Genomic DNA, 50,357 nt, shown 5'->3' with positions numbered 1-50,357 from the left:
CGTCCCGGTCGTCGTCGCGTCGCGGGCGCGGTGGGCGGCCTAGGTCGGGCGCCCCCTCGAGACGGCGCGCGGTCACGCCCTTTTCCAGCTCGCCGCCCGCGCCGAGCGCGGCCTCGAAGGATTGCGCGGCCCCTTCGGAAATCTCCACGAAGGTTTCCGATGCCTGCACGCGGATCGCGCCGATCGCGTCCTTGTCGAGCCCGCCGGTGCGCAGCAGGAGCGGCAGCAGCCAGCGCGCCTCGGCGCGGTCGTCGCGGCCGACCGACAGCGCGAACCAGCTGCTCGGCCCGAAGGGCGCGCGTTCCTTGCGCTCGGGGCGGGCGTTCGGGTCCGAGAGTTCCTCGGGCGCCGAATGCCGCGACCGGAACAGCCGCAGGTAGGCGGCGGCCACGGTCTCGGGGCTGCGGTCGGCCAGCAGGCGGGCGGCGAACTCGGCCTCGGTGTCAGTGGGCGCCTCGTCCCACATCGGGTCGGCGAGCAGGCGCTCCTCGTCGCGGCGCAGGATCTCGTCGGCACCGGGGGCGGTGGTCCACTCGGCGTCGATGCGGGCGGTCTTCAGCAGGCGGTCGGCCTTCTTGGCGAGCTTCGGCGGAACGACCAGGGCCGACAGCCCCTTGCGACCGGCGCGGCCGGTGCGGCCGGAGCGGTGCAGCAGCGTCTCGGCGTTCGAGGGCAGCTCGGCATGCACCACGAGGTCGAGGTTCGGCAGGTCGATGCCGCGCGCCGCCACGTCGGTGGCGACGCAGACCCGCGCCCGGCCGTCGCGCATTGCCTGCAGCGCGTGGCTGCGCTCGGCCTGGCTGAGCTCGCCCGAGAGGCAGACCACGGCAAAGCCGCGGTTCGAGAAGCGCGCGGTCAGACGGTTCACCGCGGCCCGCGTGTTGGCGAAGACGATGGCGTTCTCCGCCTCGTGGTAGCGCAGTACGTTGATGATGGCATTCTCGGCGTCCTGCTGGGCCACCCGCAGCGCCTGGTAGGTGATGTCGGCGTGCTGGCCCTTGTCGGACAGCGTCGTCACCCGCACGGCGTCGCGCTGGTAGTGCTGCGCGAGCGTGGCGATCATCGGCGGCACGGTCGCCGAGAAAAGCAGGGTGCGCCGCTCCTCGGGGGCCTCGCCGAGCATGAACTCGAGATCCTCGCGGAAGCCGAGGTCGAGCATCTCGTCGGCCTCGTCGAGCACGATGGCGCGCAGGCCGGTCATGTCGAGCGAGCCGCGCAGGATGTGGTCGCGCAGCCGGCCCGGGGTACCCACGACGATATGCGCGCCACGCTCGAGCGCGCGCCGCTCGTCGCGCATGTCCATGCCGCCGACGCAGGAGGCGACGCGGGCGCCGGTCTTCGCGTAGAGCCAGCCAAGCTCGCGCGTCACCTGGAAAGCAAGCTCGCGGGTCGGGGCCACGATCAGCGCCAGCGGCGCGGCGGCGGGCCCGAGCGTTTCGGCGTCGCCCAGCAGGGTGGGTGCGATGGCGAGTCCGAAGCCCACGGTCTTGCCGGAGCCGGTCTGCGCGGAAACCAGAAGATCGGCATCCCGCAGGTCGGGATGGGTGACCGCCTCCTGAACGGGGGTCAACGTGTCGTAGTTGCGCTCGGCGAGCGCATCGGAAAGGGTCTGGATCATCTGGGAAACCGATCTGCGTAGGGCTCGCGGCGTGTCGCGCCGCATTCTGTCGTTCCGACAGGGGAGGAAGCGCTCTCCTACCGCAAACCGCCGCCTTTGTATACACGAGATTTGCAGGCCGGCGCGGGGGCTGTCGTGCAGGTCGCGCCGGCGCCTCGGGGGAAGACCGCGGCCGTGCGCTCCCGGGCCCTGGCCGCCGGGGGGCGGCAGGGCAGGGCAGGGCGCGCCGCGGCGGACGCGGGGTCAAGATGCCTTCCCAAAGACTCCCCGCTTTGCTACGCTTCGCGCCAAGACCCGGGACAACCCGGGCTGACAGGCAGAATTCGCCGGCCCCGATGCCGGCCATCACGAGCGGTGACCCCATGACGGAAATGGTTTACGGCACGGTTCCCGTGCGCGAGGGAGAACCCGTTCTCCCCAAGTGGTGGCGGACGGTCGACCGTTGGTCGCTGTCCTGCATCCTGGTGCTTTTCGGGATCGGCATCCTGCTCGGTCTCGCGGCATCGGTGCCGCTGGCCGAGCGCAACGGATTCGCGCATTTCCACTACGTGCAGCGGCAGGCGATCTTCGGCGGGCTCGCGCTTTCGGCGATGCTCTTCACCTCGATGCTGTCGCCGGTGATGGTCCGGCGGATCGCGGTGATCGGCTTCCTCGGGGCCTTCATCTCGCTCATGGGGCTGCCGTTTCTCGGCACCGACTTCGGCAAGGGCGCGGTGCGCTGGTATTCGCTGGGCTTCGCCAGCGTCCAGCCGTCGGAGTTCCTCAAGCCGCTCTTCGTGATCGTCGCGGCCTGGATGATGGCCGCCAGCCAGGAGATCGGTGGCCCACCGGGCAAGTTGTGGTCCTTCGGGATAGCCGTCACCATCGTCTTCGCGCTGGCTCTGCAGCCCGACTTCGGTCAGGCCAGCCTCGTGCTCTTCGGCTGGGGCGTGATGTGGTTCGTGGCAGGCGCGCCGATGACGCTGCTTGCCGGCATGGCCGGGCTCGTGGGGCTGGGCGGCATGTTCGCCTACAACAATTCCGAGCACTTCGCGCGGCGCATCGACGGCTTCCTCAACCCCGAGGTCGACCCGCGCACCCAGCTCGGCTACGCCACCAACGCCATTCAGGAAGGCGGCTTCTTCGGGGTGGGCGTGGGCGAAGGCACCGTCAAGTGGTCGTTGCCCGACGCGCACACCGACTTCATCATCGCCGTCGCCGCCGAGGAATACGGGCTGATCCTCGTGCTGCTGATCATCGTGCTCTACGCGGTCGTGACGGTGCGCTCGATGCTTCGGCTGATGCGTGAACGCGATCCGTTCATCCGGCTCGCGGGCACCGGCCTTGCCTCGATGTTCGGCGTGCAGGCGATGATCAACATGGGCGTCGCGGTGCGGCTGCTGCCGGCCAAGGGCATGACGCTGCCCTTCGTGAGCTACGGCGGTTCGTCCCTGATCGCGGGCGGCATCGCAGTCGGCATGCTGCTGGCCTTCACCCGGTCGCGACCGCAGGGCGAGATCGGCGAAATCCTGCGCGGCCGGATGCGCTAGGCTGGGTTTTCCGCCCGGCCTGTGGTCTGAGGCGGCGTCGGGGCTTCCGGCGGCGGCGATGCTGCGATACCGGGGCCCGACCAGCGCGACCGGTCCGGTCGCGGAACACGGCGACAGGGTGGTGCGCGGAGCAGGCAAGGCTCCGCCGGGCCCGAGCGAGAAGGGGAGAAACCGGGGTATGGCAGAGCAGGACCGTCGCCCCTTGCTGGTGATCGCCGCGGGCGGCACCGGGGGGCACATGTTTCCGGCGCAGGCACTGGCCGAGCTGATGCTGCGCAGAGGCTGGCGGGTGAAGCTCTCCACCGATGCGCGCGGGGCGCGCTACACCGGCGGCTTTCCGCATTCCACAGAGATCGAGCAGGTGAGCTCGGCCACCTTCGCGCGCGGCGGCATGGCCGCGAAGCTGCGCGTGCCGTTCCGCATCGCGGGCGGCGTGCTGTCGACCATGCGCCGGTTCCGGCGCGACCGGCCCGACGTCGTGGTGGGCTTCGGCGGCTACCCCTCGATCCCGGCGCTGGCGGCAGCACACCTGATGAAGCTGCCGCGCATGATCCACGAGCAGAACGGCGTGCCGGGGCGCGTGAACGAGATCTTCGCGAAGAAGGTGCATCTGGTGGCCTGCGGCACGTGGCCGACGACGCTGCCCGACGATGTCGAGACCGTGCACACCGGCAACCCGGTGCGCATGGCGGTCAAGGAGCGCGCGGGCGCGGGCTACATCGTGCCCGGCGACTACCCGATGTCGATCCTGGTGATCGGCGGCAGCCAGGGCGCGCGGATCCTGTCGGACGTCGTTCCCCCGGCGATCGAATCCCTGCCGATGGATATCCTGCGCAACCTCCGCATCAGCCACCAGGCCCGCGACGAGGACGGGGAGCGGGTTGCGAAGTTCTACCACGATCACGCCATCGACGCCGACGTGCAGCCCTTCTTCAACGACATTCCCGCCCGCATGTCCGAGGCGCAGCTGGTGATCTCGCGCTCGGGCGCCTCGTCGGTCGCCGACATCTCGGTGATCGGGCGGCCGTCGATCCTCATTCCCTACGCGGTGGCGGCGGGCGACCACCAGACGGTGAACGCGCAGGCGCTGGTCGACGCGGGCGCCGCGATCCGCATTCCCGAGCGCAAGCTCACGGTCGAGAGCATGGCCGAGGCGATCACCGCCATCTTCGGCAACCCCGACGGCGCGCTCCAGATGTCGCAGGCGGCACTGTCGGTCGCGAAGCCCGACGCGGCCGAGCACCTTGCCGTGCTGGTCGAGCGGCTTGGGGAAATGGGGCCGGGCAAACCGGTCGGACAGAAGGGCAGGCAGGCATGAAAGACGAACAACGCACCGAGGGAGGCACGATGAACGCCGCAACGAAACTGCCCGGCGACGTCGGGCCCATCCACTTCGTCGGCATCGGCGGCATCGGCATGTCGGGCATCGCCGAGGTGCTGCTGAACCACGGCTACCGGGTGCAGGGCTCGGACCTCAAGCGGTCGAAGATCACCGAGCGGCTGGAAAGCCTCGGGGCGCATATCTTCGAAGGCCAGAGCGCCGACAACCTCGAGACCGCCGAGGTCGTGGTGATCTCGTCGGCGATCAAGCCGGGCAACCCCGAGCTCGACGAGGCGCGGCTGCGCGGCCTGCCGGTGGTGCGCCGTGCCGAGATGCTGGCCGAGCTCATGCGTATGAAATCCAACGTCGCCGTGGCGGGCACCCATGGCAAGACGACCACGACTACCATGGTCGCGACACTGCTCGATGCCGGCAACTACGACCCCACGGTCATCAACGGCGGCATCATCCACGCATACGGCTCGAACGCCCGTGTCGGCCTTGGCGAATGGATGGTGGTCGAGGCCGACGAGAGCGACGGCACCTTCAACCGCCTGCCGGCGACCATCGCCATCGTCACCAACATCGACCCCGAGCACATGGAGCACTGGGGCTCGATCGAGAACCTGCGCGACGGCTTCTACCAGTTCGTGTCGAACATCCCGTTCTACGGGCTCGCCGTGTGCTGCACGGATCATTCCGAGGTGCAGGCGCTGGTGGGCCGCGTGAGCGATCGCCGCGTGACCACCTACGGTTTCAACGCGCAGGCCGACGTGCGGGCGGTGAACCTGCGCTACGAGAAGGGCATCGCCTGCTTCGACATCCTGCTGCAGGGCGAGGACGCGGTGATCGAGGACTGCACCCTGCCGATGCCGGGCGACCACAACGTGTCGAACGCGCTGGCGGCGGTGGCCGTGGCGCGCCATCTCGGGATGCGCCGCGACGAGATCCGCAAGGCGCTGGCGGCCTTCGGCGGCGTCAACCGGCGCTTCACCCGGGTGGGCGAGGTCGACGGCGTGGCGATCATCGACGACTACGGCCACCACCCGGTGGAAATCGCCGCTGTGCTCAAGGCGGCACGGCAGGCGACCGAGGGCCGCGTCATCGCGGTGCACCAGCCGCACCGCTACTCGCGCCTGCATTCGCTCTTCGACGATTTCTGCGCCTGCTTCAACGAGGCCGACGTTGTCGCCATCGCCGAGGTCTACGCGGCGGGCGAGGAGCCCATCGAGGGCGCCACCCGCGACGATCTCGTCGCCGGGCTGATCCGCCACGGGCACCGCCATGCCCGCGCGATCCTCAACGAGGACGACCTCGAGCGGCTGGTGCGCGAACAGGCGCGGCCGGGCGACATGGTGGTCTGCCTTGGCGCAGGTACGATCTCGAGCTGGGCCAACAACCTGCCCGCACGCCTGAAGGGCTGAGCTGGGATCCCAAGAATTTTCGTACGAAAATTCTTGGGCGCCCCGCACCAATTGCCACCGCCGGAAAACACGGATTGGCTTCTGTGGGCTGCGCGCCGAGTGACCCGCGCTTTGGCCTTGAGGGCTGCGCGGCGGGCGCAAGAATTTTCGTACGAAAATTCTTGCGTGACCCCGACCGGACTGACAGCGCGGCCACGGTCCCGTGGATCCGCGCGGCGCAGGGCTTGCGCGGCGTGATGCCGCCGGGCAGGCTGCGACAGCGCCGGACCGAGGGCGTTCGAGGAACCGACATGACAGTATCGCTGTTTCTGGCCTGTCTCTGGGTCATCGTCGCGAATGTTCTCGCGATGCTGCCCTCGCGGGACAACCACTGGACCCGTGCCTACGTCCTGATGGGGCTCGGCCTGCCGCTTCTCGGCTTCGTCGCCTGGGAAAACGGCCCCTGGGTGGCGCTTGCGATGCTCGTCGCGGGCATGAGCCTCCTGCGCTGGCCGCTGCGCTACCTGCTCCGCTGGCTGCGCGGCAAGTCACGCAGGCAGGGGTGAGCCGCGCGACGCCGGGGGCTTTACCGTCGCCCGGAGAGAGGGCACAAGGTTCGCCATGACCGACACGCTTCCCGATGTGCGGGGCCGGCTGACGCCGGATCGCCCGCTTTCCGACCTCACCTGGCTGCGCGTTGGCGGGCCGGCGGATCTCTTCTTTCAGCCTGCGGATCTCGAGGATCTCCAGGATTTCATGCGGGCGCTGCCTGCCGATGTTCCCGTCTTCCCGATGGGTGTGGGCTCCAACCTCATCGTGCGTGACGGCGGTATCCGCGCCGCGGTGATCCGGCTGGGGCGCGGCTTCAACGGCATCGAGATCGATGGCACGCGTGTCGTGGCAGGCGCGGCGGCGCTCGATGCGCATGTCGCGAAGCGCGCGGCGGCGGCCGGCGTCGACCTGACCTTCCTGCGCACGATCCCCGGCAGCATCGGCGGCGCGGTGCGGATGAACGCGGGATGCTACGGCACCTACGTGGCCGACCATCTCGTCGAGGTCCGCGCGGTCACCCGTGATGGCCGTGTCGAGACGCTGTCGAAGGACGACCTGCAGCTCGCCTATCGCCAGAGCACGCTGCCCGAGGGCTGGGTGCTGACCGAGGCAGTGTTCGAGGCGCCCGAGGGCGACCCCGACGCGCTGGCCGAGCGGATGGCGACTCAGCTCGCGAAACGCGACGAGAGCCAGCCCACCAAGGAGCGCACCGCAGGCTCGACCTTCCGCAACCCGGCGGGATTCAGCTCGACCGGGCGCGCCGATGACACCCACGATCTGAAGGCGTGGAAGGTCATCGACGAGGCCGGGATGCGCGGCGCAACCCTGGGTGGAGCGCAGATGAGCCCGAAACATTCCAATTTCCTGGTGAACGCCGGCGGCGCAACGGCGGCCGATCTGGAAGGATTGGGCGAGGAAGTTCGAAAAAAGGTTTTCCAACACAGCGGAATAGAGCTACATTGGGAAATACGGCGCGTCGGGGATCCGGCAGCCGGCTAAGGTCGCCCAGAGCGGCCTTCGGTGCAGGGCGAAAACGTCCGCGCTTCCCGATTCGGCCCCATGGGATCCGGCTCGGGCACTCACGATAAGGGGGATCACCCCCAAAGGCAGACAAGGGGGCGCAAAGCCCCGATTTCGAGGCGGTTTTCGGGATGTCGAGCAGGGCAACCCCGAAAGTGGCGGTATTGTTGGGTGGCCCTTCCGCGGAGCGGGAGGTGTCTCTCAGTTCCGGGCAGGAATGTGCCGCCGCTTTGAGGGCAGAAGGTTTCAATGTCACCGAGGTCGATGCCGGCCCCGATCTCGCGCAGCGTCTGACCGCGCTCGCGCCGGATGTCGTGTTCAACGCTCTTCACGGGCGCTGGGGCGAGGACGGCTGCGTTCAGGGTCTGCTCGAGTGGCTGGGCCTGCCCTACACCCACTCCGGGGTGCTGGCCTCGGCGCTGGCGATGGACAAGGAACGCTCCAAGCAGGTCTACCGCGCCGCCGGGTTGCCGGTGGTCGAAAGTGTGCTCGCCACGAAGGCCGAGATCATGGCCGCGCACGTGATGGCGCCGCCCTACGTCGTGAAACCCTACAACGAAGGGTCCTCGGTCGGGGTCTACATCGTGCACGAGGGCTCGAACGCGCCGCCGGTGCTGTCGGACGACATGCCCGAGACGCTGATGGTCGAGACCTTCGCGCCGGGGCGCGAGCTGACGACCACGGTGATGGAGGGGCGGGCGCTCACGGTGACCGACATCATCACCGAGGGCTGGTACGACTACGACGCCAAGTATACCGAGGGCGGCTCGCGTCACGAACTGCCGGCACAGGTGCCGCAGGAGATCTTCGACGCCTGCCTCGACTACGCGCTTCGGGCGCATGAGGCGCTTGGGTGCCGCGGCGTGTCGCGGACCGATTTCCGCTGGGACGAGAGCCGGGGGCTCGACGGGCTGATCCTGCTCGAGACCAACACCCAGCCGGGCATGACGCCCACCTCGCTGGTGCCCGAGCAGGCGCAGACGCTGGGGATTTCCTTCGGGGCGCTGTGCCGCTGGATGGTGGAGGACGCTTCGTGCAATCGCTGACAGACGACGAGACCCCGCAGATCAATCGCCCCGATCCCGCGCCCTCGCGCCTGAAGTACCGCATCGAGCGCCTGATGCTCACCCCGCTGTTCCGGCTGGCCCTGCGCGTCGGGCTTCCGGCGCTCGTCGCCTTCGGCGCGACAAGCTGGTATTTCTCCTACGAAGACAACCGCACGGCCGTGGTCGATGGCATCGCCGAGATCCGGCGCAAGATCGAGACCCGGCCCGAGTTCATGGTCAACAGCATGGCCATCAACGGCGCCAGCGGCGGCATCACGGAAGACATCCGCGAGATCCTGCCGCTGGAGTTCCCGATCAGTTCCTTCGACCTCGAGCTCGACCAGATGCGCGAGATCATCAACGGGCTCGACGCGGTCCGCACCGCCGAGCTGCGCATCCGGCAGGGCGGGGTGCTGCAGATCGACGTGACCGAACGGGTGCCGGTGGCGCTCTGGCGGCGCGGTGGCAGCCTCGAGCTGCTCGACCGCAAGGGCGTGCACGTCGGGCCGGTTGCGGCCCGCGCGGACCGGCCGGACCTGCCGGTGATCGCCGGTGACGGCGCCGACGCCCATGTGCCCGAGGCGGTGGCCCTCATCCGGGCGGCCGCTCCGCTGGCCTCGCGCCTGCGCGGGCTCGAGCGGATGGGTGAACGGCGCTGGGACGTGGTCCTCGACCGCAACCAGCGGATCATGCTGCCCGAGAAGGGCGCGGTTCACGCGCTCGAGCGCGCCATCGCCCTGGACCAGGCGGTGGACATGCTCGGGCGCGACATCGCCGCGGTGGACCTGCGTCTGCCCCGGCGCCCGACGATGCGGCTGAACGCCGGCGCCGTCGAGGAATACACGCGGATCAAGGCCATGGAGACCGGAGAATACCAAGAATGATCGAGCTCTATGAATCCCAGCGCGCGATGCGCAACATGCGCAAGGCCGCAATGCAACGCGGTGTCGTGGCCGTCCTCGACATCGGCAGTTCCAAGATTGCCTGCCTCGTCCTTCGTTTCGACGGCACCGAGCCAATCACGGACGACGGCATCGGCTCGCTCGCCGGGCAGTCCGGGTTCCGGGTGATCGGCGCCGCGACCACCCGGTCGCGCGGCATCAAGTTCGGCGAGATCGCCGCGATGACCGAGACCGAGCGCGCGATCCGCACCGCCGTCCAGGCAGCACAGAAAATGGCCAACATCCGCGTCGACCACGTGATCGTCAGCTTTTCCGGCGCCGAGCCGCGCAGCTACGGGCTGGCCGGCCAGGTCGAGGTCGAAAGCACCATGGTCAGCGAGCAGGACGTGGCCCGCGTGCTGTCGGCCTGCGACGTGCCCGACTTCGGCTCGAACCGCGAGGTGCTGCACGCGCAGCCGGTCAACTTCGCGCTCGATCACCGCTCGGGCCTGAGCGATCCGCGCGGCCAGATCGGCCAGGAGCTTGCCACCGACATGCACATGCTGACGGTAAACGCGCAGGCGATCCAGAACATCGCGCACTGCATGAAGCGCTGCGACCTCGAGCTGGCGGGCCTTGCCTCGTCGGCCTATGCCAGCGGCATCTCGGCGCTGGTCGAGGACGAGCAGGAGCTGGGCGCGGCCTGCATCGACATGGGCGGCGGCACCACCGGCGTGTCGATCTTCATGAAGAAGCACATGATCTACGCCGATGCGGTCCAGATGGGCGGCAACCACGTGACCGGCGACATCTCGATGGGGCTGCAGATCCCGATGGCGATGGCCGAGCGGATCAAGACCTTCTACGGCGGAGTCGTCGCCACCGGCATGGACGACCGCGAGATGATCGAGATTTCCGGCGACACCGGCGACTGGCACCACGACCGGCGGCAGGTGAGCCGCGCCGAGCTCATCGGCATCATGCGCCCCCGCGTCGAGGAGATCCTCGAGGAGGTGCGCGGCTGTCTCGACGCGGCGGGCTTCGAGCACATGCCTTCGCAGCAGATCGTGCTGACCGGCGCCGCGAGCCAGATTCCCGGCCTAGACGGGCTGGCGAGCCGCATCCTCGGCAGCCAGGTCCGGTTGGGCCGCCCGATGCGGGTGCACGGCCTGCCGCAAGCGGCAACGGGTCCGGGCTTTGCGAGTGCCGTCGGCACCTGCCTGTTCGCCGCCCATCCGCAGGACGAATGGTGGGATTTCGAGATTCCCGTCGACAAGTATCCGTCCCGGTCGTTCAAGCGCGCGGTGAAGTGGTTCCGCGACAACTGGTAAACGGCTGCGCGCCGCGCCCGAACGGGCGTGGCTTTTTCGCCGCAAGCGACCGGCAGGGCGTGGAAAATTTCCGCCGATCGCATTTTTTCCGGGTGACGGAGCAGGTCGCCTCTGGTATCAGGAAGTCGGACTCGCGCGTCAGACGCGGGCCGGGGATGTCGGGCAGACTTCCCAGCATGAGAAACCTGAACACGCCCTTCGCGATGGCCTTACGGGCTTGTCGCTCTGGGTGGTTTTGCGTCGTCTCCTGCGCAGACCGCAAAATCTGGTGGGTCTCGGCGAAATCCCGCGCGTAGACACGGAAATCGGGCCAGATTTCGTGGTGGTTTGGCGTTTTCTACGTGACCCGACTCTAGGATTTCGGTAAGAATTGTCCCTAAAGGCGCAGGACAGGCGTGTAACAAGTCATAACAGACAGGCGGACAAGCACATGACACTCAACCTCTCGATGCCCGGCCAGGACGAAGAGCTGAAGCCGCGTATAACGGTCTTCGGCGTGGGTGGGGCTGGCGGCAACGCCGTCAACAACATGATCGTCCAGCAGCTCGAGGGCGTGGACTTCGTCACCGCGAACACCGACGCACAGGCGCTTCAGCAGAGCATGGCCGTCAGCAAGGTCCAGCTCGGCGTGAAGGTCACCGAGGGTCTCGGCGCCGGCGCGCGTGCCTCGGTCGGCGCAGCCGCTGCCGAAGAGAGCATCGAGCAGATCGTCGATCACCTCGCGGGCGCGCACATGTGCTTCATCACCGCCGGCATGGGCGGCGGCACCGGCACCGGCGCGGCCCCGATCATCGCGCAGGCCGCGCGTGAGCTCGGCGTGCTGACCGTCGGCGTCGTGACCAAGCCGTTCCAGTTCGAGGGCGCCAAGCGGATGCGCCAGGCCGAGGACGGCGTCGAGGCGCTGCAGAAGGTCGTCGACACGCTCATCATCATTCCGAACCAGAACCTGTTCCGGCTCGCCAACGAGAAGACCACCTTCACCGAGGCGTTCTCGCTTGCCGACAACGTGCTCTACCAGGGCGTGAAGGGCATTTCGGACCTGATGGTCCGTCCGGGCCTCATCAACCTCGACTTCGCCGACGTTCGCTCGGTGATGGACGAGATGGGCAAGGCGATGATGGGCACCGGCGAGGCCGAGGGCGAAGAGCGCGCGATCCAGGCCGCCGAGAAGGCCATAGCGAACCCGCTGCTCGACGAGATCTCGCTCAAGGGTGCGAAGGGCGTGCTGATCAACATCACCGGCGGTCACGACCTTACCCTGTTCGAACTCGACGAAGCGGCGAACCGCATCCGCGAGGAAGTCGACGCCGACGCCAACATCATCGTGGGCTCGACGCTCGACGACACGATGGAAGGCTTCATGCGCGTGTCGGTCGTTGCCACCGGCATCGACGCCTCGGCCGTGCACCAGGACATTCCCGTCCCGCGCCGCAAGCTCTCCGAGCCGCTGAAGCCGGGCGCTGTCGAGGACGAGGCCCCCGTCGCGGCCGAGCCCGCGCCGCAGCCGCGCCAGCAGCCCGCAGCCCAGGTGGCCGAGCCCGAGTACGAAGAGGACGAGCCGTCGATCTTCGAGACCATGCCCGCCCAGCGTGGGGGGGCCGAAGAGCGCATGGAGCCGACCTTCGAGGAGCAGCAGCCCGCGGCCGCGCAATCCGCCGACGATCTGCCGCCGCCGGCCTACCGTCCGCAGGTCGCGCAGTTCCAGCCGCAGCCCGATGCGCTCGAAGCCGAGCCCGACACCTTCGTCGCGCCCAAGGCGCCGCAGCCGGGCACGCTGTCGCCGGACGCGATGGCCCGCCTTCAGGCCGCCGGTGCCGGTCGTGGCCGCCAGCAGCCGCAGCCGCAGCCGCAACCCGCGCGCCAGCAGCCGCAGCAGCCCGCCGCGCAGGCCCGTGGCATGGCCGAGGGCGAGCGTCCGCGCTTCGGGATCAACTCGCTGATCAACCGCATGACCGGCCACGGCCAGGAAGCACCGGCCCAGCAGCAGCCCCAGCGCCGCCAGCAGCCGCCGATGCAGGCCCACCAGCCGGCCCCCGTCGCGGACGAGCAGGAAGAGCAGGATCAGGATCGGATCGAGATCCCGGCCTTCCTCCGCCGCCAGGCCAACTGACAAATTCCGCTTTCGAGCGTCAGAACGCCCCCTCATCGAGGGGGCGTTTTTCGTTTCAGGATCAACGTGTTGTCAGGCCTTCCAGCGGGGTGGGCGGTGATCTGCGCATTCGGCTTCGGTGATGTTTCAAGCGGTTACAATCTTTGATTTGAGATGACGGGGGCGTCTGAGTATCTCCACCCTCGAAGGAGCCTCCCACGACACGAGGGGCACCGAAGACCCGAGGTGATAGACGTGCAGACGACTCTCAGATCCGCAGTAAGCTTTCAGGGCGTTGGCCTGCATTCCGGCAAGCCGGCGCGCATGACCGTGCGCCCGGCAGGCGCCGAGCACGGCATCTGGTTCAAGCGCACCGACATCCTGCTGGGCGACGCGCTCGTCCCGGCCCGCTGGGACGCGGTCGAGGTCACGCCGCTCTGCACCCGCATCGTCAACGGCGCCGGCGTCACCGTCTCGACCATCGAGCACATCATGGCGGCGCTCGCCGGCTGCGGCGTGCACAACGCGCTTGTCGAGATCGACGGCCCCGAGGTTCCGATCCTCGACGGCTCCGCCGCGCCCTTCGTGCGGGGCATCCTGTCCCGCGGGGTCCGCGCGCTGCACGCGTCGGTCGTCGCGATCGAGGTGCTGCTGCCGGTCTCCGTCCATACCGCCAAGGGCTGGGCCAGCCTGTCGCCCGCGCGTCCGGGGCAGGGGCTCACGATGGATTTCCACATCGCTTTCGACGACGCCGCCATCGGCACGCAGGACAAGAGCCTGGACCTTGCCAACGGCAGCTTCGTCCGTGAGCTTTGCGACAGCCGCACCTTCTGCCGTCAGGCAGATGTCGAGATGATGCAGGCCAACGGCCTCGCGCTCGGCGGCACCTACGAGAACGCGGTCGTGGTCGACGGTGACGACGTGCTGTCGCCCGGCGGTCTGCGTCACGACGACGAGGCGGTGCGCCACAAGATGCTCGACGCGCTTGGTGACCTGTTCACCGCCGGTGCGCCGATCATCGGCCACTACGAGGGGCACAAGGCCGGTCACGCGATCACCAACATGCTCCTGCGCGAGCTCTTCGCGAACCCCGACGCCTACCGCGTCGTGCTCTGCGACGACGAGACGGCGGCGCGTCTGCCGGGTGTCGGCGTGGTCCGCGACGAGATCCCCGCCGTCGCCTGAGCGGAGGCCGGCCGCAAAACGCCGTTAAGGCGTTTTGCACCGCAATTTTCTGTGCTAGGACACGGCGCAGGGGCCGGCCAGCGGCCCGGTCCAAGGGATAGAGGTTGTCGGGCATGGCAGGCGGCAGAGCGCGGAAGATCCTGATCGGAACGGCTTTTTCGGCCATGGTTCTGGGCGGATGCACGCCGCAGGAACGTCCCGGATACGCCCGCGGAGACATTCCCCTCGAAACCTTCACCGCCGAGCAGATTTTCGAGCGCGGCGAGTTCGAACTCGACCAGAACGACGGCGAGCAGGCGGCCTACTACTTCTCCGAGGTCGAACGGCTTTACCCCTATTCCGAGTGGTCCAAGCGCGGCCTTATCATGCAGGCCTATGCCTACCACCTGGAAAAGGACTACGAGAACAGCCGCTCCGCTGCACAGCGCTACATCGACTTCTACCCGACCGACGAGGATGCCGCCTATGCGCAGTATCTCCTCGCGCTCAGCTACTACGACCAGATCGAGGACGTGGGCCGCGACCAGGGGCTGACCTTCCAGGCGTTGCAGGCGCTGCGCACGGTGATCGAGCGCTACCCCGACAGCGAATACGCGCGGTCGTCGATCCTGAAGTTCGACCTGGCCTTCGACCACCTCGCGGCGAAGGAGATGGAGATCGGGCGTTACTACCTGAAGCGTCAGAACTACGGCGCGGCGATCAGCCGGTTCCGCACCGTGGTCGAGGATTTCCAGACCACGACCCACACCCCCGAGGCGCTGCACCGGCTCGTCGAATCCTACCTCTCGCTCGGCCTGACGCAGGAAGCGCAGACCGCCGGCGCGATCCTCGGCTACAACTACCAGGGCACCGAGTGGTACCAGGATTCCTACAAGCTGCTCACCGGCCGTGGCCTCGAACTCGAGGCGGCGGGAGACAACTGGTTGTCGTCAATCTACCGCCAGATGGTCAAGGGCCAGTGGCTTTGAGGAGGGGTGGGCCCACCGCCCACCCTGCGGACCATGCTGCGAGCGCTTGAAATTCGTGACATGCTGATCATCGACCGGCTGGACCTCGCGTTCCAGCCCGGTCTCAACGTGCTTACCGGCGAGACCGGGGCCGGCAAGTCGATCCTGCTGGATTCGCTGGGCTTCGTGCTGGGCTGGCGCGGTCGTGCCGAGCTGGTGCGCAGCGGCGCCAAGCAGGGCGAGGTCACGGCGGTCTTCGAACTGGCTCCGGGTCACGCGGCGCGCGACGTTCTCGACGAGGCCGGTCTGCCGGTCTCTGACGAGTTGATCCTGCGCCGGGTGAACACCGCCGACGGTCGCAAGACCGGCTGGGTGAACGACCGGCGCGCCAGCGGCGAGGTGCTGCGGCGGCTCTCGGACGTGCTGGTCGAGCTGCACGGGCAGCACGACGACCGGGGCCTGCTGAACCCCTCGGGGCACCGCGCGATCCTCGACACCTACGCTGGCGTCGGCGCCGAGCTCGCTGCCACCCGGGCCGCCTGGACGGCACGTCGCGAGGCCCGCAAGCGGCTCGCCGCCGCCGAGGCGGCGCTGGCGGCGGTGCGCGAGGAAGAGGATTTTCTGCGCCACGCGGTCGACGAGCTGGAAAAGCTCGGCGCCGAGCCGGGCGAGGAGGCCGATCTCGACCTGAAGCGCCGCACGATGCAGGGCGCCGAGCGCATCCGCGAGGACATCGCCCGCGCCTCCGAGGCGCTGGGATACGACGGCGCCGAGGGCGCCATGGCCAACGCGCTGCGCTGGCTCGACGGAGCCGCCGACAAGGCCGAGGGCCGGCTCGAGCCCGCCATCGCCGCGCTGACCCGCGCCATGGCCGAGCTCGACGAGGCGGGCCGCGAGGTGGCCGATTGCCTCGACGCGCTCGAGTTCAACCCGCACGAGCTGGAAGAGACCGAGGAACGGCTCTTCGCCATCCGGGGTCTGGCGCGCAAGCACAACGTCGCCCCCGATGCGCTGCCCGAGCTGACCGAGACGCTGTCGGGCCGGCTGGCCGCGCTCGATCGCGGGGCCGAGGATATTGCCGATCTCACGCGTGAGGTGAAGGACGCCGACTCCGCCTATGACGGGGCCGCTTCGGCGCTGACCGAGGCGCGCGCGGCGGCGGCGGGGCGCCTCGACGCTGCGATGGCCGCCGAGCTTGCGCCGCTCAAGATGGAACGCGCGGTCTTCCGCACGGTGATCTCCGAGGGCGAGCCCGGCCCCGACGGACGCGACGCGGTGGCCTTTACCGTCGCCACCAACCCCGGCGCACCGGCGGGGCCGCTGAACAAGATCGCCTCTGGAGGCGAGCTGTCGCGCTTCCTGCTGGCGCTGAAGGTCTGCCTGTCCGAAGAGCGCAACCGCGGCGTCACGATGATCTTCGACGAGATCGACCGGGGCGTGGGCGGCGCCACCGCCGACGCCGTGGGGCGCCGGCTGAAGGCACTGGCGGACGGCGGGCAGGTGCTTGTCGTGACCCATTCGCCGCAGGTCGCGGCGCTCGGGGCGCATCACTGGCGGGTGCAGAAGCGGGTCGTCGAGGAGATGACCCTGTCGACCGTCACCGCGCTTGGCGCTGACGACCGCGAGGACGAACTCGCACGGATGCTCGCGGGGGACACGGTCACCCCCGAGGCCCGCGCCGCTGCCCGCGCGCTGCTCGCGGGGTAGGGCGGGCCGACCGGGGCTGCCATTCTTCAGACGTGTTCCCCGGACGATACCGACGCCCGCGCGCCATGAGGCCGCAGGCGCCCGTCCGGTCCTATTTCGGTGCCATCCGCAGCGCGCCGTCGAGCCGGATCACCTCGCCGTTCAGCATCGTGTTGCCGATGATGTGCTGCACCATGGCCGCGTATTCCTCGGGGCGTCCCAACCGGGGCGGGAAGGGGACCGACGCACCGAGGCTGTCCTGCACCTCCTGCGGCAGGCCGGCCATCATCGGGGTGCCGAAGATGCCCGGCGCGATCGTGACCACGCGGATGCCGTGCCGCGCCAGCTCCCGTGCCGCCGGCAGCGTCAGCGCCGCGACGCCGCCCTTGGAGGCCGCGTAGGCCGCCTGTCCGATCTGGCCGTCGAAGGCGGCGATCGAGGCGGTGTTGACGATCACGCCGCGCGCGCCTTCGGGGTCGGGATCCTGCTTCGAGATCGCCTCGGCTGCCAGCCGCAGCATGTTGAAGGTGCCCACGAGGTTGATGTTGATCGCCCGCGCGAAGCTCTCGAGCCGGTGCGGCCCCTCGCGGCCAAGGATCTTCTCGCCCGGCGCGATGCCGGCGCAGTTGACCAGCCCGTCGAGCCTGCCGAACCTTTCGAGCGCGGCGGCGACGGCGGCCTGTCCGTCGGCTTCGTTCGTCACGTCGGTTTTCACGAAAAGCGCCGCCTCTCCGATCTCGGCGGCCTTGGCCGACCCCGCGTCCTCGTTCACGTCGAGCAGCACCGGGTAGCCGCCCGCTGCCGCCAGCATGTCGGCAACCGCCGCGCCAAGCCCCGAGCCGCCGCCGGTGACCAGAAAGACCCGATCCGTGATCTGCATGATGCCTCCTCCCTTGGTATCGGCGGCCAGCGTAGCGATGGGCGCGCGGGGGGCAAGGGGGCGGGACAGTCGGCGACCCCGCGTCACGACGTTTCACTTTCGCGGAAATTTCGAGCGGTTTGCCGCAGCACGCGCGCATTTCGGCCGCTTCCCGACGGCGACGGGGCCGCGCCCGCAGGCCCGTCGCGCCCGGGCCGTTGACATCGTGCCCACCGCGCGCCCGGATTGTCGTGAAAGTCGCGTCCGAACGGCCCGCGCGCACCGCGCGTCGCCGCCGGATGCCCTGACGACCGGGAGACCGACATGAGCGTGATCGACTACTACTTCGCCCCGATTTCCGGATACGCCTACCTTGGCCACCAGGCGCTCATGGACCTTGCCCGCGAGGCCGGGGCGCAGGTGAGCTTCCGGCCCGTGGACATGGGGCGCGTGCAGAAGGAGGCGGGCCTGCGCCGGCCGTTCGACGAGACCAGCACCTCCGAGGACCGTATCGCCGACCGTGCCGCCTGGGCGCAGCGGCGCGGCCTGCGGATCTCGCCGGTGCCGATGCATCACCCCGCCGACCCCCGGCTGTCCTGCCGGGTGATCCTTGCTGCCGGGCAGCTCGGGCTCGACCAGGGCGAGGTGACGGCGGCGATCCTGCGCGGGGTCTGGGCCGAGGGGCGTAACGTCGCCGATCCCGGCGATCTTTGCGAGGCGCTCAACCAGATCGACATGCCCGCGCTCGAGATCCTGCGTCGGGCCGAGACCGAGGCGATGCGCGACGCCGCCGACGATCTCAACCGCGACGCCATCGAGAAGCGCATCCTGCATTCACCGACCTACGTGGTCGGCGGTACCCGCATCGACGGGCAGGAACACATCGACCGCCTGCGCGACGTGCTCGGCCGCGCCGCCGCCTGAAGTCTTTCCCACCAACGCAGCTGCCCGTGCCCCGTGCGCGGGCAGCCCGTCGCCATGCATGCCCCGTTTCCCCCGAGACGGGGATTTTGCGTTGCAGGTCCGGCCCTGCGGCTTAGGTTTGTCACAAGACAGGTGCGGCCCACCCGATCCCCGGGGGCTTCGCGACGCCCAGAGCGCGCGTGTGCGCGCTTGCCGGACCCGGCGCGATGGCCGGTGCCCCGGCCGCCCGCAGAAAAGAAACGAGACAGGACCGAGACGACATGACAGAGAGCCCCGCAATCGCCAGCGACGAAGCCGCCGCCCACGCACGCTCCGAGTGGTGCCAGGAGGTGCTGAACACCGCCCCCGACCGGTTCGCGGCCGGGCGCCAGATCGCGCGACGGCTGGGGGCCATCGTCGAGGGAGACCGGGTCGAATTCGGCTTCTGGACGCCCGAGCTGCAGGACTGGCGCATCGCCGACGGTGACGTCTTCCTCGAGATCCTGCGGCCCCGGGGCGAGATCGACCTGACCGCCAGCCAGGCCGACGTCACCTTCGACCGGACACTGCTGCCGGTCTGCCGTACCGAGGGCTTCACCTTCGCCGCCGCCACCGGCCTGCGCGCCGGCAACCGTGACGAGATCGGCGATTTCTACGCTCTGGTCTGGCGCGACCAGGAGGGGGCGCTGCACCGCATTCTCGATCCGCTCGCCTCGTCGCTGCCCTACGGTGCCTTCGCGCCGGCCGAGATCTACGACCTGAACGCGATGCAGGCGCGGCGGCAGGACAAGGGCTACTTCGCGCAGGTGAAGGGCGACAAGCCGCACAAGTTCCCGCCGCCGACCTCGATCCTGCAGGTGCATGTGCCCACCGCCACGCCGGGTGGCACGCTGGCCTCGCTCACCCGGCAGTTCGAACGCCTCGCGGCGCGGGTCGGCGCCGGGCTGACGCTCGAGCCCGACGAGGAGCTCTTCGCGGGCTACGACGCGGTGCAGCTGCTTCCGGTCGAGCCCACCACCGTCTACGAGGCCGGCCCGGATTTCTGGACCGACACCGAAAGCGACGACGAGGAGGTGACCGCGCACCTGCTGCGCCCGGACACCACGAACTGGGGCTACGATATCGTCATCTCCGGCATGGCCACGGTGAACCCGGTGCTGCTGGAAACGGCGCGGCCCGACGAGCTCGTCGACCTTGCCGCGGTGCTGCACAACTTCCCGCGCTACCCGAAGATGCTGGTGCTCGACGTGGTCTTCGGCCACTCGGACAACCAGGGGCTCAACGCGCTCAACAGTCATTTCTTCGCCGGGCCGAACATGTACGGCCAGAATCTCGACTACCATAACCCCTTCGTGCGGGCGATCCTGCTGGAGTTGCAGCGCCGCAAGGTCGACTTCGGTGCCGACGGCGTGCGGGTCGACGGCGCGCAGGACTTCAAGTGGTGGGATTCCTCGACGCAGGAGATGCGTCACGACGATGAATACCTGCGCGAGATGTCGGGCGTCGTGCAGAACGTCGCGGGCGTCGACTACTGGCCGTGGTTCGTCTTCGAGGACGGCCGCCCCTGGCCGCAGGAGGACTGGGAGCTCAGCTCGGACTACCGCGCGGTGATCGAGGACCAGAAGGATCTCGATCCGGATCTGTTCCAGTGGGGCCCGCTGACCTTTGCCCACAACACGCCGTTCATCTACACCTTCTGGCTGTCGAAATACTGGCGCCTGCAGGAGATCCTCAAGCGAGGCTCGAACTGGATTTCCGGCACCGCCAACCATGACACGCTGCGCCGGGGCACGCAGGTGAACCCCAAGCTCAACATCAACACCCGGCTCGGCGACACCAAGAACGAGATCCTCGACAAGGCCTATGACAACCCGGCCGTGTCGATCCTCACCTACGCGGCGCTGCCGGGCGTGCCCATGGATTTCCTCAATGCCACGGCGCGCGCCAGCTGGGGCTTCATCCGCAACCAGGACGACAAGTACGGCGTCAAGGTCGTGGCGGAAGAGGCGATTTCGCTCAAGTGGCAGGTCGACGCCTACAGCTACTCGGTGCCCGGCGCCTTCCGCTGGTTGAAGGAAATGGGATTCGAGACCCGCGAGGATCTCGCCCGCTTCCTCGAGTTCCTGCCGGCGCTGGTCGAGGTGACGGAATACGACCTCAACACCATCGCGACACTGCTGAACGCGGTCGAGCCGCCGCTGGCCGGGCCGCGCCCGTTCACCGTGGGCACGCTCAAGCAGATCGCGCGGGCGTGGATGGACGACATGCACGAATACTGCAACGTCTCGCATTCCACCTCGCGGCTCGACCCGGTGCAGACCAACGCTATGCGGCGGCTGCGGATGTTCCGGCTCAACAACCCGTGGCTGCGCGACAACTTCCGCGACGACGACCACTTCCGCTACCTCGAGCCGATCGAGGGGCGCACCGTGTTCGTCGCGCTGCGCAACGCGCCGCAGGGGGGCGAGGTGTTCACCGTCTGCCACATGGAGGGCTGCGAGACCGAGGACATCGACCCGCTCGACCTGCTGCCCGACAGCGTGAGCCGCAACGACTGGCACCTCACCATCCGGGGGCCGGGCATCGGTTCGGACTACACCGGCGGGCCGGTCGTTCTGCGCGACTCGATGGGGCTGGTGTTCACCCGCGGGCTCGACATCACGCATCTCGCCGGCGAGCCGCACTAGGGCCTCGGGGCCTGCGCGCCCGACAAGCGGGCAGGGCGACGGTTTCGACCGCCGGCCTGTCGTGCGCGCGATTGACCGGTGCGCGCCGCCGTGCGCCACTGGCGGCATGGATGAGCTTACGCCAGACGGGCAGGGCACAGCGCTGCCCTATCGCCTCGGCCCCGCGCGGCCGGCGCTGGGGCTTGTCGTCCTGCAATCGGACGAGACGGTCGAGGCCGACATGCGCCGGCTTCTGCCGCAGCGCGCCAACCTGATGGTCAGCCGGGTGCCCTCGGGAGCCGAGGTCACGCCCGAGACGCTGACGGCGATGGAGGCGCACCTCGGGCAGGCGGCGGCTCTCTTTCCACCTTGGGCGCGCTTTCAGGCCATCGGCTACGCCTGCACCTCGGGCACCGCCCAGATCGGGGTGCCGCACGTTGCCGCGCAGATCAGCGCGGTGGTCCGGACCGAGGCCGTGACCGAGCCCGTGTCGGCGCTGATCGCCGCCTGCCGGGCACTTGGGGTGACCCGGCTCGGGCTGATCTCTCCCTATGTCGCGCCGGTTTCGGCCCGCCTGCGCGCGGTGCTGGCCGAGGCGAGGATCGAGACCCCGGCCTTTGCCAGCTTCGAGGTCGCGGAAGAGGCGCGTGTCGCCCGCATCGGTCCCGGCAGCCTTCGCCGTGCCGCCCTGCGGGTGGCCGCCGAGGCGCCGGTCGAGGCCTTGTTCCTGTCCTGCACCAACCTGCGCACGCTGTCGGCCCTTCCGGCGCTGGAACGGGAGCTTGGCCTTCCGGTCCTGTCGAGCAACCAGGTGCTTGCCTGGCACATGATGCGGCTCGCGGGGCTGACGCCGCCCCGGCGGGCCCCGGGGTGGCTCTTCAAGAGCGGTTAGGCGCCAGGGTCAGACCCGCTCGATGGCCTCCGCCAGCCGGTCGCGGACCTGCCCGGCAAGGTTCGAAAGCTCCGGGTTGTCGATCGCGCTCATCGAGGCGACGGGATCGACGGCGCTGACCTCGACGCTTTCGGGCAGCTGGCGGACGATGACGTTGCAGGGCAGCATCGCGCCGACGCGCGGCTCGGTCTGGATGGCACCGAAGGCGAGCTTCGGGTTGCAGGCCCCGAGGATCGTGTAGCGGTCCATCTTCTCGCCCAGCTTCTCGTTCATCGTCTCGGCGACGTCGATCTCGGTCAGCACGCCGAAGCCGCTTTCCGACAGGGCGTCGCGGGTGCGCGCCTCGACGGTCTCGAAATCGGCGTCGGAGACGGTCTTGGTGATGGTGTAGCTCATGGCGGTTTCCTTTTCCCGGTTTGCATACATTCCAATATCAACACGTGACCTCCGGCCGCTGTTCCAAGACGGGCGATACCGTGCACATGGGGTGTGCGGGCAGCGGGGCTTTCGGTGGGCCGTTCCTCGCCTATGTTGCCCGGAAAGAAAGGGAGCAGGCTCCATGGAACTCGGACTTTACACATTCGGCGACGTCGGCACGAACCCGGTCACCGGCGAACGCGTCGACGCGCGGAAGCGGCTCAACGACCTGGTCGAGGAGATCCGCGTTGCCGACGAGGTCGGGCTCGACATCTTCGGTCTTGGCGAGCATCACCGGCCGAACTACGCCGTGTCCTCGCCGGCGACCGTGCTTGCCGCAGCCTCCAGCGTCACCAAGAACATCCGCCTGAGCTCGGCGGTGTCGGTGCTGAGCTCGGACGATCCGGTGCGGGTGTTCCAGCAGTTCGCCACGCTCGACAACCTCTCGGGCGGCCGCGCCGAGCTCATGGTCGGGCGGGGCAGCTTCATCGAGAGCTTCCCGCTTTTCGGCTACGATCTCGAGGATTACGGCGACCTGTTCGAGGAGAAGCTCGCCAAGCTGCTGGCCATCAACGAGCGCGAGAAACTGCGCTGGCCGGGCACGAAGCACACGCCGGCGGTCGAGGGGCTGGGGGTCTACCCGCGCCCGGTGAACGACGCGCTGCCGATCTGGATCGCCGCCGGGGGCACACCGCAAAGCATGGTGCGCGCGGGGGCGCTCGGCACGCCGCTGGCGCTTGCCATCATCGGCGGCGAGCCGCGCCGCTTCAAGCCGCTCGCCGACCTCTACCGCCGCGCCGCCGAGCAGGCCGGCAACAGCGACAAGGCGCGCGTGTCGCTCAACGTGCACGGCTTCGTGGGCGAGGACGGCAAGGCCGCCGCCGACCTGTTCTACCCGGCGCAGAAGGCGGTGATGGACCAGCTTGGCCGCGAGCGCGGCTGGCGGCCGCAGAGCCGCGCGCAATACGATGCCTCCTGCGGGCCCGAAGGCGCGATGTTCGTGGGCTCTCCGGCGCAGATCACCGACAAGATCCTCGGCCTGCGCGAGGATCTCGGCTTCGACCGCGTGACCATCCAGATGGCGATCGGCGTGATCGACCACGCCGAGATGCTGAAGGCCATCGAGGTGCTGGGCACGCAGGTCGCCCCGGAACTGCGCAAGGCCGGCTGATCCCGCGCGCCGCCCCGGGAAGGGGCGGCGCTTCGCTTCGCGGGCGCCAGCCTGCGGTGGCGTGCCGACCGGCCCCGCGGTCCGCACATGTCCTCTTGGGCAGCAGCGCACGGCGCAGACCTCTGCCATCGTTTTCCTTCCCCCGCATTGCGCGTGATCGTCGAAGGCGTCTGCCGCGGCTGGTAGACTCGTGGCAGGTCGGGACGGACGGAGGGGAGGACAGCATGAAGATCTCGTTTCACGGTGCCGCGCGGCAGGTCACGGGATCCTGTCACCTTGTCGAGGCGGCGGGGCGGCGCATTCTCGTGGATTGCGGCATGTTCCAGGGCTCGCACGAGCTGCACGAGGAGAACGCGGGCGATTTCGGCTTCGACCCGGCGACCATCGACATGCTGCTGCTGACCCACGCCCATCTCGATCATTGCGGGCGCATTCCGCTGCTGGTGAAGCGCGGCTTCTCGGGCGAGATCATCGCGACTTCGGCGACCCGTGACCTCGCGCGGCTGGTGATGATGGATTCGGCGCATCTGCACGAGGAAGAGGCCCGGCGTCATCACCGCCACGGCCGCCACGGCGGCGGCCACGAGGCGCTTTACGACACGGTCGACGCGATGGATGCGGTCGAGCTCTTCGGACGGACGGCAGAGTATGGCAAGCCGCTCGAGCTTTGCCCCGGCATCCGCGCGCGGTTCCACGAAGCGGGGCACATCCTCGGATCGGCCTCGATCCTGCTCGAACTGACCGAGCACGACCAGCACAGGCGCCTGCTGTTCTCGGGCGACCTCGGCCCGCCCAACCGGGCGCTGCTGAACGACGCGGATCCGCCGCGCGACGTGGACGTGGTGGTGATGGAGACCACCTATGGCGACCGCGATCACCGCTCCTTCGACGCCTCGGTGGCCGAGTTCCACGAAGCCCTGCGCGACGCGCACCGGCGCGGCGGCAACGTCATCATTCCCACCTTCGCGCTGGAACGGGCGCAGGAGCTGCTGTGGGTGCTGCGCGAGGGCATGGCAAGCGGCGCGTTGCCGCGCGGGGTCGACATCTACCTCGACTCGCCCATGGCGATCTCTGCCACGCGGATCTTCGGGCGCCATCCCGAGGCGCTGCGCCCGGAACTCGCGGCGATGATCCGCAAGGGCAATGACCCGTTCCGGCTGCCGGGGCTGCATTTCACCCGCGAGGCGCAGGATTCGATGAAGCTCAACCGAATCCGCTCGGGGGCGGTCATCATGGCGGGGTCCGGCATGTGCACCGGCGGACGGGTGCGGCACCACCTGCGCCGCGAACTCGGCCGGCCCGAGACCAGCGTGATCTTCGTGGGCTACGCCGCCGAGGGGACGCTGGCGCGCATCATCATCGACGGTGCGAGGCGCGTGAAGCTCTTCGGCGAAGAGATCCGGGTGAAGGCGCGCATCCACACCATCAACGGCTTCTCGGCCCACGCCGACCGCGACGACCTGCTGCGCTGGCACGCGCTGCTGGGGCGGCCCTCCGAGACCGTGCTGGTGCACGGCGAGGCCAAGGCGATGGACGCCTTCGCCGAGGCGCTGACGCCGGCACGGGTCACGCGGCCCGAGATGGGTGAGACGCTCGAGCTATAAGCCGTCGCGCCGCGATCAGGGGTCAGCGCACGCTGCGCATGGCGCTGTCGAGCAGGTGCTGCGTGTAGGGGTGATCGGCCTTGAGGCTGCGCATCTTCGCCACGTCCAGAAGCTCGACGATCTTGCCGTGCTGCATGACCGCGATGCGGTCGCACATGTGGCCGATGACGCCGAGATCGTGGCTCACCATCAGGTAGGTCAACCCGTGTTCGGTGCGCAGGTCCGACAGCAGGTTGAGGATCTCGGCCTGCACCGAGACGTCGAGCGCCGAGGTCGGCTCGTCGAGCAGGATCACCCGCGGCTCGGGCGCGAGCGCGCGGGCGATGGCGACGCGCTGGCGCTGGCCGCCCGACAGCTGGTGTGGGTAACGGAAGCGGAAGCCCTTGCCGAGGCCGACGTCCTCGAGCAGCTTGTCGATGCGGGCGTCGATGCCGGAAAAGCCGTGCAGCTTCAGCACCTCGCCCAGCACCCGGTCGACCGTGTGGCGCGGGTGCAGCGAGGCGTAGGGATCCTGGAAGACCATCTGCACGGTCTTGTAGAAGGCGGGCGTCCGGCGCCGCCCCAGCGGGGTTCCCATGACCGACATATGGCCGCTCCAGCCGGGCACCAGCCCGGCCATGGCGCGCAGCACGGTCGACTTGCCCGAGCCGGATTCGCCGACGAGGCCGAAGCTCTCGCCCTCGGCGACGGTGAAGCCTGCGCCCTTCACGGCGCGCACCTGCTCGGCGCCCTCGCCGAACCAGACGTCGAGGTCGCGGATCTCGATGGCGGTGGTCATGTGCGGGCGCTCACGGATGGGGCCTCGCGCCAGGCCGGGTCGCGCCGGAGCACGTCGAGCCGGGGGCGGGGGTGTTCGAGATCGGGCACCGCGTTCAGCAGGCCGATGGTGTAGGGGTGCTTCGCCTCGTGCAGGCGGCCGGCCTCGCAGACCTCGACGATGCGGCCGGCATACATGATGAGGATGCGGTCGCAGAAGCTGGAGACGAGGTTGAGGTCGTGGCTGATGAAGATCAGCCCCATGCCGCGCTCGGTCACCAGGCGGTCCATGATCTCGAGCACCGAGAGCTGCACCGAGACGTCGAGCGCCGAGGTCGGCTCGTCGGCGATGAGGATCTCGGGGTCGGGGATCAGCATCATCGCGATCATGATGCGCTGGCCCATGCCGCCCGAGACCTCGTGCGGGTAGAGCCCCATGACGCGCCCGGGGTCGCGGATCGCCACCGCCTCGAGCATCTCGACGGCGCGCTTCTTGGCGACTGCGCGCGAGGTCTTCTCGTGGGTGAGCAGCGCCTCGGTGATCTGCTGGCCAACGGTCATCACCGGGTTCAGCGAGAATTTCGGGTCCTGCATGATCATCGAGGCGTGGCGGCCGCGGATCCGCCGCATCTGTTTCTCGGAGGCGGTGAGCAGGTCGGTGCCGCCCATCTCCATGCGGTCGGCGGTGACGCGCCCGGGCCGGCGGATCAGCCGCAGCAGCGCCCGTCCGGTCATCGACTTGCCCGAGCCGCTCTCGCCGACGATGCCGAGCCGTTCACGGCCGAGCGAGAAGGAGATGCCACGCACCGCGTCGAAGGTGCCGGAGCGGGTGGGGAAGGTGACGGTGAGGTTCTCGACGTCGAGAAGGTTGGTCATGTGGCGCCTCGTGGCGGAAGGGGCTGGCGCGATCCGGCCTGCGGCCGGCCCGCGCGGGGGGCTCTGCCCCCCGTCGCCTGCGGCGACTCCCCCCGCGGTATTTGCAAAGAGAAGAAGACGGGGGCCGGGGTCACTTGCCGGCCTCCTTCGGGTCGAGCACGTCGCGCAGCCCGTCGCCGAGCAGGTTGAAGGCGAGCGAGATCGCGAAGATCGCGAGGCCCGGGATGGTGGCGACCCACCAGTGGTCGAGGATGTACTTGCGGCCCTCGGAGACCATGGCGCCCCATTCGGGGGAGGGCGGCTGCGCGCCGAGGCCGAGGAAGCCGAGGCCGGCGGCGGTCAGGATGATGCCCGCCATGTCGAGGGTGACGCGGATCACCAGGCTCGAGATGCACAGCGGCCAGACGTGGCGGGTGATGATCCTGAGCGGCCCGGCGCCCTGCAGCTTGATCGCGTGGATGAAGTCCGAGTTGCGGATGGTGAGCGTCTCGGCACGGGCGATGCGGGCGTAGGGCGGCCAGGCGGTGAGCGAGATCGCGAGCACCGCGTTCTCGATGCCGGCGCCGAGGGCGGCGACGAAGGCCAGCGCGAGGATCAGCCGGGGGAAGGCGAGGAAGATGTCGGTGAAGCGCATCAGCACCACGTCGACGATGCCGCCCATGTAGCCCGCGACGGTGCCGATCACGAGGCCGAGCAGCGGCGCCACCAGCGCCACCAGTGCCACGATGTAGAGCGAGATGCGGGCGCCGTAGACGATCCTCGACCAGATGTCCCGGCCGAGGCTGTCGGTGCCGAACATGTGGCCGTCGGTGCCGGGCGGCAGGAGCCGCGCGCCGAGGTCCTGCACGAAGGGGTCCTGCGTCGCCAGCAGCGGCGCACAGAGCGCCATCAGGATCAGCAGCACCAGCACCACGAGGCCGGCCATGGCGAGCGTGTTGCCGCGCAGCTTGAGCCAGCCGGAATACCACGACGCGGCGCGGGCCTGGCGGCGCGAGCCGGGCGCGTCGGTGAGCAGCCAGTCGCGCCAGCCGGGGCGCGGGGCGGGAGTGGGAAAGTCGCTCATTTGGCCCTCGGGTCGAAGAAGCGGTAGAGCAGGTCGGAGAAGATGTTCAGCGCGACGAAGATCGTACCGATCACCACGGTTCCGCCCAGCACGGAGTTCATGTCGTTGGCCAGCAGCGAGGTGGTGATGTACTGGCCGATGCCGGGCCATGCGAAGATGATCTCGGTCAGCACCGAGCCCTCGAGCAGGTTGGCGTAGGCCAGCGCGATCACGGTGATCAGCTGGATGCGGATGTTGCGGAAGGCGTGGCGCCAGACCACGTGCCATTCCGACACGCCCTTGACCCGTGCGGTGGTGACGTATTCCGAGCTCAGCTGTTCGAGCATGAAGCTGCGGGTCATCCGGCTGATGTAGGCGAGGCTGTAGTAGCCCAGCAGCGAGGCCGGCAGGATGATGTGGGAAAACGCGTCCCGAAACACGGTCCAGTCGCCGGCGAGCGCCGAGTCGACCAGCAGCAGCCCGGTGCGCGACGGCACCAGCCCCTGGTAGAAGACCCCGAGCCGGCCCGGGCCCGCGACCCAGCCAAGGATGCCGTAGAAGATCAGCAGGCCGACGAGGCCGAGCCAGAAGATCGGCATGGAGTAGCCCACGAGGCCGACCAGACGGGCCACCTGGTCGATCCAGCGGCCCCGATAGACGGCGGCGAGCACGCCGAGCGGCACGCCGAGGAACACCCCGAAGAAGGTGCCCAGCGTCGCCAGTTCGAGCGTGGCGGGGAAGACGCGGGCGATGTCCTCGGAGACCTGTTGACCGGTCCGGATCGAGGTGCCGAAATCGCCGTGCAGCACGTCGTTCACGTAGATGAAGAACTGCTGGATCAGCGGCTTGTCGAGACCGAGCTCGAGGAAGACCTCGTCGTACTGGGCCTGGGTCGCGCGCTCGCCGATGACGGCGAGCACCGGGTCGATGGGCATCACGCGCCCTATCATGAAGGTCACGAAGAGCAGGCCGAGCAGCGTCACCGCGACGGTGACCGCGGTGCCGGCGGTCTTCTTCAGCCAGCGGGGAACGGGCAGCTTCTGCCGCCCGTTCGAGGTGTGCATCGCCTGGGCCACGTTACTTCGTGATCACCCAGTAGGAGACTGCCGTGGTGGCGCCGCCGGCGACGAAGTTCTCGACGCTGGACCCCATGGCGTTCTGCTCGATCTTCTGGAACATCACGCCGAAGGGCGACACCTGCTGGTGCTCCTTCTGCAGCTCCCGGTACATCTCGGCACGGGCCTCGGTGTCGTTCTCGACCACGGCGGCAAGGGTTTCCTCGCTCATTTCCGGGATGTCCCAGGCGTTGCGCCAGGCGAGCAGCCCGGTGGCTCCGGCCTCGTCGCTGTTGTCGGGGTTGTAGGCGAAGGTGCCGGCGTTGGTGTTGGGGTCGGGGTAGTCCGGGCCCCAGGCACCGAGGTAGATGTCATGCTCGCGCGCGCGGTAGCGGTCGAGCGTCTGCGCGCCGGTGCCGACGATCAGCTCGACCTCGCAGCCGAGCTGGTTCCAGGTGTTCTGGAGCGACTGCGCGATGTCGAGACGTTCCTGCGCCTCGCGCACCGAGATCTCGATCGGGCCGCAGTCGGGGTACTCGGAATCGGCCAGCGCCGCCTTGGCCTTTTCCATGTCGTAGCCGAAGGGCTTGTCCTCGATCGCGCCGAGGAAGGTCAGCGGCAGGAAGGCCTGGTGCACGGTGTACTGGCCATTGAGGAAGCTGCCGGCCATGCCCTCGTAGTCGGCCGCCCACTTGAGCGCCTCGACGACCTTGGGATCGGCGAGCATCTCGTTCTTCTGGTTGGCCGAGAAATACATCAGCCGGCCGCGCAGCTCGTCGACCACCTTGAGATCGTCGTTCTCCTGCACCGCGGCCACGTCCTCGGGCGAGAGGTTGCGGGCGACGTCGATGTCGCCGCGCTCGAGCTGCAGGCGCTGGGTGGCGGATTCCTGGATGTGCTGGACGATCACCCGCTGCATCGCCGGCTCCTCGCCGCCGTAGTTGGGGTTGAGGTCCATCAGGACGCTCTCGTTCGGCTTCCAGTCCGACACCTTGTAGGGTCCCGAGCCGGCGGTGTTGGTGCGCAGCCAGGCGTTGCCCATGTCACCGTCTTCCTCGTGCTCCATGACGGTTTCCATGTCGACGATGCCGCCGATGGTGGCCGTCAGGCAGTTGAGCACGAAGGAGACCGCGTATTGCTTGTCGAGCTTGAGAACGAGCGTCTTGTCGTCCTCGGCAACGATGGTTTCCTCGACATTCTCGGGGGTGAAGCCGAACTGGGTCAGGATGAAGGAGGGCGTCTTGTTGAGCTCGACGGCGCGGCGCAGCGAGAACTCGGCGTCCTTGGCGGTCACCGGGTTGCCGGAGGCGAAGGTGTGGCCCTCGGCCATGGTGAAGGTGATGGTCTTGCCGTCCTCGGAGACCTCCCAGCTCTCGGCGAGCTGCGGCTGGAAGCCGGCCTCGAGGTCGAGCGGGTCGAAATTCACCAGCTTCTCGTAGACGTTGCGCGACACGTCGGCGCCGGCGAACTCGAAGCTCTCGGCCGGGTCGAAGGTCTTGATGTCGTCGATGCGGTTGGCGATCACCAGCATGTTGGGCGGCGTCTCGGCCATGGCCGGTAGCGCGGCCGACCCCATCAGTGCGGCGACGAGCGCGGCGGCGCGCAGGCTGCGTGACTGTTTCATGTGTCTTTCTCCCAGTTGGTTTTCCGTTGGTCTCCGGCGCGTTCTGGCGCGTCCGTTTTTCTTGTTCTTCCGGGGGCCGCGCTCAGGCGGCCCAGGTCAGGCGGCCCAGGTCAGGCGGCCCAGGTCTTGCGCAGCACGCGCATCCAGTTGCGCCAGGCCAGTTTCTCCATCATCTCGTCGCCGATCCCGTGGTCCTTCATCGCCGCGCGCAGGGCCGGCAGCCCGGCGCAATCGGCGATGTCCCTGGGGACCAGCGCCCCGTCGAAGTCCGAGCCGAAGCCGACCCGGTCTTCGCCGAGAAATTTGACCAGATGGTCAAGATGTCGGAGCAGCAGGTCAAGAGGAAAGTCGTTGTTCATCTGCCCGTCGGGGCGCAGGAAGGCGGAGGCAAAATTGATGCCTACCATTCCATCGCTTTCGGCGATCATTTCGAGCTGCCGGTCGGTGAGGTTGCGCGAATGCGGTGTCACCGCCCAGGCGTTCGAATGGGTGGCAACGAGCGGCGCGTCGGTGATCGCCGCGACATCGTCGACGCCCTTTTCGTTCAGGTGGCTGAGGTCGATCATGATGTTCAGCTTGTTGCACTCGCGCACGAGCCGCTTGCCGTCCTCGCTGAGGCCCGGACCGGTGTCGGGCGAGGACGGATAGCGGAAGGGCACGCCGTGGCCGAAGATCGTCGGGCGGGACCAGACCGGCCCGAGCGAGCGCAGGCCACGGGCATGCAGCTGGTGGAGCACCTCGAAATCGGGGTCGATCGCCTCGGCGCCCTCGATGTGCATGATCGCCGCCATCTTGGGGCCGTGGATCGCGGCCTCCAGCTCGTCGACTGTGCGGCAGATGGTGACCGCCCCGGCAGCCTCGAGGGCTTCGAGCGCCTCGGCGCCTTCCAGCGTCACCGTGAGCGCCTCGTCCTGCGGGATCATCTCGGGCAGCGGCAGGTCGTATTCCGGCTGCACCATGGCGTCATGGCGCTCGGAGGCGTTGGACGGCGATGCCACGAAGATCGCGAAGAAGCCGCCGCCGAGCCCGCCGGAGCGGGCGCGCGGCAGGTCGATGTGGCCGTCGGGAAGACCCGCCGCGACGCCCTCGGCGGTGGCCGACCCGCGCAGCAGGCGCAGGATCAGGTCGTTGTGGCCATCGAAGATCGGCGGTTGGTTGAACGGGGCTGTCATGGGGCGCGGTCTCCAGAGTCTGCGTCTGGCCCGAGACTGTCACCCCATCTCGTTCGTATGCAAGCAGGTTTCAGCCCAGCAGGTAGGCGTAGGCCAGAACCCAGAGGGGAAGTGCCACGAGACAGGTCAGCATGTAGCTGCCGTTCCAGCGCAGACCGACGGTCCGGGCCCCGACGTTGCCGAAGGAGCCGGTGAGCATGGTCGTCGCGGTGAAGGGAGAGCTGATCCCGCCAAGCGCCCAGCCGGCGGTGATCGCGGTGACCATGGCCGCCGGGGTGACGCCCAGCTCGGCCGGGGTCGGAAGCAGCGGCGCGATCAGCGTGACGGCGAGGATCGGGTTCATCGCGAACTGCCCGGCCAGCGGGATGATCCAGACGAGCCCCACCAGCACGAGCCAGTGCGGCATCGCCTCGGGGTGGAAGCCGCTTGCCTTGACCAGCGGCGACAGCAACGGCGCGCCCACGGTTCCGATATAGCCCGCCATCATCAGCAGCAGCACCTCGTTGCGGTAGTTCGGCAGGTCGCGGAAGGCGTAGGTCTTCAGACGCTGGCCCAGCGGCGCGCCGCCGCTCCGCGCCTGCAGCAGCGTCCAGATCAGCGCCATCACCGGCACGATCAGCAGCACGAGGCCGATCACGCGGATGCCGGTCAGCGCGCCCAGCGTCAGGACGCTCGCCACGAGGATGCCCAGCAGCAGCGCCAGTGGCAGAAGCAGCGCCCAGCTGCCCTCGGGCTTGCGGCGCACCGGGGCGGGATTCGTCAGGCGCGGCTTGAAGATCGTGTCGAGCCCCCAGCCGATCAGCGTCATCAGCACGGCGGTGCCGAGCGCGGGCAGCACCGCGCCTTCCCAGCTCCCGCCCGGAATGAGCGCGGTCGAGATGGCGATGGCAAAGGACAGCGGCGACCACGGCAGCGAGGTGACGAAGCCGCGCTGGATCGCCAGCAGCATCCGGCGGCGCCGGTGCATGCGGATCTCGGCATCGGGTTCATCCTGCGCGGCGGCGGTGGCAAGGCTGCCCAGCAGCGCGATGGCGCCGTAGTTCAACAGCAGCGCAAAGGCCGAGGCGCCCAGCGTCAGCGCGAGATACCGCCGCCCCGGCGGCTGCTCGGCAAGGAAGCGCCCGCTGGCCCGGATGTCCTCGGAGGGCTCGGCGGCGCTGCGCAGCGTCGCGAGCGCGGTGAAGAACGCCGCGATGAACGACGCCGAGTAGAGCCCGTCCATCACCACCGATGTCCAGTCCTCGACGCGCCATGCCAGCGCCGCGGTGAGCCCCAGCGCCACGAAGACAAAGGCCTTGCGCCCGGGGCGGACCTCGACGAACAGCGCGGCGATGGCCACGACGAGCAGCAGGTAGCAGGGGATGTTCACCCAGTCCGCCGCGCCCCATTCCCGAGCGATGACGCATCCCGTGACAAGGACGAGGGTCAGGCCGATCAGCCGGTCGAGGCGTGGGGAGGTCATGGGGCAGGGGTGCTTGCAGGGGTCTGGTCCGGGCTTCTAGATCATCATTCCGCCGAAGCTGCAATTGCAGCCGCCGTCGGGCTGCGGGAAAACCGGCATTGCAGACACGGCAGTCCGGCGGCGACATCGGTGCCGCAGATGGCGCGAAAACCCCGCAGACCTGGCCCGCGCGCGGTGGCTGTGATGGCGCGGACGTGGTAAGCCCGACGGGACTTTCCCGCATAGCATGACTGGAACGGTGACATGACCGCGCTGACCGAAGACGGAACCCGCCTGGTGTCCGAGACCGCCGCCCGCCACGGCGTCTCGACCGAGGCCGCAGAACACCTCCTTTACGCGCTGGCGGCAGGGCAGGGCACGCAGGCGCAGTTCAACCACCCCGAGCTTGGCGGCATGGGCCAGTGGTCGCTCGGCGGCATGACCATGGTCGGCGACATGTTCAACAACGCGCTCAAGGCCAAGGTCGACGCGCTCTGCTCCGAGCTGGCGCAGGGGCTGGCCGGCGGCGGGGTGTTCCGACCCCAGCCGCAGCGCCCGGTGCCGCCGCAGGGCCAGTCGCAGAGCCAATCATCGGGCCAGTCTTCGGGCGCATCCCGGAACCAGTCGCAGGGGCCGGGGTCGAGCCTGTTCCTGCCCGGTGGCGCGGGGGCGGCGACCTCCTGGCCTGGCGTGCTGGGCGCGGCTTCTTCGGTCGGCAGCCAGAACAACCTGCGCTACGCGGTCTTTCCCGACACCCGCCGGCTGGCCATCGACATCGGCGGTGCGGTCGAGATCTACGACACCGGCGATCACCGCATCACCGGCGTCTCGCAGCAGCAGAGCGGCGACCAGTCGCTGACCTTCACGAGCCAGCACGGGCTGGTGCGGCTGTCCGACCTGCCGAAGGTCGGCACCGACCCGGCCCCCACCTCGGGCACGGCGCAGGCGGACCCCGTCGTCGAGACCCCGGCGCCCTCGGCACCGCCCCCTCAGCCCGTGTCCGAGCCCCCGGCCCAGCAGACGGCCGCGCCCGCCATGCAATCGGTGCCGATGTCTCCGGCACCCTCCGCGATGGACGCCGATGCGGTCATCGGGCTGATCCGCAAGCTCGGCGAGCTGATGGAGGCGGGGCTTCTGACCCGCGAGGAGTTCGAGGCCAAGAAGCGCGACCTGCTCGACCGGCTCTGAGCGAGCCCTTTCCGGCGGCGCAGGCGCCTTGCGGCCTATTCGGCCGCGAGGCGCGGACCGGTGATGGCGCCGACAAGCCGCGCCCCGGCATCGCCGGCAAGATAGGACAGCCGGCCACCGCTGACCGTGGCCTCGATCTCGCGCGTGGCGGCGTTGACCACCACGAAATCCGACCGCTTGCCGTGGTCGAGCGTGCCCCGGTCGGCAAGTCCCATGACCTCGGCCGGCACCTTCGAGATCATCTCCCACGCCTCCGGCAACGTCTTCAGCCCGCGATCCACCAGCACCCAGGCGGCGCGGGCAAGACAGGGGTAGTGGTAATCCGAGACCAGCACGTCGCACAGCCCCTGCGCCACCAGCGTCAGGGCCGAGACGTTGCCCGCCTGCGAGCCGCCGCGCACCACGTTGGGCGCCCCCATCAGCACCGGGTCGTTGCAGGCCCGCGCCAGCTTCGCCGCTGCCACGGTGAGCGGAAACTCGGCGATGCGGGCACCGATGAGACGGTAGTATTCGCGGGTCTCGGCGTCGGGGTCGTCGTGGCTGCCGTAGCGCAGGTCGAGCGTGTCGAAGACCTCGGCCAGCGCGCAGAGGTGGCGCGGCACCTCGCGCCGTGCGGCGCGGGCGGTGGCTAGTGCTGCGTGATACTCGGGCACCGAGCGGTCGCCGCGCTCGGCCTGCTCGGCGACGCGGTGCGGCGCGGTTTCGGCCAGTTGCAGTGTGGCGTCGAGATGGTCGTTGAAGACGACGTAGTCGATGCCGTGCCGCCGGATCGCCGCCACCAGCCGCGCGCGGGTCTCGGGCATGTGGGTCTCGCAGCGGATCTGCAGGCGCAGGTCGGTGAGCGCGTGCGGCCGGTAGTCGTCGAGCGCGCGCATCATCTCCTCGGCGAAATCGGGACTGCGCAGCCCGCCCTCCCAGCTCCAGCCCTGCGCGAGCCAGGCGGTGGTGATGCCGTGGGTGGCGGCCTCGCGGTCGGTGGCGCGCAGCGCCGCCTCGAGCGGTAGCCGGGCCGAGGGACGGGGCGCGACCTGCCGTTCGAAAGCGTCACCGTGCAGGTCGATGATGCCCGGCAGGATCAGGTAGCCCGACATGTCCACCTGCGGCAGCGGGCCCTTGGTGATGACGCCGTCGGCGATCACCAGCGAGCGTTTCTGCAGAACGCCGCCGCGCAGGATGGTGGCGCCCGTCAGGCGCAGGGGAGGAAGCAGTGCCGTCATGCCCGTGGGTCCGCTCGAAGCTTTTCGGCAGCTCTAACGGCACTCTGTGTCACCCGGGTGACGCGGGACGAAGATCGGAAGTTGTGCGCGCCTGGAATATGGCAGGACGGGGGATCAGCCCCCGAGGGGATACCGCGCGAGCTGGTGGAACCGCCCGTCGGCCGCCTCGCCGAAGAGGCAGAGCGCGTCGACGCGGAACGGGCGCGGCAGCAGGGGGGCAAGCACCGGGCGCAGGGCCTCGGCGGTCTGCTCGGCCTCGGCGCGGCTGAGCTTGCCGGTCAGCGTCAGGTGGAAGCGGAAGTCGTCCATCACGTAGGGATAGCCCCAGCGCAGCAGGTTCTCCTCCTGGCGCGGCGTGAGCCGCGCCTGCCGCCGGCGTTCGAGTTCCGCCGGTTGGGGAGGCTGGCGGTGACCGTCGAGGCTGCGCACCACCTGCGCCGCAAGCTGCGCCAGTGGCGCGGTGTCGCCCTCGGGGGTGAGCGCGAGGAAGCTGCCGAGCCGGGTGAGCGACAGCCCGGGCATCTCGACCGGAGAGAGGCGCGCGGCCAGCGCCGCCAGATCCGCCTCGAGCGCGCCGCGCGGCCCGGTCAGGCGGAAGGGCGGCTTCAGCGTGCCGTGAAAGCCGTACTTGCGTGGGGTCGCGGTGATCTCGTCCACCGGGCGCGGCAGGCCCGGGATCTCGGGATGCGGGCAGGTCTGCCCGGTCACAGGGTCGTGCCCGAGCCAGCCCGCGCAGAACGTCGCGAGGGGGCCCGGCGCGGGCGCGTGGTAGACGGCGAAACGGCTGTAATCGGTCATGCGCACCTGATGTCACGTCGCGCGCGGGTTGGGAAGTGCGGGCGTCGCGCGGGCGTCGCGCTTGACGCGCGCCGCGCGGGGGCTCTGCCCCCGCACCCCCGAGGGTATTTTCAAAGAGAAGAAAGGGACGGGCGCAATCACGGAGCTGTTATCGCTTTTTCTGAAACAGCGGGGCTGCGGTCTTCGTGGCTTCTGGCAAGTGCGGTCGGCGAGGAGGCCGGGGCGCACGTAACGAAGTCAAAGGAGGATGGACATGACCAAGCTTGCAACCCTGTTCAGGACGACCCTGGCCGCAACCGCGCTCGCGGCGGTGGCCGCGCCTGCCATGGCCGACGACCACATGGAGAACCCGATGGTCGGCGGTGCCGCGATGTCGCCGGAGAAGACCATCGTGGAGAACGCCGTGAACTCGGCGGACCACGAGACGCTGGTGGCCGCCGTGAAGCAGGCGGGCCTTGTCGACACGCTGAGCGGTGAAGGTCCGTTCACCGTCTTCGCACCGACCGACGCGGCCTTCGACATGATCTCGGACGACAGCCTGTCGCAGTTGATGATGGACGAGAACAAGGATCAGCTCGCTCAGATCCTTACCTGTCACGTGGTGGCGGCGGATGCGATGTCGGACGCGATCGCGGGCATGATCGCCGATGACGGCGGCACCCATCCGGTGTCGACGGTCGGTGGCTGCACGCTGCAGGCGAAGATGGACGGCGACATGATCACGCTTACCGACGAGCGCGACCGCTCCGCCACCGTCACCATTGCCGACGTGAAGCAGTCGAACGGCGTGATCCACGTGATCGACCGCGTGCTGCTGCCGGCGATGTAAACGCTTCGGACCGCGCCCTTCCGCCTATTCCCGTCCGTGCAGGAAGGGCGCCGCGCGAGGGTCCCCGTGTCCCCCATGTCGGGGCTCTCGCGCAGATGTGCAGCGTCCCCGGGTTGCCGCAGGCAGCGCGGGGACGCAGTGTTTCGGGGGTAATGGAGGACAGACAGATGACGAGACGAGGATTCCTGGCCACCACCGCGGCGGCCCTGGGGCTTGGCGCCTCGCAAGGGGGCGCTGCCGAAAGTTTCGAGGTGTCGCGCAGCGAGGCCGAGTGGCGCGCCATGCTGAGCGATCTCGAGTACCGGGTGATGCGCGAGGAGGCGACCGAGCGGGCCTATACCTCGCCGCTCAACGACGAGAACCGGGCGGGGCGTTTCCTGTGCAAGGGCTGCGAGCTTCCGCTCTACGCCTCGGAGACGAAGTTCGACAGCGGCACGGGCTGGCCATCGTTCTACGAGGCGCTGCCGAACGCGGTGGAGACCAAGCCGGACCGGTCGCTGTTCATGGTCCGCACCGAGTGCCACTGTCGTCGCTGCGGATCGCATCTCGGGCACATCTTCGACGACGGGCCGCCGCCCACGGGCAAGCGTCATTGCATCAACGGCGTGTCGCTGACGTTCCGAGCGGCGGGCTGAAGGCTTGCTGGCAAGGGCAGTGCCGGCGCGTGGGGCCTGTGCACCCAGGGGATGTGGTGCACAGGCCCGGACGGTCCGTGAGTGTCCGGCGTGGCAGGGAGGGCCGACGCTGGCTGGCGCCCGTGAGCGCCATACCTCTTGGTAGCACAACCTATGAGGGAGCGTCCATCGGGAAGATCGTGTTGAGCGCATTTCCGCGCAGAATGCTCGCTGTCTGCCCGAAATCCGGTCACAGGTTCCGGTCTGCCCGGTGCGCCCTCGGCCTCACTTGAAGTTGCGGCTGTCCTTCAGCTGATCCCAGGCCCAGACGACTTCCTGCAGCTGTTCTTCCTGGCTGCGGTCGCCGCCGTTCATGTCCGGGTGCAGCACCTTGATCAGCGCCTTGTAGGCCTTGCGAACCTCCGCCTTCGACGCGCTGTCCTTGACCTCGAGGATTTCGATGGCGCGCTTCTCGGTGGGCGGCAGGCGGCGGCCGGCACTGTTCTGCCCGTTGCGGCCCGGGTTGCGGGTGGCATTGTCGCCGAGCACCTGGTGGGCGTCCTCGATACCGAGGCGGGCCCAGGCGCGGGCCTCGGGGTCGCGCCAGTCCTTGGTGCGGCGCTCCCAGACCTTGTCGGCGCTGGCCTGCGCGTTCATCTCGGCCTCGGTCTTGCCGTCGAAGAAGCTCCACCGCGCGTTGTACTCGCGCACGTGGTCCTTGCAGAACCAGTAGAAGTCATCGAGCACGTCGGGCGCCTTGGGCGCGCGGAACTTGCCCGGCTGATCGCAACCTTCGTGTTCGCAGATACGGGTGGAGGTCTCCTGTTCGCCGGTCATGCCGCGACGACCGCGCGGGTTCTTCTTCTTCGAAGACTTCACCGACATATCGAAACCGAAGGGGTCAGGTCTGCTCATGGTCTCACCTTTTCGACTCGGACGAGGGAGTTTAGACAATCCGTGGTCATATTGAAGAGGGCAGGAGGTGAATAATGTCACGCTCGGCGGAAATCGAGGCACGACTGCGCGAGGCATTCGCGCCATCGGAGCTTGATGTGCGAAACGACAGCGACCGGCATCTGGGACATGCCGGACACGATGGAAGCGGCGAGAGCCACTTCCACGTCAGGATGCGCGCGGAGGGTCTCTCAGGGCTGAGCCGTGTAGCACGGCACCGGGCNAAGGCGCTGGGCCCTGAACTGACGGCGGAAATCCACGCGCTTTCGCTCGATCTCGACGCTTAGAGACTCGCGCGCGGGGGCGTCCGGGGCGGGCCACGAAATGCCCGCCCGCCGCCCATCCCAGGGGCCGCTCAGTTCGCGTCAGACCCTTCGCGATGGCGCGGACGGTCGGACGGGTCGTCGTCCGGGTCCTGCTCATCGTCCTGCGCATCATCGGGTGGTTCCGGCAGCGCATCGTGCTCGGTCGTCTCGTCCGTGGTCGTCGCCTGTGCAGTGTCGTCTTCGGCCGCCGGCGCGGCCGTGGCGCCGGCGAGTTCGGCGGCGGAGGCAAGGCGGCGGCCTTCGAGGTCGGCATCCGGCGTATCGGGTGCGGTCTCGGCCATCGTCTCCTGCACGCGGCGGAAGACCAGCAGGTTGCGCCAGACGGTCTGGCTCGAGGCGATGCCGCTGCGTTCTTCGCTGGGGAGGGTTTCGGCCCGCTGGTATTCCCAGCCCTCGGCGGCCATCTCGTTCATGAGACGCTCGATCGCGAAGGCGAAACGGCCCTCGGCCCCCTTCACGCCGCGCGATTTCTCGCCTTTCACCGGGGCAGGGACGACCTTGTATTCGTAACGAGTCATGCGGGACCTTTTCTGTTGCGGCGCCGCATCCTAGCAGCGCGGCGCGATGCCGTCACCCCGGCGTGAAAAACCGGGAGGCAGGTCACGGCCCACCCCCCGGCGTCTTTTGAAAATGTCGTAGCAGCTAAGACAGTCGGTATGTTTTTGGCCATCCCCCGATCTATCCTGAAGGCGGCGCCGAGCATCTCACGGACCCGGTAAGATTACGGTAACATTTTGGTGCACTTTTCGCGAGTCATGGATTCCTTACGTTAGGGCAGTTGAATGTGTTCAATCGGTCGGGTCAGGATTGTGCGCAAAGGAATTTTCGTGCCGCGCGGGCAATCACGAGCTCTTCGTTGGTCGGCACGACCATGACGCGGGCGCGGCTCATATCCGTGGAAATGACCGTGTCGCCCGCCGCGTTGCGTTCGCGGTCGAGTTCCAGCCCGATCCAGCCCATGCCCTCGCAGACGCGCTCGCGGATCAGGCGCGAGTTCTCGCCGATGCCGCCGCAGAACACGAGCGCGTCGAGCCCGCCGAGTGCTGCCGCAAGGCCGCCCAGCTCGCGGCGGATGCGGAAGACGAAATAGTCGATGGCCTCGTTCGCCTCGACCGTGCCGGCAGCTTCGAGCGCGCGCATGTCGTGGCTCAGCCCCGACAGGCCCAGAAGCCCCGATTTCGAATAGAAGAGCTGGCGCACCTCGTCGATGCTCATGCCCTCCTGCTGCACGAGGTAGAAGATCACACCCGGGTCGATCTGGCCGGTGCGGGTGCCCATCGGCAGCCCGTCGAGCGCTGTGAACCCCATGGTCGAGGCGACCGAGCGACCGCCGATCATGCCGCACATCGACGCGCCGTTGCCAAGGTGCGCCACGATCACGCGGCCCTCGTGGATCAGCGGTGCGATGCGCTTCAGCTCGCCCGAGATGTAGTCGTAGCTGAGTCCGTGGAAGCCGTAGCGGCGCACGCCCTTGTCGTAGTATTCGCGGGGCAGGGCGAAGATGTCGTTCACCCTGGGATGGCTGCGGTGAAACGCTGTGTCGAAACAGGCCACCTGCAGCGCCTCGGGAAAGGCCTCCATCGCCGCGTCGATGCCGGCGAGGTTGTGCGGCTGGTGGATCGGCGCGAAGGGCGAGAGCCGGCGCAGTTCCTCCATCACGCCGGGGGTCAGCACGACCGGCTCGGCAAGGCCGGGGCCGCCGTGCACGACCCGGTGGCCCACGGCGCTCGCGCGGGCATCGGGGAATTGCGCGCGCAGAAGGTCCAGCGCGGTCGTCAGTGCCGACCGGTGGTCGGCGGCATCGGTCGCGGCGAGGTCGCGGCTCACCGGTGTCCGACCGGGGCCGAAATGGACCTTGAGGCGGGGTGCCTTGCCGATGTTCTCGATCAGCCCCATGGCCATCTCGACCGGCGCTGCGGCGATGTCGTAGAGCCCGAACTTCAGCGACGAGCTGCCGGCATTGAGGGTGAGGGCGACGGGTGTGGTGCTCATGGTCTCGCTCGTGTGGTTGCCTGCGCGTCGGGGCTCGCGGGTGACTGTCTGCGCTGCGCGGGAGAGGCGCAACCGGTGCGACCGCCTGGCCGCTCAGATCACAGCCGAAGGGGATCCGCCTTGCGACAGGTCAAGCCCCGGGCCATGCAATCCGGCCATGGAAAAGGGGGCGAGCCTCGCGGCCCGCCCCCTCTCGTATCACCAGACCAAGGGACGTCAGTGATTGTTGTAGGCGTGCTTCTCGTGCACGGCGGCGATGATGATGGTGCCGAAGGTGATCGCGAAGGCGAGCAGCAGGAAAAGCATCATCACGGCGGGCTTGTCGGCGAAGGTGAAATACGCCTCCACGCCATCCCAGCTTTCGATCGGAGAGGTGTTCATGTCGTCTGTCCTTTCTTATTCGGCAGGAGTGCCGGCGGCCGCGGGGGTCGCAACGTTGACCGGGGCCGGGGTGTAGCTTTCGGGGTAGGCCGAGACCGGCACCTTGACGATGTCGAGACCCTTTTCCTGGATGTGATCCGGCACCCGCAGCAGCCCGAAGACCTTGAGGATGTAGGAGGCGACGAAGCCGGGCACGAAGCCGAGCACCGCCATGGTCGCCGCGCCGACGATCTGGCCCCAGAGCGAGACCGGCGGCATGCCGTTCACGTTCGGGTAGCCGCTGGCGAAGATGCCGCAGGCGACGACGCCGATCAGGCCACCGATGCCGTGTACCGGAAACGCGCCGACCGCGTCGTCGATGCCCATCTTCTCGAGCCAGACGGCGACCATCGGAACCACGAAGCCGCCGAAGGTGCCGAGCACGAAGGCCACCGGCGGGTAGTAGACGTCGAGGCCCGAGGCCGCGGCGAAGATGCCGATCAGCGCGCCGGACATCATCCAGAACGGATCTCGGGTCTTGACCCACGCGCCGATGATGCCGCCTGCCATGCCCATCAGGGTGTTGAAGGCAAAGGCCGACAGCGTCGCGGGCTGGCCGTAGATGTTGATCCACTGCTCGCCGGGCATGTAGATGATGCAGCCGCCGAGGAAGCCGAAGAAGCCCACGATGATGAGCATCAGGCCGGTGATCGTGAAGGGCACGTTGTGCGCGAAGATGGCGTTCGCGCTGCCGTCCTCGTTGAACTTGCCCACGCGCGGGCCGAGGTTGATCAGCACGCCCAGCGCGAAGAAGCCCGCGACCATGTGCACGACGCCGGCGGCGCCCACGTCATGGTAGCCGAACTTGACGGTGAGCCAGCCGCTCGGGTGCCAGCCCCATGCACCGCCGAGGATCCACACCACCGAGCCCAGCAGGATTGCGAGGATCAGGAAGCCGGCGGTCTGGATGCGCTCGATCACGGCGCCCGAGAAGATCGAGGCGGTGGTCGCGGCGAACAGCGTGAAGGCCGCCCAGAAGATGCCGGTGGCGTTGTCGGCGAGGTTCGGGCCCATCGACATGTCCCACGGCAGGCCGGCGGCGCCGTCGGCGGCCGGGATCAGGCCGTTGTAGAAGGCAAGGTAGATGTACCAGCCGAAGAAGTAGAAGGTCGGCACCATGAAGGCGAAGGCGAGGATGTTCTTGATCCCCGAGGCGAGCACGTTCTTCACCCGGCTCGCGCCCATCTCGTAGGCGAGGAAGCCGGCGTGGATGGCGATCATCAGCGCCGTGCACCACCAGTAGAAGATTTCCGAATTGATCGTGCCGGACATACCGGAGCTGCTCTCCAGAGCAGCCAACCGCTCTGTCAGCGCGGCGAGTTCCTGTTCCATCGTTCATATCCCCATTGCGGATGTTCGTTATTGGGGAGACGCGGGGCCTCCTGACCCTAGGAGTGAATAAAGTTTCCTCACGGCAAAACGCGGCGCCCCGGTGGCTCCGGGCGAAGCCTTGTTTTGTTCGTTCGAAGGCGACTTTGCCTCCTTGATGTATTCAAATTGGGCGAGATGTGAACGCGGCCTGCCGCTTCCGCGGGCTTTTCCACCCTTGGGAATAAAAATTTCCCCTCAGTAATAGCTTTTTCTGGACAGACGGTGAGTCGCTGGGGCTGTCTTTGGTCAGAAAAAGACCGAACAGACAGCCAGCAGGGACGCATATACATGGATATCGAAAGCTTCGTCGAAGAGACGGGACGCGACGAGAAGATCAAGGCGGTGCGCGAGAAGATCGACGCGCTGGGCATCGAGTATCTCTACCTCCAGTTCGTGTCGGTGACCGGCAAGATCATGGGCAAGGGCATTCCCGCCGACCACTGGGAGAGCGTCGCGAAGAAGGGCTTCCAGCTGGTCTACGGCGCCACGGTGAACCTGTTCACCAACCGCGCCGGAGACTATCTCGGCTACGGTCCCGAGGCCGCCGAGCTGGTCGGCATCCCCGAGCCCGAGACCTTCATGCAGCTGCCCTGGGCGCCCGAGATCGGCCGCATGTATTGCACGCTGTTCCGCAACCGCGAGGAAAAGGTCGACCCGGGGGCGTTCCTGACGGCCGACTGCCGCGGCAACCTGCGCCGGATGCACAAGGCGTTCCAGGAAAAGCACGGGCTGCAGCTGCGCATGGGCACCGAGCCCGAGATGATGTGGTTGAAGTACGACGAGAACGGCAAGCCCACCGACGGCATGTCGAAGCCCTACTGCTACCACATCGACCAGTTCGAGAGCCTGCGCCCGGTGTCGATGCAGGTGATCCGCTACGCCCGCAAGATGGGGCTCGACATGATCCAGGGCGACCACGAGGACGCGCCCGGCCAGCTCGAGCTGAACTGGACCTTCGACGACGTGCTGCGCAACGCCGACCGCCTGACCACCTATCGCCAGCTCTGCGCGCAGGTGGCGCGCGAGAACGGCATCTTCGCCTGCTTCATGACCAAGCCCTTCATGGGCGTCTCGGCCTCGGGCTGTCACCACAACATGTCGCTGTGGACCGCCGGCGAGGACGTGTTCAAGCGCACCGGCAACGATCCCGACGCGCTGCCGGGGATGGCAGAGAACTACATGTACGTCTCGGGCGGCGACAACACCTTCATGCCCGATACCGACGATCCGCAGATGCCCGGCAAGACCGGCCTCAAGGCCATCGGCGGCGTGGTGCAGCACCTGCAGGCGCTGACCGCGATCGGCGCCTCGACGGTCAACTCCTACCGCCGGCTTTGGGACACCGGCTTCTGGGCGCCGGTGTTCTCGGACTGGGGCTTCCAGAACCGCACCACCGGCCTGCGCGTCTCGGCGCCGGGGCGGTTCGAATATCGGTCCGTGGACAGCATGGTGAACCCCTATCTCATGGGCTCGGCGCTGCTCGCGGCGATGGACGACGGGCTGGACAACAACCTCGACCCGGGTGCACCGGAAGAGCGCAACATCTACGACGCCATGGCGCAGGGCAAGAAGGTCAAGAAACTGCCGATGAGCCTTGGCGAGGCGCTGGTGCATCTCGAGAACGACGAGGTCGTGCAACGCGGGCTTCCGGGCGAGATGTATCGGCTCTACCATGAGTACAAGTCGGACGAATGGGCCCGCTTCATGTCCACCGTCACCGACTGGGACAAGGATACCTACATGGAGTGCCTGCCATGAGCCTCGAGGCGCAGTTTCCCGACGCCCCCTTTCTCGACGTGGCGAACCCCGCGTTCTCGCTCCGGTCCGAGCCGGTGCGGGAGGCGCGGGCGCAAAGCTGGTACGCCCGCACGCCCTACGGGCTCGCGGTGCTGCGCCACAAGGAGATGGGCGAGCTTCTCACCCACAAGTCGCTGATCCAGGGCAGCCACGCCTGGCCGGCGCTCAACGGCGTGACCAGCGGCACCTTCGCGGACTGGTGGAACAGCTCGATCCTCGTCACCGAGGGCGACGACCACTGGCGCCTGCGGCGGCTGGTGAACCCGGCGTTCTCGCCGAAGGTGGTCAAGGCGCTGATGCCCGAGTTCGAACGTATTGCCAATGACCTGGCGGACGGCTTCATCGAGAGCGGCAGCTGCGATTTCATGGCCGAGTTCGCCGACCCCTACGCGGCGCGGGTGCTCTGCCTGCTGCTCGGCCTGCCGGAGACCGAGGCGCCCTTCATCCTGCGCACCTCGGCCACCATGGGGTTGGCGCTGGGCGTCAATTTTCCCGACCTCGTGGACGAGATCGAGGCGGCGACGGTCGAGCTTGGCGACTATATCTCGGAGGTGCTGAAGGCGCGCGAGACCGATCCCGGCGACGACATCCTGTCGACGCTGGTGCAGGTCCGCGCCGAGGGCGACCGGCTGAGCCACGACGAGCTGTGGAACATCGCGCTGATGCTGGCCTTCGCCGGCGTCGACACGACGCGCAACCAGCTCGGGCTCGGCATGTCGATGTTCGCGGCGCACCCGGAGCAATGGGAGACGCTGGCGGCGGACCCGTCGCTCGACATGGCGGCGGCGACCGAGGTCATGCGGATGCGCCCGACGATCACATGGGTGTCGCGCGAGGCGACGGAGGATTTCGAATACGGAGGCGTGACGATCCCGCAGGGGACCGTGCTGCATCTCTACTCCGAGAGCGCCGGCACCGACCCGCAGGTGATGGGCGAGGCGCCCTTCGACATCACCGCGAAGCGCGCGCGCAACTACGGCTTCGGTGGCGGCATCCATCACTGCCTCGGCAATCTCGTGGCGCGCAACGACATGGCAGTGGCCTACCGGGTGCTCTCGGCGCGGATGGGCCCGCCGGTCGTGGGCGAGGGCGCGACCTGGCTCGCCGACAGCGGCAACACCGGGCCGATCTCGCTGCCGATCACCTTCGCGCCGCGCTGACGAGAGGCGGCGTGCGGGGCGCGGGCCTTGCGGTGGCGCCCCTGCTGCGACCGTCGGGCCCGGTGGGGCGGGCAGGACCGGGGCGCTGCCCCGGACCCCGAGGTATTTTCAAAGAGAAGAAGGGGCGGGCGGTGGCTAGAGGGCTGCGGCGATGCGCTCTGCGCCCAGCGCGCCGATGAGGATGGCGGGGGCGTTGGTGTTGCCGCCGACGATCCTCGGCATCACGCTGGCGTCGGCCACCGAGAGCCCCGAGACGCCGTGCACGCCCATGGTTTCCGGGTCGACGACCGCGAGCGCGTCGGTGCCCATCTTCGCGGTGCCGACCGGGTGGTAGATCGAATCCGCCGTCGCACGGACGACCGCGTCGAGCGCTGCATCCGTCGTGACCGAGGGGCCGGGGCGCAGCTCCTCGCCGGCGAAGCGGGCGATGGCGGGCTGGCGGCAGAGTTCGCGCAGCATCTTCAGCCCGTCGCGCAGGGCGATGCGGTCGGTTTCGGATGCGAGGAAGTTCGGGTCGATCAGCGGCGCCTGTCGCGGGTCGTTCGAGGCGATGGTCAGCCGGCCGCGGCTCTCCGGCCGGAGCTGGGTCACGTCGATGGCAAAACCGTGGCCGCGGTCTTCGGCGGTCGCGCCGTCGAAGGCCAGCGCGTTGATGAAATGCAGCTGCGTGTCGGGCGGGCCGTCGCCGCCGCCGAGACGGATGAAGGCGCCGGCCTCGAGCCCCTGCTGCTGGCCCACACCCTGCCGGGTGAAGAGCCACTGCGCGCCGACGGCGAGGTTGTTGGGAAATTTCGCGTGGTCCCAGAGCGACAGCGGCTCGGTCATGCGGTGCTTCACCTTCACCTCGAGGTGGTCGTGCAGGTTCTCGCCCACCCCCGGCAGGTCGACGCGCGACCGGATGCCGAGCGGGCGCAGCAGGTCGGCGGGCCCGATCCCGGCGTGCAGCAGCAGGTGCGGCGTGCCGATGGCTCCGGCGCATAGCACCACGTGGCCGGCGGACAGCAGCTCTTCGCCCGAGGCGGTCATCACCCGCAGCCCGTCGATCCGGGCGCCGCTGCCGGTGAGCCCGAGGACCTGCACGCCGGTCCGCACCTCGAGGTTGGCGCGCCGCTTCGCGCGCCCGAGCCAGGCCGCCGCCGCGCTGTGCCGCGTGCCGTCCTTCACGTTGACCCGGAACAGGCCGAAGCCCTCGGACTGGCCCTCGACCGCCTGGTGCACCGGGTAGCCCATCTGGCCGCCCGCCTCGACGAAGCCGTCGTAGGAGGGGCCGCTTTCGGGCAGGGCGGGCGCCATCACGCGGGTCACCTCGTCGAGCGCCGGCTTGACCAAGGACCATCCCCAGCCGGTGCAGCCCTGCGCCTCCCAGTGGTCGTAGTCCGAGGCGTGGCCGGTCACCCAGACCATCGCGTTGATCGCCGAGGAGCCGCCCAGCACCCGGCCGCGCGGCACGTAGAGCCGGCGGTTGTCCATGTGACGCTGCGGCACCGTCTGGAAATGCCAGTTGAATCGAGGCGAGGCGATGGCCTTGGCCACGCCTGCCGGCATCGCGATGAACGGGTGGCGGTCCGGCGGCCCGGCCTCGACCAGCAGCACGCGGCAGGCGGGATCGCGCGACAGCCGCTCGGCCACGGCGCAGCCCGCGCTGCCGGCGCCGACGACGATGACGTCCCGGCTCATGCGAGAAGCTCCCTGAGCGCGGTATCGATGAACGCGGTGTCGGCCGGGTTGCGGCCGCCGCCGGCGTAATGGCCCCAGATGCTGTCGATCACCCGCAGCTCGGCATTGTGCATCCCCGCGACCTCGGCGGCATTGTCCTCGGGCGGGAAATAGAAGTCGGTGCGGCAGGGCATGACGATGGAGCGCGCGGTGATCGCGCCCAGTGCCGCCGCCCGGTCGCCGTTGTAGAGCGGGTTCGCCGAGATGTCGCAGGCCTGCCACGTCGCGATCAGCGACAGCATGTCGTTGGCATCGAGCCCGTAGTACATTGCGTCCCAGGTGTTCTTGAGGTAATCCTCGACGGTCTGGAAGCCCATGTCGCGCCAGATCTCCTGCCGGAACCATTCCTGCGAGAGGACCCAGCCGGCCCAGACCCGGCCCTTGGCGGTCAGGCCGCGCCACGGCTGTTCGCTGTAGCGGCCCTGCTTCCATTCCGGATCGGTGATGAGCGCGTGTTTCACCCCTTCGAGGAAGACGTAGGTATGCGGTGCGGTGATCGCCTGCCCGCAGAAACAGGCCATGGCGGCGACACGGTCGGGGAAGAGCGCGGCCCAGTGAAACGCCTGCTGCCCGCCCATCGACCAGCCGCAGGCGAGCCGCACCGTCTCGACGCCGAAGACCTCGCGCAGCAGCCGCTCCTGCAGCATGACGTTGTCATACTGGGTGATGGCAGGGAAATCGGGTCCCGCAAGCGGGATCGGCGTGTTCGACGGCGAGGACGACACGCCGTTGCCCAGCATGTTCGGCACGACGATGAAGTATTTCCCGGGATCGAGCGCCATGCCCGGCCCGATGAGAAAGTCGTTGTCGGCATGGTTGCCGCCGTATCGGGTGGGATAGACGATCACGTTGTCCCTGGCGGCGTTGAGCGTGCCATGCGTGGCATAGGCGAGCCGCGCGTTCGTCAGCGTGATGCCGCATTGCAGGGCGACGTTGCCCGCCTCGAACACCTCGTATGGGGTCATCTCCGCGCTCATGCCGGCGCCCCCGTCCGCGTGGCGCGAACCTTGCCCTGCCTGCCTGCCATCATGCCACCGTCTCCCTGTTCCGCGCCGCTGCCTGCTCATTGTGCAGCCGATCATGTCAGGCCTGCAAATTCCCATCGCTCGGATCGGGCGGCAAGAATATTTATTGCGCCACAGTGAATATTTGTGACCATCAGGAAAAAGTTGCACACAGGGAGTTCAGGGACATGAGGATTTGCATCATCGGTGCCGGGCCGTCGGGCCTCGCACAGCTTCGGGCCTTTCAGTCCGCCAGCGAGAAGGGCGCGGCGATTCCCGAGATCGTCTGCTACGAGAAGCAGCCCGACTGGGGCGGTCTCTGGCGCTACGACTGGCGCACCGGTGTCGACGAATACGGCAACCCGGTGCATGGTTCGATGTATCGCTACCTGTGGTCCAACGGCCCCAAGGAGGGGCTGGAGTTCGCCGACTACTCCTTCGACGCGCATTTCGGGAAGGCCATCGCCAGCTACCCGCCGCGCGCGGTGCTCTTTGACTACATCGAGGGGCGGGTGAAGAAGGCCGGCGTGCGCGACTGGATCCGCTTCTCGACGGTGGTGCGCGATGTCTCCTACGACGAGACCACCGGGCTCTTCACCGTTACCGCCCGCGACTGCGAGGCCGATACCGAGAGCTTTGAGACCTTCGACCACGTCATCGTGGCCTCGGGGCATTTCAGCTTTCCGAACGTGCCCTATTATCCGGGCTTCGAGGGCTTCAACGGCCGTATCCTGCACGCCCATGATTTCCGCGACGCGCGCGAGTTCGAGGGCAAGGACATCCTCATCCTCGGCACCTCCTACTCGGCCGAGGACATCGGGTCGCAGTGCTGGAAATACGGCGCCAGGTCGATCACCGTGGCGCATCGCACCGCGCCGATGGGCTACGACTGGCCCGACAACTGGCGCGAGGTGCCGGCGCTCGAATCCGTCGAGGGCAAGACCGCGCATTTCAAGGACGGCAGCAGGAAGACCGTCGACGCGATCATCCTGTGCACCGGCTACAAGCACCACTTCCCGTTCCTGCCCGACGACCTGCGGCTGAAGACCGCCAACCGGCTCGCGGCCACCGACCTCTACAAGGGCGTGGTGTGGGTGAAGAACCCAAAGCTCTTCTACCTCGGGATGCAGGACCAGTGGTTCACCTTCAACATGTTCGACGCGCAGGCGTGGTGGGTGCGTGACTGCATCTTGGGGCGCATCGCGCTGCCGGATGCGGCTACAATGGAGGCCGACTGGCAGCAGCGGCAGGCCGACGAGGACGCCATCGAGGATGACCACGGCGCCATCGTCTACCAGGGCGACTACGTGAAGGAGCTGATCGCCGAGACCGACTATCCGAGCTTCGACGTCGAGGGAGCGAACCAGGCGTTCTTCGAGTGGAAGAAGCACAAGAAGAAGGCGATCATGTCGTTCCGCGACAACGGCTATGTCTCACCGATCACCGGTACCATCGCGCCGCCGCACCACACCCCGTGGCGGCACGCGATGGACGACAGCCTCGAGGCCTACCTGCAGACCTCGGAAGCGGCCGAGTAGCGCATGGGCCTTCCCTTCGAGACGCGCGCGCCGCGGCGGGGCGTGCTGACCCCCGGTCTTGCGCTGCCGCCGGGCGTCGAGCGTCACCCTGTGCCGGGTGGCGGTTCGCGCGCGGTCGAGATCCGCGCCGGCGACGAGATCACCGTGACCGACCGCGAAGGCGGGCAGCTGGCCGAGATCGTGGCGTTCACGCCTTCGGGCGCGGGCGACGCGGGGCTGATCGGCGCAGTGGCCAGCGGCGCGCCCGAGGGGCTGCTTGCGACGCTGCGTGACTCGGTCTCGGGGCGCGGCGTGGCGCGGGCGCTGGCGGCGGCGGGCTTTGACCTCGGTGCGGCGCGGGCGGTGCG

The 50,357-nt window shown here is 68.5% G+C and carries 42 protein-coding genes and 3 pseudogenes; 26 read left to right on the top strand and 19 right to left on the bottom strand.

All coding sequences use genetic code 11. From position 1 onward, the window contains the following. Positions 1-1,618 (bottom strand): DEAD/DEAH box helicase (locus tag D6860_RS16335; RefSeq protein WP_164845650.1); only part of this gene is annotated, 1,618 nt, incomplete at its 3' end. 362 nt (positions 1,619-1,980) lie between these two features. On the opposite strand from D6860_RS16335, the gene D6860_RS16330 reads away from it, so the two are divergent. From D6860_RS16330 to recN, 12 genes are all read left to right on the top strand, one after another. After that, on the top strand, positions 1,981-3,147 hold the full coding sequence (locus D6860_RS16330) for a peptidoglycan glycosyltransferase FtsW (RefSeq protein WP_076625490.1): 1,167 nt from the start codon (positions 1,981-1,983) through the stop codon (positions 3,145-3,147). A gap of 178 nt (positions 3,148-3,325) precedes the next feature. Beyond that, positions 3,326-4,465 carry a UDP-N-acetylglucosamine--N-acetylmuramyl-(pentapeptide) pyrophosphoryl-undecaprenol N-acetylglucosamine transferase gene (locus tag D6860_RS16325; protein ID WP_017468648.1) on the top strand — a complete coding sequence of 380 codons (1,140 nt, stop codon included), beginning with the start codon at positions 3,326-3,328 and terminating at the stop codon, positions 4,463-4,465. Positions 4,466-4,494: 29 nt separating this feature from the next. Beyond that, positions 4,495-5,892 carry a UDP-N-acetylmuramate--L-alanine ligase gene (murC, locus tag D6860_RS16320; protein WP_076625489.1) on the top strand — a complete coding sequence of 466 codons (1,398 nt, stop codon included), beginning with the start codon at positions 4,495-4,497 and terminating at the stop codon, positions 5,890-5,892. Positions 5,893-6,182: 290 nt separating this feature from the next. Then, positions 6,183-6,437: a DUF2484 family protein gene (locus tag D6860_RS16315; protein WP_017468293.1), complete on the top strand. Its 255-nt coding sequence runs from the start codon at positions 6,183-6,185 to the stop codon at positions 6,435-6,437. A 55-nt stretch (positions 6,438-6,492) separates the two neighbouring features. Next, on the top strand, positions 6,493-7,422 hold the full coding sequence (gene murB / locus D6860_RS16310) for a UDP-N-acetylmuramate dehydrogenase (protein ID WP_017468294.1): 930 nt from the start codon (positions 6,493-6,495) through the stop codon (positions 7,420-7,422). A gap of 152 nt (positions 7,423-7,574) precedes the next feature. Beyond that, complete coding sequence (locus D6860_RS16305) at positions 7,575-8,489, top strand: D-alanine--D-alanine ligase (RefSeq protein ID WP_179949478.1); 915 nt, start codon at positions 7,575-7,577, stop codon at positions 8,487-8,489. Then, a complete protein-coding gene (locus tag D6860_RS16300; protein WP_076625186.1) occupies positions 8,477-9,373 on the top strand; it encodes a cell division protein FtsQ/DivIB in 897 nt (298 codons plus the stop codon). The genes D6860_RS16305 and D6860_RS16300 overlap by 13 nt, the downstream gene beginning before the upstream one ends. Beyond that, on the top strand, positions 9,370-10,701 hold the full coding sequence (ftsA, locus tag D6860_RS16295) for a cell division protein FtsA (protein WP_076625185.1): 1,332 nt from the start codon (positions 9,370-9,372) through the stop codon (positions 10,699-10,701). Before D6860_RS16300 ends, ftsA begins: the two co-directional genes overlap by 4 nt. 430 nt (positions 10,702-11,131) lie before the next feature. Continuing rightward, the gene (gene ftsZ, locus D6860_RS16290) at positions 11,132-12,811 is read left to right on the top strand and encodes a cell division protein FtsZ (RefSeq protein WP_076625184.1); all 1,680 of its coding nucleotides are present in this window, start codon (positions 11,132-11,134) and stop codon (positions 12,809-12,811) included. Between the two features lie 234 nt (positions 12,812-13,045). Beyond that, entirely contained in the window at positions 13,046-13,975 is a 930-nt protein-coding gene (lpxC, locus tag D6860_RS16285) for a UDP-3-O-acyl-N-acetylglucosamine deacetylase (RefSeq protein ID WP_076625488.1), read from the top strand. A gap of 113 nt (positions 13,976-14,088) precedes the next feature. Beyond that, positions 14,089-14,943 carry an outer membrane protein assembly factor BamD gene (locus D6860_RS16280; RefSeq protein ID WP_076625183.1) on the top strand — a complete coding sequence of 285 codons (855 nt, stop codon included), beginning with the start codon at positions 14,089-14,091 and terminating at the stop codon, positions 14,941-14,943. A gap of 33 nt (positions 14,944-14,976) precedes the next feature. Next, the gene (gene recN / locus D6860_RS16275) at positions 14,977-16,629 is read left to right on the top strand and encodes a DNA repair protein RecN (protein ID WP_076625182.1); all 1,653 of its coding nucleotides are present in this window, start codon (positions 14,977-14,979) and stop codon (positions 16,627-16,629) included. A 91-nt stretch (positions 16,630-16,720) separates the two neighbouring features. On the opposite strand, the gene D6860_RS16270 is transcribed toward recN, so the two are convergent. Then, positions 16,721-17,488, bottom strand: a complete 768-nt coding sequence (locus tag D6860_RS16270; RefSeq protein WP_017468802.1) for an SDR family NAD(P)-dependent oxidoreductase — start codon at positions 17,486-17,488, stop codon at positions 16,721-16,723. A 303-nt stretch (positions 17,489-17,791) separates the two neighbouring features. Here D6860_RS16270 and D6860_RS16265 point away from each other — a divergent pair, with 303 nt between their 5' ends. The 3 genes from D6860_RS16265 to D6860_RS16255 all read left to right on the top strand — a co-directional run bounded on the left by D6860_RS16265 (position 17,792) and on the right by D6860_RS16255 (position 21,928). Continuing rightward, the gene (locus D6860_RS16265) at positions 17,792-18,391 is read left to right on the top strand and encodes a 2-hydroxychromene-2-carboxylate isomerase (RefSeq protein WP_076625181.1); all 600 of its coding nucleotides are present in this window, start codon (positions 17,792-17,794) and stop codon (positions 18,389-18,391) included. A 260-nt stretch (positions 18,392-18,651) separates the two neighbouring features. Next, positions 18,652-21,057 carry a glucosylglycerol hydrolase gene (gghA, locus tag D6860_RS16260; RefSeq protein ID WP_076625180.1) on the top strand — a complete coding sequence of 802 codons (2,406 nt, stop codon included), beginning with the start codon at positions 18,652-18,654 and terminating at the stop codon, positions 21,055-21,057. A gap of 106 nt (positions 21,058-21,163) precedes the next feature. Further along, positions 21,164-21,928, top strand: a complete 765-nt coding sequence (locus D6860_RS16255) for a maleate cis-trans isomerase family protein (protein ID WP_017468929.1) — start codon at positions 21,164-21,166, stop codon at positions 21,926-21,928. A 9-nt stretch (positions 21,929-21,937) separates the two neighbouring features. Here D6860_RS16255 and D6860_RS16250 read toward each other — a convergent pair whose 3' ends face one another. Further along, the gene (locus D6860_RS16250; protein ID WP_017468928.1) at positions 21,938-22,324 is read right to left on the bottom strand and encodes a DUF302 domain-containing protein; all 387 of its coding nucleotides are present in this window, start codon (positions 22,322-22,324) and stop codon (positions 21,938-21,940) included. A gap of 163 nt (positions 22,325-22,487) precedes the next feature. On the opposite strand from D6860_RS16250, the gene D6860_RS16245 reads away from it, so the two are divergent. Both D6860_RS16245 and D6860_RS16240 read left to right on the top strand, forming a co-directional pair. Further along, complete coding sequence (locus D6860_RS16245) at positions 22,488-23,516, top strand: Atu2307/SP_0267 family LLM class monooxygenase (RefSeq protein ID WP_076625179.1); 1,029 nt, start codon at positions 22,488-22,490, stop codon at positions 23,514-23,516. 224 nt (positions 23,517-23,740) lie between these two features. Beyond that, on the top strand, positions 23,741-25,120 hold the full coding sequence (locus D6860_RS16240) for an MBL fold metallo-hydrolase RNA specificity domain-containing protein (protein ID WP_076625178.1): 1,380 nt from the start codon (positions 23,741-23,743) through the stop codon (positions 25,118-25,120). A gap of 22 nt (positions 25,121-25,142) precedes the next feature. Here D6860_RS16240 and D6860_RS16235 read toward each other — a convergent pair whose 3' ends face one another. The 7 genes from D6860_RS16235 to D6860_RS16205 form a co-directional block, all read right to left on the bottom strand. After that, a complete protein-coding gene (locus tag D6860_RS16235) occupies positions 25,143-25,898 on the bottom strand; it encodes an ABC transporter ATP-binding protein (protein WP_017467973.1) in 756 nt (251 codons plus the stop codon). Next, positions 25,895-26,752 (bottom strand): ABC transporter ATP-binding protein, encoded by an 858-nt coding sequence (locus tag D6860_RS16230; protein WP_017467974.1) that lies wholly within the window; start codon positions 26,750-26,752, stop codon positions 25,895-25,897. The genes D6860_RS16235 and D6860_RS16230 overlap by 4 nt, the downstream gene beginning before the upstream one ends. 130 nt (positions 26,753-26,882) lie before the next feature. After that, complete coding sequence (locus D6860_RS16225) at positions 26,883-27,815, bottom strand: ABC transporter permease (RefSeq protein ID WP_076625177.1); 933 nt, start codon at positions 27,813-27,815, stop codon at positions 26,883-26,885. Then, positions 27,812-28,858, bottom strand: a complete 1,047-nt coding sequence (locus D6860_RS16220; protein WP_083697961.1) for an ABC transporter permease — start codon at positions 28,856-28,858, stop codon at positions 27,812-27,814. The genes D6860_RS16225 and D6860_RS16220 overlap by 4 nt, the downstream gene beginning before the upstream one ends. A 13-nt stretch (positions 28,859-28,871) precedes the next feature. After that, positions 28,872-30,473: an ABC transporter substrate-binding protein gene (locus D6860_RS16215; protein WP_076625176.1), complete on the bottom strand. Its 1,602-nt coding sequence runs from the start codon at positions 30,471-30,473 to the stop codon at positions 28,872-28,874. Between the two features lie 110 nt (positions 30,474-30,583). Then, positions 30,584-31,645 carry a dipeptidase gene (locus tag D6860_RS16210; protein WP_076625175.1) on the bottom strand — a complete coding sequence of 354 codons (1,062 nt, stop codon included), beginning with the start codon at positions 31,643-31,645 and terminating at the stop codon, positions 30,584-30,586. 70 nt (positions 31,646-31,715) lie between these two features. Further along, the gene (locus tag D6860_RS16205) at positions 31,716-33,107 is read right to left on the bottom strand and encodes a hypothetical protein (RefSeq protein ID WP_076625174.1); all 1,392 of its coding nucleotides are present in this window, start codon (positions 33,105-33,107) and stop codon (positions 31,716-31,718) included. Positions 33,108-33,350: 243 nt separating this feature from the next. Between D6860_RS16205 and D6860_RS16200 the strand changes: the two genes are divergently transcribed. Further along, complete coding sequence (locus D6860_RS16200; RefSeq protein WP_076625173.1) at positions 33,351-34,274, top strand: SHOCT domain-containing protein; 924 nt, start codon at positions 33,351-33,353, stop codon at positions 34,272-34,274. Between the two features lie 35 nt (positions 34,275-34,309). Here D6860_RS16200 and D6860_RS16195 read toward each other — a convergent pair whose 3' ends face one another. Together D6860_RS16195 and D6860_RS16190 are read right to left on the bottom strand one after the other, a co-directional pair. Beyond that, a complete protein-coding gene (locus D6860_RS16195; RefSeq protein WP_076625172.1) occupies positions 34,310-35,491 on the bottom strand; it encodes an alpha-D-ribose 1-methylphosphonate 5-triphosphate diphosphatase in 1,182 nt (393 codons plus the stop codon). Between the two features lie 114 nt (positions 35,492-35,605). Beyond that, positions 35,606-36,289, bottom strand: a complete 684-nt coding sequence (locus D6860_RS16190; RefSeq protein ID WP_076625171.1) for a DUF1045 domain-containing protein — start codon at positions 36,287-36,289, stop codon at positions 35,606-35,608. 253 nt (positions 36,290-36,542) lie between these two features. On the opposite strand from D6860_RS16190, the gene D6860_RS16185 reads away from it, so the two are divergent. Together D6860_RS16185 and msrB are read left to right on the top strand one after the other, a co-directional pair. Next, positions 36,543-37,118, top strand: a complete 576-nt coding sequence (locus tag D6860_RS16185; RefSeq protein WP_093412149.1) for a fasciclin domain-containing protein — start codon at positions 36,543-36,545, stop codon at positions 37,116-37,118. A 167-nt stretch (positions 37,119-37,285) separates the two neighbouring features. After that, positions 37,286-37,753, top strand: a complete 468-nt coding sequence (gene msrB / locus D6860_RS16180; protein WP_017466859.1) for a peptide-methionine (R)-S-oxide reductase MsrB — start codon at positions 37,286-37,288, stop codon at positions 37,751-37,753. 264 nt (positions 37,754-38,017) lie between these two features. On the opposite strand, the gene D6860_RS16175 is transcribed toward msrB, so the two are convergent. Beyond that, complete coding sequence (locus D6860_RS16175; RefSeq protein ID WP_076625170.1) at positions 38,018-38,647, bottom strand: J domain-containing protein; 630 nt, start codon at positions 38,645-38,647, stop codon at positions 38,018-38,020. Positions 38,648-38,721: 74 nt separating this feature from the next. Here D6860_RS16175 and D6860_RS16170 point away from each other — a divergent pair. Together D6860_RS16170 and D6860_RS25900 are read left to right on the top strand one after the other, a co-directional pair. Next, positions 38,722-38,909 (top strand): annotated as a pseudogene (locus D6860_RS16170) (BolA family protein); the annotation flags it as partial. Position 38,910: 1 nt separating this feature from the next. Continuing rightward, positions 38,911-38,973, top strand: a pseudogene (locus D6860_RS25900) (BolA family transcriptional regulator); the annotation flags it as partial. Positions 38,974-39,041: 68 nt separating this feature from the next. Here D6860_RS25900 and D6860_RS16165 read toward each other — a convergent pair. The 4 genes from D6860_RS16165 to D6860_RS16155 all read right to left on the bottom strand — a co-directional run bounded on the left by D6860_RS16165 (position 39,042) and on the right by D6860_RS16155 (position 42,756). Then, positions 39,042-39,530: a DUF4177 domain-containing protein gene (locus tag D6860_RS16165; RefSeq protein ID WP_017466862.1), complete on the bottom strand. Its 489-nt coding sequence runs from the start codon at positions 39,528-39,530 to the stop codon at positions 39,042-39,044. Between the two features lie 283 nt (positions 39,531-39,813). Continuing rightward, positions 39,814-41,004 carry an acetate/propionate family kinase gene (locus D6860_RS16160; RefSeq protein WP_076625169.1) on the bottom strand — a complete coding sequence of 397 codons (1,191 nt, stop codon included), beginning with the start codon at positions 41,002-41,004 and terminating at the stop codon, positions 39,814-39,816. Between the two features lie 216 nt (positions 41,005-41,220). Further along, the gene (locus D6860_RS25310) at positions 41,221-41,385 is read right to left on the bottom strand and encodes a hypothetical protein (protein ID WP_017466864.1); all 165 of its coding nucleotides are present in this window, start codon (positions 41,383-41,385) and stop codon (positions 41,221-41,223) included. Between the two features lie 15 nt (positions 41,386-41,400). Then, complete coding sequence (locus D6860_RS16155) at positions 41,401-42,756, bottom strand: ammonium transporter (protein ID WP_017466865.1); 1,356 nt, start codon at positions 42,754-42,756, stop codon at positions 41,401-41,403. A gap of 327 nt (positions 42,757-43,083) precedes the next feature. Here D6860_RS16155 and D6860_RS16150 point away from each other — a divergent pair, with 327 nt between their 5' ends. Continuing rightward, positions 43,084-44,553, top strand: a complete 1,470-nt coding sequence (locus D6860_RS16150; RefSeq protein ID WP_076625168.1) for a glutamine synthetase family protein — start codon at positions 43,084-43,086, stop codon at positions 44,551-44,553. Then, positions 44,550-45,752 carry a cytochrome P450 gene (locus tag D6860_RS16145; RefSeq protein ID WP_076625167.1) on the top strand — a complete coding sequence of 401 codons (1,203 nt, stop codon included), beginning with the start codon at positions 44,550-44,552 and terminating at the stop codon, positions 45,750-45,752. The genes D6860_RS16150 and D6860_RS16145 overlap by 4 nt, the downstream gene beginning before the upstream one ends. Positions 45,753-45,887: 135 nt before the next feature. Here the strand turns inward: D6860_RS16145 and D6860_RS16140 are convergent, their stop codons facing one another. Both D6860_RS16140 and D6860_RS16135 read right to left on the bottom strand, forming a co-directional pair. Next, positions 45,888-47,429: a GMC family oxidoreductase gene (locus D6860_RS16140; protein ID WP_076625166.1), complete on the bottom strand. Its 1,542-nt coding sequence runs from the start codon at positions 47,427-47,429 to the stop codon at positions 45,888-45,890. After that, on the bottom strand, positions 47,426-48,433 hold the full coding sequence (locus tag D6860_RS16135; protein ID WP_076625486.1) for an alpha/beta fold hydrolase: 1,008 nt from the start codon (positions 48,431-48,433) through the stop codon (positions 47,426-47,428). The genes D6860_RS16140 and D6860_RS16135 overlap by 4 nt, the downstream gene beginning before the upstream one ends. A 227-nt stretch (positions 48,434-48,660) precedes the next feature. On the opposite strand from D6860_RS16135, the gene D6860_RS16130 reads away from it, so the two are divergent. Together D6860_RS16130 and D6860_RS16125 are read left to right on the top strand one after the other, a co-directional pair. Next, positions 48,661-50,010: an NAD(P)-binding domain-containing protein gene (locus D6860_RS16130; protein ID WP_076625165.1), complete on the top strand. Its 1,350-nt coding sequence runs from the start codon at positions 48,661-48,663 to the stop codon at positions 50,008-50,010. A gap of 3 nt (positions 50,011-50,013) precedes the next feature. Further along, positions 50,014-50,357 (top strand): annotated as a pseudogene (locus tag D6860_RS16125) (urea carboxylase-associated family protein); the annotation flags it as partial.

The sequence above is a fragment of the Salipiger sp. D13 genome (assembly GCF_003703915.1).
GTDB lineage: Bacteria > Pseudomonadota > Alphaproteobacteria > Rhodobacterales > Rhodobacteraceae > Salipiger > Salipiger profundus.
Note: the sequence above shows the minus strand (reverse complement) of the source record. Positions and strands in the feature narration are given on the sequence as shown.

Excerpts from the sequence above, each read along its gene's own strand:
- D6860_RS16220 (WP_083697961.1), bottom strand. The coding sequence starts at position 28,858 with ATGCACACCTCGAACGGGCGGCAGAAGCTGCCCGTTCCCCGCTGGCTG.
- D6860_RS16315 (WP_017468293.1), top strand. The coding sequence starts at position 6,183 with ATGACAGTATCGCTGTTTCTGGCCTGTCTCTGGGTCATCGTCGCGAAT.
- D6860_RS16240 (WP_076625178.1), top strand. The coding sequence starts at position 23,741 with ATGAAGATCTCGTTTCACGGTGCCGCGCGGCAGGTCACGGGATCCTGT.
- D6860_RS16330 (WP_076625490.1), top strand. The coding sequence starts at position 1,981 with ATGACGGAAATGGTTTACGGCACGGTTCCCGTGCGCGAGGGAGAACCC.
- D6860_RS16175 (WP_076625170.1), bottom strand. The coding sequence starts at position 38,647 with ATGAGCAGACCTGACCCCTTCGGTTTCGATATGTCGGTGAAGTCTTCG.
- D6860_RS16230 (WP_017467974.1), bottom strand. The coding sequence starts at position 26,752 with ATGACCAACCTTCTCGACGTCGAGAACCTCACCGTCACCTTCCCCACC.
- D6860_RS16145 (WP_076625167.1), top strand. The coding sequence starts at position 44,550 with ATGAGCCTCGAGGCGCAGTTTCCCGACGCCCCCTTTCTCGACGTGGCG.
- D6860_RS16265 (WP_076625181.1), top strand. The coding sequence starts at position 17,792 with ATGAGCGTGATCGACTACTACTTCGCCCCGATTTCCGGATACGCCTAC.
- D6860_RS16210 (WP_076625175.1), bottom strand. The coding sequence starts at position 31,645 with ATGACAGCCCCGTTCAACCAACCGCCGATCTTCGATGGCCACAACGAC.
- recN (WP_076625182.1), top strand. The coding sequence starts at position 14,977 with ATGCTGCGAGCGCTTGAAATTCGTGACATGCTGATCATCGACCGGCTG.
- D6860_RS16225 (WP_076625177.1), bottom strand. The coding sequence starts at position 27,815 with ATGAGCGACTTTCCCACTCCCGCCCCGCGCCCCGGCTGGCGCGACTGG.
- D6860_RS16245 (WP_076625179.1), top strand. The coding sequence starts at position 22,488 with ATGGAACTCGGACTTTACACATTCGGCGACGTCGGCACGAACCCGGTC.
- D6860_RS16150 (WP_076625168.1), top strand. The coding sequence starts at position 43,084 with ATGGATATCGAAAGCTTCGTCGAAGAGACGGGACGCGACGAGAAGATC.
- D6860_RS16190 (WP_076625171.1), bottom strand. The coding sequence starts at position 36,289 with ATGACCGATTACAGCCGTTTCGCCGTCTACCACGCGCCCGCGCCGGGC.
- D6860_RS16195 (WP_076625172.1), bottom strand. The coding sequence starts at position 35,491 with ATGACGGCACTGCTTCCTCCCCTGCGCCTGACGGGCGCCACCATCCTG.
- D6860_RS16200 (WP_076625173.1), top strand. The coding sequence starts at position 33,351 with ATGACCGCGCTGACCGAAGACGGAACCCGCCTGGTGTCCGAGACCGCC.
- D6860_RS16235 (WP_017467973.1), bottom strand. The coding sequence starts at position 25,898 with ATGACCACCGCCATCGAGATCCGCGACCTCGACGTCTGGTTCGGCGAG.
- murB (WP_017468294.1), top strand. The coding sequence starts at position 6,493 with ATGACCGACACGCTTCCCGATGTGCGGGGCCGGCTGACGCCGGATCGC.
- D6860_RS16205 (WP_076625174.1), bottom strand. The coding sequence starts at position 33,107 with ATGACCTCCCCACGCCTCGACCGGCTGATCGGCCTGACCCTCGTCCTT.
- ftsA (WP_076625185.1), top strand. The coding sequence starts at position 9,370 with ATGATCGAGCTCTATGAATCCCAGCGCGCGATGCGCAACATGCGCAAG.
- murC (WP_076625489.1), top strand. The coding sequence starts at position 4,495 with ATGAACGCCGCAACGAAACTGCCCGGCGACGTCGGGCCCATCCACTTC.
- D6860_RS16165 (WP_017466862.1), bottom strand. The coding sequence starts at position 39,530 with ATGACTCGTTACGAATACAAGGTCGTCCCTGCCCCGGTGAAAGGCGAG.
- D6860_RS25310 (WP_017466864.1), bottom strand. The coding sequence starts at position 41,385 with ATGAACACCTCTCCGATCGAAAGCTGGGATGGCGTGGAGGCGTATTTC.
- D6860_RS16280 (WP_076625183.1), top strand. The coding sequence starts at position 14,089 with ATGGCAGGCGGCAGAGCGCGGAAGATCCTGATCGGAACGGCTTTTTCG.
- D6860_RS16250 (WP_017468928.1), bottom strand. The coding sequence starts at position 22,324 with ATGAGCTACACCATCACCAAGACCGTCTCCGACGCCGATTTCGAGACC.
- D6860_RS16135 (WP_076625486.1), bottom strand. The coding sequence starts at position 48,433 with ATGACCCCATACGAGGTGTTCGAGGCGGGCAACGTCGCCCTGCAATGC.
- D6860_RS16155 (WP_017466865.1), bottom strand. The coding sequence starts at position 42,756 with ATGGAACAGGAACTCGCCGCGCTGACAGAGCGGTTGGCTGCTCTGGAG.
- D6860_RS16270 (WP_017468802.1), bottom strand. The coding sequence starts at position 17,488 with ATGCAGATCACGGATCGGGTCTTTCTGGTCACCGGCGGCGGCTCGGGG.
- D6860_RS16130 (WP_076625165.1), top strand. The coding sequence starts at position 48,661 with ATGAGGATTTGCATCATCGGTGCCGGGCCGTCGGGCCTCGCACAGCTT.
- D6860_RS16305 (WP_179949478.1), top strand. The coding sequence starts at position 7,575 with ATGTCGAGCAGGGCAACCCCGAAAGTGGCGGTATTGTTGGGTGGCCCT.
- D6860_RS16160 (WP_076625169.1), bottom strand. The coding sequence starts at position 41,004 with ATGAGCACCACACCCGTCGCCCTCACCCTCAATGCCGGCAGCTCGTCG.
- D6860_RS16255 (WP_017468929.1), top strand. The coding sequence starts at position 21,164 with ATGGATGAGCTTACGCCAGACGGGCAGGGCACAGCGCTGCCCTATCGC.
- D6860_RS16325 (WP_017468648.1), top strand. The coding sequence starts at position 3,326 with ATGGCAGAGCAGGACCGTCGCCCCTTGCTGGTGATCGCCGCGGGCGGC.
- msrB (WP_017466859.1), top strand. The coding sequence starts at position 37,286 with ATGACGAGACGAGGATTCCTGGCCACCACCGCGGCGGCCCTGGGGCTT.
- gghA (WP_076625180.1), top strand. The coding sequence starts at position 18,652 with ATGACAGAGAGCCCCGCAATCGCCAGCGACGAAGCCGCCGCCCACGCA.
- D6860_RS16140 (WP_076625166.1), bottom strand. The coding sequence starts at position 47,429 with ATGAGCCGGGACGTCATCGTCGTCGGCGCCGGCAGCGCGGGCTGCGCC.
- D6860_RS16185 (WP_093412149.1), top strand. The coding sequence starts at position 36,543 with ATGACCAAGCTTGCAACCCTGTTCAGGACGACCCTGGCCGCAACCGCG.
- ftsZ (WP_076625184.1), top strand. The coding sequence starts at position 11,132 with ATGACACTCAACCTCTCGATGCCCGGCCAGGACGAAGAGCTGAAGCCG.
- D6860_RS16215 (WP_076625176.1), bottom strand. The coding sequence starts at position 30,473 with ATGAAACAGTCACGCAGCCTGCGCGCCGCCGCGCTCGTCGCCGCACTG.